This is a genomic window from Rhodomicrobium sp. Az07, from assembly GCF_018619475.1.
Lineage (GTDB): Bacteria > Pseudomonadota > Alphaproteobacteria > Rhizobiales > Rhodomicrobiaceae > Rhodomicrobium.
In genome coordinates, this window is record NZ_JAHFZG010000012.1 from 1 (window position 1) to 56,107 (window position 56,107).

The window sequence follows — 56,107 nt, forward strand, 5'->3', positions numbered from 1 at the left end:
CAGACCACTCGAAATCCGTCAGATCGAAGCGCGCCATGAGAAACTCCCTCGTTTGGGAGTTTGAATCACAGCGCGCCCGATTCGGGAATCCCTTTATGGGTTTATCACCTAGCGCAACCGGTTGCGCGCAGCGGAACGGCGCGAATATCCGCGCCGTTCGGCAAACGCTAATTGCCGGTTCCCCCGATGGGCCCTGAACCGCATTAAGTCCAAGCAGCCGCTGCACTTTCCTTCGAGGCCAATGCGACTCGCGCGAGTCTGTTCCCTGTCCGACCGCATAGCAGGTGTGGCGCCGACGAAAGTGCTCCCCCGAGCGCGGATTGTGTCGGGTTCGCAACGGTTTCAAAATGGGGACTACGAAAATATCCTTATTTTGGAACAAATGTTTTTAGAGGCTGTTAACCGCGCTCAAAGGCCAGGTCATCGGGACCCGATAAATCATCACGCAATAGTTGGAGTTGGGGGAATTATGAGCGCAGCCGCGACGAGGAAGAACATGCTCCCGGGACTTGCATTCCCGGCGGTCAAGCCTGAGCCGAGCGTCGGCCGCGACGAGCCGCGCCATTTCAAGACCAGGATATCCATCGAAAAGAACCTGGAAAACATGTGGCTCAAATCCGAAGAAATCGGCTGGAATTACCAGGATTTCGTTTCTCAGGTGCTGGAAATCATGGTCGTCCTCAAGCACAGGGATCGGCTCGTCAAACGCGAAGCAAAGTCGGAAGTCGCCAGCCTGAGGTCCGTCGCGACCGCGCCGGAAAAGGCGCTGGTCTAGTTCCTCCGGCGCATATTTTTGCCCACCTTGCCGCATGCTCTCACGCAAAAATATGCGCCTGAAGGACTAGCTACTTGTTGTTTTTCAATCTGCAACGGTGTCAGCAGCAATATCGCGCGTGCGCCGCACGAGAATAGCGGTCGTGGCGGTCGCCCTATCGGGACGCACTGCTTTCATTGGTTAATATCGCCGTTAATGGCTACCTAACGCCGCTCGGGAGATGCAAATTTGATTTGCATCAAACCATGGGGCGGGTATTTGTGATGCAATAAGGTCACGCGCCCACGATTGACCCCTCTCTGCTCCCGCAAAACCGCGCAGTGTAGTGCCAACGGGCCGTGTTTTGTTCAGCCAACCCGTAAGAAGTACCGTCATGAAAAAGTCCCGCTCGAAGAATTGGTATTCGTCAGAAGATTGGTTTTACGATTACGAGCAAGGGAATGGTCAGACGCTCACGGTCCACGAACAGGAAAAAGAGCTTTTCACCGGCCTTTTCGATGCGAAGGGAAACAAGCTTTACCGTGAACGTCAAACGATAGGCTTTCCATTACGTAAAGCTGCACGTGCGTGACTTTCCCCGAGCCGCGCCCCGGATGGCACCTCCGAACGGCAACCACCATTTTCCCCCACATAGCGATAATGCAGGCGTCTCCGCAGCCGCCCGCTATGGAGGCACTGTCGTTTTGCGACATTCCGGCGCGCTTCCGGCTTGCAAAATCAACCCCCGCGCGCTTTAACAACCCTTCACGGATCGTAACGAGCGCGTGAAACCCGCGCACGCGATCAGCAAAAATGCCTAACATGGAGACGCCGATCCAATGGTTCTGCGCGTCGTGTTTATGGGAACGCCGGACTTCTCCGTTCCCACTCTCAGCGAAATCGTAGCAGCCGGGCATGACGTCGTCGGCGTATACACGCAGCCTCCAAGGCCGGCCGGGCGCGGAATGGAACCGAAAAAATCGCCGGTTCATGCTTTCGCCGAAGAAGCGGGGCTGCACGTCTTCACCCCGAAATCGCTCAGGAAAGCCGAGGCGCAAACCGAGTTCGCGGCGCTGGGCGCGGACGTTGCCGTGGTCGTCGCATACGGCCTCATTCTGCCGAAGCCGGTGCTCGCCGCGCCGCCGCTCGGCTGCCTCAACCTTCACGCATCGCTTCTGCCGCGTTGGCGCGGCGCCGCGCCCATTCAGCGCGCGATCATCGCGGGCGACGCTGAAACCGGCGTCATGGTGATGAAAATGGAGGAGGGGCTCGATACCGGCCCCATCGCACTCGCCGACCGGATTTCCATCGGCGCTGACGCCACGGCGGGCGAAATCCACGATCACCTTTCGCTTATGGGCGCGCCGCTGATGCTGGCGGCGCTCGACCGGCTTCCGCGCGGCGAAATCGCCTTTACGCCGCAACCGGAGGAGGGCGTGACCTACGCCGCCAAGATCTCGAAGGACGAGACGCGCATCGACTGGTCGCGTCCCGGCCCCGACGTTCACGACAAGATCCGCGGGCTGTCGCCTTACCCCGGCGCATGGTTCGAGGCGCTGCTTGGCGGCAAGTGCGAGCGCGTGAAGGTGTTGCGCTCCGTTCTGGTTCCCGGCAAGGGCGATCCGGGACAGCTTCTCGACGGGCATTTGACGGTTGCGTGCGGCTCGCAGGCTGTGCGGCTCACGCGGGTGCAGCGGGCAGGCAAGCGCGCGGTCGGCGGCGACGAGTTCCTGCGCGGCTTCCCGCTCGGCAGGGGCACGCAGTTCGAGTGACAAGCCGGGCCATCGGAGCGGCGACTGCGCAATCCGGTGTCATTCGGCTTCAGCGAAAGCGAGGCACACGCCCTTCCCCTCGCGGAAGCGACCCGGCTTTCATCCGTTAACTCGCTGACATGTGAAGAAAAACAAGGAGTCGTGACTGGGAGTTGAAGGTGTTATTGCGCAAAGTGCATGACGAACCATCGACTTCGGAGGCTCTCTTGACGCGCTTGGCATCGGTTGGCCAACTCTTCTTGATGGGCGCCCTCGCCTTCACCTGCGCGGCAGGCGGCAAGTCACTTGCGACCCCGGCAAACGAACCGACATCCGTCGTGGAATTATTTTCGAGTCAAGGGTGCTCGCTCTGCCCGCCCGCGCACAGGATCCTGCAACAGCTCTCGCTTCGGCCGGGTATCGTGGTGCTGAGTTTCCCGGTCAATTATTGGGATTATCTCGGCTGGAGGGATACGCTGGCGCGCCCTGAACATGGCGAACGCCAGCGCAATTACGCCGCGCTGCTCACGAAGGGCGAGGTGTTCACGCCGCTGGCAGTCGTAAACGGGATGCGCAATTGCGTCGGCAGCGACCTCCCCGAGATCGAAACCGCGATCAAGGCCACTTCCACCTCGCTCAGGAACCAGTCCGTTCTCCTCTCCGTCCGACATGAGGACGGCAATCTCTTTGTCGATGTCGGAGAAAGCGCCGCCCCTATGCGCCATCGCAGCGGCAAGCTCTGGGTGGCGACGGTGCTTCGTTCGCGGTCGCAGAAAATCGGCGCTGGCGATAATGCCGGGCAATTGGTCACTTACACCAACGTGGTGCGCCGCCTCACGGATGCCGGGGATTGGCAGGGCGCGCCCGCGTCCTATTCGCTGCCTCTGGATGCGCTGTCGAAAGACGGCGATATGCTCGTCGTATTCTTGCAGACAGGAAAGCTCGGTCCCATACTCGCGGCAACAATTGTGGAAATAGGCTTCAACGGAAACTGACGGCGCAATGGCTTACTGGCTTTTCAAGACGGAACCGGGAACGTTTTCCTGGGACGATCAACTCAGGGCCGGAAGCAAGGGCGAGGAATGGAGCGGCGTCCGCAACGCGCTCGCGCAGAAGAACATGCGGGCGATGAAAAAGGGCGACCTCGGCTTCTTCTATCACTCCGTGCAAGAAAAGCGCATCGTGGGCGTCGTCCGGGTCCTGAACGAAGCCCACCCGGATTCGACCGATCCGACCGGGCGGTGGCATTGCGTCGATGTGGAGGCGGTCGCGCCTTTTCCCGACCCTGTGACGCTTGCCGAAATCAAGGGCGAGCCGCGCCTTGCCGACATGGCGCTCGTGAAATATTCGCGGCTATCGGTTCAGCCCGTCACCGCCGATGAATGGAACCTTGTTTGCCGGATGGGCGGCTACAAGACGTGATGGGCGATGCGGGCGGCGGCCGCATGTCCGCGCGGATGATGACTTGCGCCTTCGGGCGCTGTAGGATTTCGCCGCAATCGGAACGCCGGACATGCACGGAAAATCCATCCTCCTCATCATCGGCGGCGGCATCGCGGCCTATAAATGCCTCGACTTCATCCGCCGGGCCAAAGAACGCGGCGCGAAGGTTCGCTGCGTGCTGACGCGCGCCGCGCAGGAGTTCGTGACACCGCTGTCGGTGGCCGTGCTGTCCGAGGAACCGCCGTTCACCGAGCTTTTCGACCTCAAGAACGAGACGGAGATCGGCCACATCCGCCTGTCGCGCGAGGCTGACCTCATCGTCGTAGCGCCCGCCACCGCGAACCTGCTCGCGAAGATGGCGCACGGCATCGCGGACGACCTCGCAAGCACCGTCATCCTCGCGGGCGACAAGCCCGTTCTGGCCGCTCCCGCCATGAACTGGCGCATGTGGACGCATCCGGCCACGCGCCGCAATCTCGCGCAACTCGCCGCCGATGGCGTTCGTTTCGTGGGTCCGAACGAGGGCAACATGGCGTGCGGCGAATGGGGCGTCGGCCGCATGGCGGAGGTGGACGAGATCATGAATGCGGCGAACGCCGTTCTTGGCGAGGACCCCGCCGCGCGACCCGCCCATCAGAACGGCAGCACGCTGCGCAGCAAATGCGCAGGCACCGTCACCGCCGAGGGTAATGGCGCTTCCAGCGGCGAGCTTGCCGGGCTGCACGTGCTCGTCACCGCCGGGCCGACCTACGAGCCGCTCGACCCGGTCCGCTTCATCGGCAACCGTTCGAGCGGAAAGCAGGGCTACGCCATCGCCGTCGCCGCCGCTCGTCTCGGCGCTCGCGTGACGCTCGTGGCGGGGCCGACCGCGCTTCCCGATCCCAAAGGCGTTGCAACGGTCCATGTCGAGACCGCGCGTCAGATGTTCGACGCGGTCGAGGCCGCGCTTCCAGCCGACATCGCAGTGTTCGCCGCCGCCGTCGCAGACTGGCGCGCCGCGTCGGTCGAACCGGAAAAAATCAAGAAGGGAGAAGACGGGCCGCCGCAGCTTCGCCTCGTCGAAAATCCCGACATCCTCAAAACAATCGCCTCGCGCGGCGAAGGGCGCCCGCCGCTCGTCATCGGGTTCGCCGCCGAAACCGGCAACGCGGTCGCGCACGGCTCGAAGAAGCTCGCGAGCAAGGGCGCGGACTGGATCGTCGCCAACGATGTCTCACCGGAGCGCGGAATCTTCGGCGGCGATCGCAACGAAGTGCATCTGATCCGCCGCGACGGCGTGGAAAGCTGGCCCGCCTTGTCCAAGGACGACGTGGCGCTGCGGCTCATGCGCGCGGCGGCCGAAAATCTCGGCGCGGTGCGCCGCGCCACCTCCCAACAAGAAGGAAGCTCATGAGCGAGGCCGTCGTCCGATATAATGTGCTGCCCCACGGCGAAGGGTTGAACCCGCCCGCCTATGCCAGCGAGCATGCCGCCGGCCTCGATCTGGCGGCAGCGTTGGAGCCGGGTCACGCTCAGTTTCTTGCGCCGGGCGAGCGCGCGCTGATCCCGACCGGCATCGCTCTCGAATTGCCGCACGGATATGAGGGGCAGGTTCGCCCGCGCTCGGGTCTGGCGCTTCGCCACGGGATAACGGTTCTGAACGCGCCCGGCACCATCGATTCTGATTATCGCGGCGAGGTACAAGTTTTGTTGATCAACCTCGGCAGCGAGCCTTACGCAATCGAAAGAGGCTTCCGCATCGCGCAGCTCGTCATCGCCCCGGTTTCAAGGGTTACGCTGGAAATTGTCGACGAACTCCCCGCGACAAAGCGAAACACCGGTGGCTTCGGCTCCACAGGTCAACTGTAAACATAGCGTTTTGGTCGGCGGTCATAGGTGCCATGCGCCTTTGTTTCGCGCTCTTCGCACTTGCAACATGAAGGCGCATGCTACAAGTGTAGGTCAAAGGAGCCGAAACATCTGGCTCACACAACCATCCAGAAGGAGGTTCCCATGCCTGAATCTCACCTCTGGGGAGGAACGATCAGAAAGATGTGGTTGTCGGAAGCCGATAAATTCCGCGACCATCTCTTGAGACTTGACCGTGACAGTCGCCGGATGCGTTTCGGCATGGCTGTGAGCGACGCCTTCATTATCGACTACGCCTCGCGGCTGGGCGAAATGAAGTGCCTCGTCTACGGTTTCTTCGTCGAAGGCGAAATGCGCGCCGCGGCAGAAATGCGGCAAATCGGCGATGCCTGGTCGGCGGATGCCGAGGGCGCGTTTTCGGTGGAGCACGACTATCAGAACCGGGGCGTCGGCACCGAGCTTCTGGGCCGCATCATCCGCGCGGCGCGGAACCGGGGCATTCAGCGCCTTTACATGAATTGCCTCGCCGAGAACCACAAGATGCAGCGCATCTGCCGGAAGTACGAGGCGGAGTTGCTGTTCGATCACGGCGAAGTGGTCGGGCGCGTGTTGCCTGCGCTGCCCACCTACATCTCGCTGTGGGAGGAGGCCGTGGACGACACGAGCGGCTTCGTCATGGCGATGATCGACCTGCCGGTTCACTCGGAGCCGGTGGCGTAGACGCTGCAACGACCTGATAAAAATGGCCGGGCATGTCCCGGCCATTAGATCAGCCTGCGTTTAATCGAACTCGATTTGACGCAGAAAGCTGGTCGAAAACAGAAACCTAAAGCGTCGTGCCGCGTCTGATTTGCGGCACGATGCTGTAATTATCCGGCGTTTGCATCCGCCTCCCCCTGCCCGTCGGCAGAACGCTCGTCGGCGCAACGATCAGCTTGTCGCCGAAGCGTGTTATAGTGGCGAGGATTTCTGCTTCCTCAGATAGAGGATGACACCGCAAGCAGCGTCAGCGCCCGAAGCATTCTATCCCGAGAAGCTTGCGAATGCGCGGAGGGATGGTTCGCTCACATGATGCTCGATCCCCTCCGCATCCGCCTGAGCGGTTTCAGCATCGACGCCAAGAGAGCCTCGCCTGTCTCTGTCAAGAAAATCGCGCGGTAGGGCTTGCTTGAAACAAGGCCGTCGCTGACGATCGTGGCTGCGCTCAAGGCGGTGGGCATCATACTCGTCGTGGCTAAATGCAGAGGCGGAAAAAGGCATGAAATACCGAATCCCCGCCGCCAACGAACCGGTCCTTGCCGGTTACCTGCATGCTCTCGATCATACTGATCGGCTCGCGAGATCGCTGGACTCTCGGTTCAGGCTGCCGCTGACGAAGCTGCGCTTCGGCTGGGATCCGATTATTGGACTGGTGCCCATCGCCGGCGACCTCGCCGGGCTCGCCCTGTCGTTCGGGATCATCGCGTCGGCGCGAAAGCTGGGCGCATCTCCAGCGCTTCTGCGGCGCATGGCCTTGAATGCGGGGATCGACGCGCTGGTTGGCGCAATCCCGGTCGCCGGACCGGTGTTCGATTTCTTCTTCAAGGCAAACTTGCGCAACGTTCACCTGCTGATGGATGAAATCCGCCGGAAACGCGCGCCCACCCGTGGCATGATCGACTCTTGAGTACGGGGAACGGCCATAGGCGAGCCTGTCGACCCACGCACATTTCTCAGCGGACATATGGCAGCTTGGTCAACCGTCCATTTTGTTTCATATACCTCCATTCGTACGGATGGAGGCGCTTCCCTTGTGATCGTTCGCACGTCCGAGGGTGTTCTCTAGCGAACTTCTCAGTTTCTTTGCAGCTCCGCTGTAGGCCATTTCCAACGTGGCCCCCGCGTGACTGACGGCTATCGGCTGATGCCCGGCCGGCCGGGCCTCCATAAGGCAACGCTTGTCGGCGCTGCCAGACTTACCGGCGTTCTCGTCGCTGAGGTGCACCTCCACACGGGTGATTTGATCGCCGAACCGACTCAACGTAGCGGTGACCTCGGCCTCGATCTTGACGGCAAGTTCGTCCCGGCCTTCGATGTTGTCGTCCGTGTTGACCTGAATATGCACTGGGATCCTCCTGCTTCAGATTAGCGGGCGCGTCGGGCATCACCGCGCGTAACGGAAGATAGCCGCGATCTGGAACCCGTCGGGGAGTTCCTTCTTCCGCGCGCCGATGACCTCGCCGCCCTGGCGAAGGGTGAGAGCGACAACCTTGTCGAGGATATCGTAAGTCGCGGCGTCGGCAGGCGCGCGCGGTGCAATGGAACCAATTCCGCCGGTCAGCGTCCCGTAGATCTCATGATCGACGGCAACGACAAGCGACTCGACTCGACCTTCCTGTGCTGCGTGGGCGATCTCGGTCACGTCGGTCGAGCTGCGCCGGTCGTCCCGCAACGCCTCGACGCGATCAAGACGATCGGCGATCGTGCTCTCGAACCGCCGCGAGACGATGGCGCGGACCTCCGCAGCGAATTCGTCCGCTCTGCGGTGTTCCTGATTGCCCGAGATGACAGCATCCTCGGTGTGCGGATAGGTGTCGACGTCACGATAATAGGTGAGCATGGTGTCTACACCTGCGAGAACGAGAGGTGCCTTCCGGTTCAGCAAAACAGGACGGAGAGCTTCCTCAATCGCGCGCGCGAATTGCCGCTGACGCACCTTCCGGTGCTCGTCCTGCCGTATTTCAACCGACTCGCCATCAGCCGTGCGCTGCGCCATCGCATCGTCGAAGCTCGTCGGCATGCTCGGCACCTCGATTTCCTTCATCTGCCCTTCGGTAACGCACAAGAACCGCACCTGGGCCTGGGCGATGTCGAGGACATACGCCGTGTGCGGAAAGGCGAGGAGCGGGATGAGAGGTTTGAGGTGGAAGCGGTCTGAAACCTCGACTTCGACCGAAACGGTTCGCGGGAGGCGGTAGGTTTCCATCGCGTCGGGCGTGGCGAACACGGCAAGGCCTTCGGCCATGTGGTTCCATAGTAGTGTGTCGTCGGCGAGGCTTTTCAGGCGCGCCTCGATTTCGGAGACGCGCCGCTTGTCGGCTCCAGCGTCCGCCAGTTGCGTCATCGCCCTTTGGGTCGCGTTCTTGAACAGGATCTTGTCCTGTTCCGTCTCCAGACTCACGGTATTCGTGGGGATATAGATCGAAACGCAATGGTCGGCGCGGATCTCATCCAGGCGACAGTAATCCACATCGGTGAACCGGTCGAGATAGAGCATTTTCATAGTCCTTACCGGTCGATCATGTTCAGCGTTTGACGCGAAACGTCAGCGCACCTTGCGGGAGCGTTCCAGCACCGGGCGTTGTCCTTCCTGTTCGAGGGCGCCCGAGGGTGCGATGTCTGAATTCGGATTTGGCTGCATGCCCTTGCCGGCTGCTTGCGTCGTTGGCGGCGCTTCGGTGTCGGAATCGGCTGCCTTCTTCTCCGCAAGCGCACGCTTGGCATTCGAAGTGAGATCGCTCTGCCCGTCCTGCGGTAAGCTCTCGTCCTCTCGTTCTGCCATTTATCGTTCTCGCTCGTTCAGGTGGATCCGGTTATGGACAGGGAAACCCGGTGAGGACATTAAACGTTCCTGATCCGAGTTTGCTGCGGCGCTCTCGACAAGATGTCTTCATAAAGCGCGAGGGAAAGAGTTATCGTGAAGCCAGAATCTTTGATCGAAAGCAAGCCGCTTCGGCGTGGATCAAGAGGCGCGCTATATGGATGGACCTGTCTTTTGTTTTTCGTGGAAGGATGGTCCCCATGACCATATCGAAAAAATGAGCGCAAATCGGAAGAAATCACCCAGGAACGGGCGCAACGAAGAAGATCGGTTTCGAATATATGCTACTGCTAAATAAGGAAAAATCCTCAGAAGAGGCCGATTGGCGCTTCTGCGTAGCACCCATGATGGATTGGACGGATCGGCATTGCCGCTTCTTCCATCGCGTCCTGTCGCGTCGCGCGCGGCTCTATACGGAGATGGTCACGTCCGGCGCGATCATGTACGGCGACCGCGAGCGGCTTCTCGGCTTCGACGCTTCGGAGCACCCCGTCGCGCTGCAACTCGGCGGCTCGGACCCGCTCGAACTCGCGCGCGCGGCCGAAATCGGCGCGGGGTTCGGCTATGACGAGATCAACCTCAATTGCGGCTGCCCCTCGGACCGCGTCCAATCGGGCCGGTTCGGCGCGTGCCTGATGGCGGAACCGGCGCTTGTCGGCGAATGCGTGGCGGCGATGCGAAGCGCGGTCGGCGGCCAGATCCCCGTCACCGTGAAGAACCGCATCGGCATCGACGAGCAGGACAGCGAGGCCGACCTCACGCGCTTCATCGAGACGGTGGCGGAAGCTGGCTGCGAAATCTTCATCGTCCATGCGCGCAAGGCATGGCTCAAGGGGCTGTCGCCCAGAGAGAACCGCGACGTGCCGCCGCTCGATTACGAGCGCGTCTATCGCCTCAAGGCCGCGTTCCCCGAACTGACGATCGTCATCAACGGCGGCATCGAAACAATCGAACAGAGCGCGACGCATCTTGAGGCGGTCGACGGCGTGATGCTCGGCCGCGCGGCCTACAAGAACCCGGCGCTGCTGTTGGAGGTGGACGCCGCGCTCTATGGCGAAACGGCCGCGCCGCTCCGGCCCCGTGAAGCCCTTGAGCGCATGCTTCCGTTCATCGAACGCGAGCTTGAGCGCGGCACGCGGCTTTCCGCCATCGCACGCCACATGATCGGGCTCGTGAACGGAAGGCCGGGCGCGCGGCTTTTCCGACGCCTGTTGACCGAGGAAAGCGTCAAGCCAGGCGCGGGGTTGGACATCATACACGCCGCTATCGAGGCTGCGCGGCGGGTGGAAGAGGCGCCGTCGCTCGCGGCCTGACAGGGTTGCGGAAGGCGGATTCCTGTTGGCTTCAATATGCACACGACAGCTTAAATTGCATATAATAATGCCCAAAAATAATAATAATTGCATGCACGCGGCAAAACTGTAGTCTCCGCTCGCCTTTCAACTCTCCATCTCATGTCCCGCCATGCTCGACCTCATACAACACCTGCCGTGGTATCAGATCGCGGAATTGGCCGTCGCGCTCCTTATCGGCGGCATCATCACCGGCTTCCTCGCGGGCCTTCTCGGCATCGGCGGCGGCGCGGTAAGCGTCCCTGTACTCTACGAACTGTTCCGGCTGGCCAACGTGGACGAAAGCATCATCATGCGCGTCTGCGTGGCGACCTCGCTCGCCATCATCATTCCGACGGCGATCAATTCCGTCCGGTCGCATAACAGGCACGGCGCGGTTGTGATGGACGTGATACGGCGGCTCGGGCCGTGGGTCGTGGCGGGCGCGGTGCTCGGCGTGTTCATCGCGTCGCGTGCGCCGTCGAGCTTCCTCAAGGCCGTGTTCGCGATATCCTGCATCTTCATCGCCTCCCGGCTCGCCTTCGGCAAAAGCGAGCCGAAGCCCGACGCGGCGCTTCCACCCGCGCCGTGGAATCTCGTCGCCGGTTTCGGTATCGGCCTGATTTCAACGCTGATCGGCATCGGCGGCGGAGCCTACGTCACGGCCTACATGAAGTTCCTCGGCTGGCCGATCCATCAGGCGGTCGGCACGGCGGCGGGCTTCGGGCCGATCATCGCAATTCCCGCCACCATCGGCTATATGGTGGAAGGCTGGAACGTCGCAGCGCTTCCACCGCTGTCGGCGGGCTATGTCAGCCTGCTCGGCTTCCTCGTGCTCGGCCCGGTGAGCGTGCTCGCGGCGCCGCTCGGCGCGAGGCTGGCGCATCGGCTTTCGCGGCGGACGTTGGAAGTCACTTTCATGTCCTTCCTGCTGTTCGTCGCGGCGCGGTTCATGGTGAGCCTTGTCTGGGGTGTCTGACGCGCTTCAACCCAGCGCCGGTTCCGTCCCCGCCCCGCATCGCTCGACCTGCCGCTTCAAGCGAAGGAGATAAGGAGCGTGGGAAGAAGCGCGGTCCTCTCCGCGTTGTGATGGAAACCCGGTGGCGCAATTCGGCAACCGCGCCCACATGCGGAACGGAAGCGAGGTTTCATGCCTGACAAACGCCCGGATCGACCCGCAAAGCCGCATCGTTGGAACGACAGATCGAGCGACGACAAGAAGCGTCCGACCGCGGCTGCCCGAACGCGCGACGCGCTGGGACCGCCCGTCCCTTCATCCGAGATCACGCCCCGCGCCTTGTATTTGCGCCGCCGCGAGTTTATCGGCGGGGCGATTGCGTCGCTGGCGCTGGGCTTGCCGTCACCCTCGAACGCCACGCCGCTGTCCTTCGAGAAAGGGCCGTTCGGCACGGCCGAGCCGCTTACGCCGAAGAAGGACGTGACCACCTACAACAATTTCTATGAGTTCGGCACGGACAAGAGCGATCCCGCCTCCTATTCCGGCGCGCTCAAGACGAGCCCATGGTCCGTCGCCATCGACGGGCTCGTCGCGAAGCCTGCGACGCTCGCGCTGGATGAGATCCTGAAGCTTGCGCCGCTTGAAGAGCGCATCTACCGGCTGCGCTGCGTCGAAGGCTGGTCGATGGTGATCCCATGGATCGGCTTCCCGTTGTCGGCGCTGCTCGCGCGCGTCGAGCCGCTCGGCTCCGCGAAGTTCGTGGCCTTCGAAACGCTGGTGCGGCCGTCCGAAATGCCGGGGCAGAGGGGTTTCTTCCAGCCGCTCGACTGGCCGTATCGCGAGGGCCTGCGCCTCGACGAGGCGATGCATCCGCTGACGATCCTTGCCGTCGGCCTTTACGGCGAAACGCTGCCGAACCAGAACGGCGCGCCGCTGCGTCTCGTCGTGCCATGGAAATACGGGTTCAAGAGCATCAAGTCCATCGTCCGCGTCAGCCTCGTGGAGAGCCAGCCGCCGACCTCATGGAACATGCAGAACGCGCGCGAATACGGCTTCTATTCCAACGTGAACCCGGCGGTGGATCATCCGCGCTGGAGCCAGGCGACCGAGCGGCGTATCGGCGAAGGCGGGCTGTTCGCGCCGCGTCGCCCGACGCTTCCGTTCAACGGCTATGGCGAGCAGGTCGCCTCGCTTTACGCGGGCATGGACCTGAAAGCGGATTTCTGAGGCTCACGCGCAATCGCTGATGGACGCGCAACGCCCTGGGTGTCAAGCCTTGCGCGGTTTGAACGGCGGCCCTGACGGTTCGGGCGCGTCGGGCGCGGGTGTGAAGCCCTGCCCGGGCTGCGGGGGCTTGCCCGGAGCAGGACTGAAGGCTCGCTCCGGTTGAGGCGCTGCCGCGTCGCCCTTCGCCCGCTGTTTGCTCGCTTCGCCGCGACGGAAGCGGCGGCCAATGGCCCGTGACGGCTTGGCGGACGGCTCCGGCGCGTCATCGCCCGCCATCTGAGGCGCTTGCGCTTCCCTTTCGGCGAGAACCAGCGCTTTTTCCTTTTCCTCCTCGCGCCCCTTTTCCGCGCGGCGCTCGGCGCGCCGCTCTTCCTTTTCAATGGCCCTGTTGTCGCGCTTGTTTGAGCGCGCGATGGCATTCAGAAGGTTGACGACATCCTTGTCGGACATGAGATCCGCATAGAAGAAGCCTTGTCCGTAGTCGCAGCCGAGCGCGCGGACATAGGCGAGATCCTCCTCGCTGTCGATGCCCACGGCGACCACGTCCTTGCCGAGTTCGTGCGCGATGGACAGCACCGCCTTCAGCACCATGGCGCTTGAGCGGTCCTTGTCGGAGAGGGTGACGAGCGAACGGTCGATCTTGATCGCGTCGATGGAGAGACGGTTCCAGTACGAGAGCGACGAGAAGCTCACGCCGAATTCATCGAGCGCGATGGAGACGTTGAGGCTTTTCAGCCAGTCGAGAATCTCGATGGCCTGCTCGGGGTTCGCGTTGATAAGCGTCTCGGCGATTTCGAGCCGGAGCGCCCCCCTGGGCAGAGTTTCGCGCCCGATGATCAGCCGCAGGTTCTGCACCAGATCGTGGTGGAAAAGCTGCTCGCTCGACATGTTGATCGAAATATAGATCGGGTCGTCGCGCTGGAGGATGCGGTGCCAGCGCGCGCCCTGTCGGATGCAGCGCTCGAACACATAGGCCCACAATTCGCCCGAAAGCCCGGCCGCCTCGGCGGCGGCCTCGAATTCCGGCAGGGCAAGCTTGCCGAGCGTCGGGTGATCCCAGACGACGAACGCTTCCATGCCGGCAAGCCGCTCGTCGGCGATGCGCATGATGGGCTGATACAGCATACGGATCTGGCGGCGCTCGATGGCGTGTTTCAGATCGGCCTGCACGATGGCGCGCTCGTCGGTGGCACCGCGCATTTCGGGCTTGAACAGCTCAATGCGATCCGGGCCCGCTCGCTTGGCGCGATACATCGCGCTTTCGGCCTCGCGGAGCAGGTCTTCCGCGTGCTCCTGCGTGCCGTCATACATGGCGATGCCGATACTTCCGGTGAGCACCAGGTCGCGACCGCCGACCTTCATCGGTGTGCGAAGAGAGCGGCGCACGCGTTCGGCCAGCATCGCGATATGGCGCGGCTCGGTGTCGTCGGAAATGAGGATGGCGAATTGCAGCGGGCTCACGCGCGCCAGCGTGTCCTGCTGCGAGATGTATCGCTGGAGCCGCCGCGAGACGGTCAGCAGCACGCTGTCGTTCGCGGCGAAATCCGCCGAACGGCTCTGGTTCTTGAGCGCGTCGAGATCGACAAAAAACACCGTCGGCTTCAGGTTTTCGAGCTGCGCGCGGGTGACGGCGAATTGCAGCCGGTCGAGGAAAAGCTCGCGGTTCGGCAGGCCGGTGAGGCCGTCCCGGATCGCGTTATGAAGCAGCCGCTCCTGCGCCCGCTTCTGCGCGTTCACGTTACGCAAGAGGCCGACACCGCGAAGCTGACGCGTGGTGCGTTGCGGCGTGACGGCGGCGCGCAGTTCGTACCAGAGATAGCCGCCATCGGCGCGCTTCATGCGGAATTCGAGATTGATATCGCCGCCCTGCCGCTCGCGGAGCGTCCACAGAGTAAGGCGCATGCGCTCGCGGTCGGAGGCGTGGAGATGCTGGAGCCAGGCGTCCTGCGCGCAGCGAAGCGTGCCGGGTGGAACGCCGAGCGCATTTTCCACCTCCGGTCCGGCGTTGATTTCGTTGCGTCGGCCGTCCCATTCCCACACGCTTGCGCCGGAGGCTTCCAGCGCCAGGACCCGCAGCTTGAACTGGCCGGGATCTTCGCCGGACGCGCCGGGATCGGCGGTCTGGAAAGCATATTGCGTGACGGTGAGGCCGATCAGCATGAGGAAAACGACGAGGCCCGCCGAGATCGCCGACACGGCCACGTCGCCGGACATCTTGCCGGTCACGACGACGGCGGCGGCGAACAGCCACAGCAAGAACAGCATCCATGTCGGCAGCAGCGAGAGCGCTCGCTCCTGCCCTCTCAGCGCCAGAAACACGATGACGGCGGTGCCGACGACCGCGATAGGGATCAGAGACAGACGCGCGAGGCTGGTCGTCAACTGTGCGTCCACGAGCCCGAAAAAGATGAGTCCGAGCTGCGCCACGATCCAGCCGAAAAAGGCCATCGAGATCCAGGAGTGCCACAGCCTGAGATTGAGGAAGGCATAGAGAAAGATGACAAGGGTCGCCGCGAACGACGCCTCCGCCATCGCTCGATAGGTGCCGTTATCCTCGGAGGATAGCTGAAACAACTTGTGCCAGAATCCGAAATCCACGCAGAGATAGGCGAGCGCGGACCAGGCGAGCAACGCCGCCGCCGGGAAGATCGACTTGTGATTGACGGCGAAAAGCGCGGTCAGGAACAGCCCGAGTACGCCCGTTATGCCGAGAAGGATGCCGTTCAGCAGATTGACGTCGCGAATACGCTTGCCGAAATTCTGCGCCGAGGAAAGATAGAGGCGAGGCACCGATGCCGAAGCGAGTTCCACGATGAATGTTACCGTGGTGCCGGGCTCGATTGAAATGCGGTAGATGTCGAGAAAGTCGTACTCTTCGATCCGCTCGGGGCGGAAGCCGAGCGACGGCGTGACATTGGTGATGCGGGGCGCGTCGAGGTCCGGCTTGAACACGCCGGAATTGACGATGTCGTAGCGTTGCGCACTGAGGAAGCGCGTCACCGGCTTGTCGGTGGGGTTGGACAGGGCGAAGACGATCCAGCTTGGATTGGTGCCGGGCGTCTTGGCGGAAACCGTCATGCGGCCCGCTATGCCGTCGGCGTTTGCTGCGGTCTCGACGGCGATCTTGTCGCCTCGCCGCTCGTAGAACTCGCCAAGCAGGGTGATGTCGATCTTTTCCTCAGCGGAACCGACGACGATCGGCTCCACCGCCGAGGCGGGAGACGAAATCAGGAAAGCGGCGGCGATCCAGGCCGTGCATAGAAGGAGCGCCACTTGCGCGACCACGCCGAGGCGGGAAGCAGGGGAGGCGGCCGTTTCGGCGGCACGATGCAGCATTCGACCTCGCATCAGCGGGCGCCGGTCCGACCGGCAGGACGCGCGGTTTCATTCGGCGAACCGGTATCCGTCTCATCAGAAGACGGGTTATGGCAACGGATCGTCGTTGATGAGCGCGAACAGCCAATGGTCCTGCCACACGCCATTGATCTTGAGATATCGACGGGCCAGGCCCTCATATTGAAACCCCGTACGGACCAGCAAAGCCGCCGAAGCCTTGTTTTCGGGCAGGCAGGCCGCTTCGAGCCGATGAAGACGCAAGACGTCGAACACGAACCATATGACCGCGCGCACCCCTTTGGTCATGTATCCCTGGCGGGCGTGCGGAGCCCCTGTCCAGTATCCGAGAGAACAGCTCTGGCTGACCCCGCGCCGAATGTTACTCAACGTCAAGCCGCCTATAAGCGCGTTATCAGAGCTTCTGAACAGAAAAAAGGCATAACCGACATCTTGTCGGGCATCGCGGTAATAATAGCGAATGCGGCGGCGGTAGGTTTCGCGAGAAAGCTCGTCCTTCGCCCAGCGGGGTTCCCACGGTTCGAGGAAGGAGCGGCTTTGCCCTCGAAGGGTGGCCCACTCCTTGTAGTCGGACATTTGCGGCTCTCGCAGATAGACGCCATCACCCTCGACGTAAGGCCTCGTCTCCACGAAGAAAATGCGCGACCCGCCGAGCATCGGGCGGCCTCAGGCGGCCAGGGCGCCGGTAAGGAAGGCTTCGGCCGCATCGGCCGCCGTTGCCGCCGAGCCGCGCCCGCCGACCACCGCCGAGACGATTTCCGGTCGCGCACGAAAGCCGAGGCCGACCGCCTGCACGTGCTCGCGCGTCACGCCGTCCACCTTCTCGATCAGTTCCTCGTTGGAGATCGGCCGCCCGAACACCATGAGATCCCAGGCGATCTGCCCCGCGCGGGACTCGCAGCTTTCGAGGCTCATGAATAGCCCCGCCTTGATCTGCGCCTTGGCGCGGGCAAGTTCCCTGTCGGTCGGCCCGTTTTCGGCGAGGTCCGCGAAAATGCCGAGCGAGAGCGCGCTCAGTTCCTTCAGTTGCTGCGCGCTCGTCGCCGCGTGGAGGCCGATGATGCCGCTGTCCGAATAGCCCCAGTCGAAGGCGTGGATATCGTAGCAGAGGCCGCGCTTTTCGCGCACCTCCTGAAACAGCCGCGAGGCCATGCCGCCGCCCGCGATCCCGGCGAAGATACGCCCGGCGAATGAATCCTCATGCCCGTTCGGGAAGCCCTCGAAGGCGAAGATGACGTGGCACTGCTCGAACCGCTTGTCGACGGTGGCGTGGCCGCCTTCGAACTTCGCGCGCTTGATCGGGCGCGGCGCTTCCTCGGGCAGGCCCGTGAACAGGCTTTCGGCGAGCTTGTGGATCGCGGCGTGATCGACCGCCCCCGCCGCTGAAAGGATCATGCGGGAGGCCGAGTAGTTTTCGCTCCGGAAGCGGCGCAAATCGGCGGCCGAATGGCGCGAGATGGTGCGTTCGTTGCCGAGGATGGACCGGCCGAGCGACTGATTCGGATAGGCTTCGTCGAGCGCCAGATCGAAAACGATGTCGTCGGGGCTGTCCTGTGTCGCCGCGATTTCCTGAAGGATGACTTCGCGCTCGCGGTCCATCTCCTCGTCCGAAAACGACGGGTTGAGAAGCAGGTCGCCGATGAGGTTAAGTCCAAGTTCCACGTCGCTCTTTAGCACGCGCGCGTAATAGTTGGTCGCTTCCGACGACGTGACCGCATTCAATGCGCCGCCCGCGCCTTCGATTTCCTCGGCGATTTCAATCGGCGAGCGTGTCGGCGTGCCCTTGAAGGCCATATGTTCGAGGAAATGGGCGACGCCGTGCTCGTTATCCGTCTCGGAGCGAGCGCCAGCGGTGACGAAAACGCCGACCGTCGCCGTTTCGAGCCCCGGCATGCGGTCGGTCACGATTCGCATTCCGTTCGCTAGCTGGCTGGTCTCGACTGTCATGGGCAGAACCTCGGGCAAATCTCAAATGGTTTATCGAGCGATATCGCGGACGGCGCCGCGCGCTCGTCAGCAGCATCTTCTTCGGCATGATAACAAACCGGAAATCGGATTGGGGACCACGCCTTTTGTCGACGCATGATCCTATCGCAAAACCGGACGCGATTTTTGCGGAATCATGCTTGCAGCTTGTTAGCGGCGTGCCGCGCGATAACGTCCGCCACCGCAGCGGCGGAATTCGGCAAGATCTGTACACGTTCGCGGCCGTGAAGACGCTCCACGAGACGCTCGGGAATCTCCGCAGCACGACCGATGGCGCGCGTCACCGCTTCCGGGAACTTCGCGGGATGCGCCGTCGACAGGACAACCATCGAACCGCCGTTGCGCTCCTGCTCGCGCTTGCCGGCGACGACGCCCACGGCGGTATGGGGATCGATGATCATCCCGGTTTCGTCGAACAGAGCGCGCGTCGCGTCGGCGGCCTCTTCACGCGTGACGCGCCATGCGAAGAAGCGCTCGCGGATGCGGGCGAGCGTGGCGGGCGGCAGGTCGAAATGTCCTTTCGCCTTCAGGTCTGCCATCGCGCGGTTTACGAGGTCGGCATCGCGGCCGCTTTCCTCGAACAGAAGCCGCTCGAAATTGCTGGAAATCTGGATGTCCATGCTCGGGCTGTCGGTCGGCACGACGCCCTTGGGCTCGTAGCGGCCCGTCTCCAGCGTTCGCGCAAGGATGTCGTTCTCGTTTGTCGCGATCACGAGGCGGCCCATGGAAAGCCCCATCAGCGACGCCGCGAAGCCCGCGAAGATGTCGCCGAAATTGCCGGTGGGCACCGAGAAGCTCGGGCGGCACGCCGTGCCGAGCTTCGCCGCCGCCGTGTAGTAGTAAACCGTCTGGGCCACGATGCGTGCCCAGTTGATGGAATTGATCGCCGAAAGCGCGTGGCGCGTGCGGAACTCAGCGTCGCCGAACAGCGCCTTCACGATGGCCTGCGTATCGTCGAACGTGCCTTCGATGGCGATGACGTGGACGTTGTCCTCGGCGGCCGTCGTCATCTGCTTGCGCTGCACGTCCGAGATGCGGCCATGCGGGTAAAGGATGAAAAGTTCTATGTCGTCGCGCCCGCGAAACGCCTCGACCGCCGCCGCGCCGGTATCGCCCGAGGTCGCGCCGACAATCGTCGTGCGCTGCCCCCGCCGCTTCAGCGCGCGTTCCATCAGCCGCGACAGAACCTGCATCGCGAAGTCCTTGAAGGCGAGCGTGGGCCCGTGGAACAACTCAAGCAGGTGGAGATCCGGCCCGACTGTCCTGAGCGGCGCGGTATCGGGATCGGCGAAGCGCGCATACGCGTCCGACACAAGCGCGAAAAGTTCTGCCTCGCCGGGATTGTCGCCCATGTATGGCGTCATCACATGCGCCGCCGCAGCCGCATAAGCGCCGGTGGGCGAAGCAGGCAGGGACGAAAGGTGCGGCCACGTCTCCGGCATGTAAAGCCCGCCATCGGGCGCGAGACCGGCGAGAAGCGCTTCCTCGAAGTCCGCTTTCGGTGCGGCACCTCGTGTCGAGACGTACATCATATCGTTTCTTGTTCCGCGATGCGGCAAACCGCTTTACGCAAGGGATGTCGGATTTTTACGCACAATAGGACGGACTTTGGCCTGTGTCATCTCCGACGCAGCAAATTCGCACCGAAACCGGAGGTTGACTCAAGAATTCTTGCACGGCCGGAAGGGGCCAGCTTGAACGAAACACCGCCGCTCCGGGACCGCACGAGCCGTCAGGCCGCGAAACAGCAGCCGCCATCTCCGTCGCGCAGTCTCAATTCGGCCCATATTCTTGTCGAGTGCAAGGTATATCCTCGCACTCAGCTCTTTCTCGACACGGACCGCCATCATGCAAAGAACGGCCAACATCCTCGCCGCGTGCCTTTTCGCCGCCTGCGCTTGCGCTGCGGGCCTTGGCGCGGCTCAAGCCCAGGAAATCGGCTCCGGTCAGGTGAAGGCGATTTACGGCGCGTGGAAGCTGAAATGCGCGCAACTCGCCGGTGCAAAAAAAGAGAAATGCGCGCTCGTGCAGGATCTGAAGCTCGAAGACCGGCCGAACATGTTCATGACCGTGCTTCTGATGCGGGCGTTCGAGGACCAGAACAAGAAGATCCTGCGTATTGTCGCGCCGCTCGACGTTGTGCTTCCCGCCGGTCTCGGCCTTCGCGTGGATGGCAAGGACGTCGGCAACGTGAAGTTTCTCAAATGCCGCAAGTTCGGCTGCCTCGCAGAGGTGATCGTGGACGATCAGCTGATCGGAAAATTCACGAGCGGTCGGACGGCGAGTTTCATCGTGTTTCCGACGCCGGACTCGGGCGTGGGTTTTCCCGCGCCGCTGGCTGGTCTTTCGGACGGACTCAAGGGCCTGAACTGAGATAAGAAAAACCCCGGCGCGGGTGAACGGCCGGGGTTTTTCGCGCGTTCTCTCTCAATAGCCGTAAGGCCGCTCGGACGGATAACGGCCGCGAGGATCGTAATCGCGCCCGCCGCGATCGTTAGCCGCGAATCGTTCCAGGCTGTAGACGTCGCCACGGCCGGAGATGTTCAGCAGCGAGTGCGCAACGATCTCGCCGCGCCCGTTGAAGCGCAGAAGCACATGCCCCCGAGCATACGGTTGTTTGACGTGGACGAGCACCGCCGAATTGTCCTGCTCGCGCTCGCGCGGATAGCTGGAAAGGAAAGTACGGCCGCGATATTCGCCGAAAACGACGGGTTCGCCATTACGGAGCCCGAAAACGGTGACGCAGACGCCGCCGCGTTTATGCTCGGGCCGGATTTCGATGCGCACAACCATATTGCGCTGAAGCGCGACATTATTCCAGGTGCCCAGATAATCGGTCGGCTCGCCGTAGTAGGGATTTCGGCCTTGCGCCTGAGCGCCTGCCGCGCCCAGCATCAGGACCACGCATGCCACTAAAACTCTCATACTAACGCCCTCTCAAGTGGAACTACTGCGCGCAAGTATCGAGACTTCGCGTAAATTTTTAGTATCATTTTCACAGGGTCTTAAGTGCTCCCTGCACGCGGCGGCGCGCCTTATCGCCAGCCTCGCGGCGGTTTGAACGATGGCGGCTCGAAAAGCCCGCCCAGAGGCCCATTTCCTTGGAGGCCGGGTCCGCACTCAGGGAACATATTGCATGTCACAGCCGAACGAATCGCCGAGGCGCGCTGCCCAGCGGGCGATCAATGCCTTCCCGCACTGGCCGGTCTATCTGGTCGGCGCGCTGCCGGGCCTGTGGACTTTCTGGCTCGCGGTGAGCGACCAACTCGGCGCCGACCCGGTAAAGACGCTCGAACATATGCTTGGCCTCTGGGCGCTGCGCTTCCTGATCGCGAGCCTCACGGTGACACCGCTTCGCCGGATCGGGGGGCCGAACCTCGTCCGGTTCCGGCGCGCGCTGGGCCTGCTCGCCTTCTTCTATGCCTGCGCGCACCTTCTGACATGGATCGCGCTCGACCGGGGGCCGGACCTTGCCGCGATCCTCGGCGATATCGTGAAGCGTCCTTACATCACGCTCGGCATGGCGACTTTCGCGATCCTCGTGCCCCTTGCATGGACCTCCAACGCGCGAGCAATCAAACGCATGGGCGCCGGAGCGTGGCAGCGGCTGCATCGATGGGTGTACCTCGCCGCGATCCTCGCCATCGCACATTATCTGCTGTCGCTGAAATCCTGGACGCTGGAGCCGCTCGCCTATGCGGCAGCGGTGACGGCGCTTCTTCTTTTTCGCGTCTTCTCGTCGCCGCGCGGGAATCGGCGGCCAACGCCGGCCGAATCGGGTTGATGCTCGAACGAAAGAGGCCCAGCTTCGGGCGTCATCCGCTCGCTTCCGCTGCATCGATTCTTAATGCCCGCTCCCGATCATGGAGGGGCATGATTGGAGATTTTTCGTGAAGGCAGACAAATTCATTGTGAGCGGTCGACCGTCGCTCGCCTCTCTCGGCGACGGCCATCACGTCGATCAGAAGGATTACAACCACAAGCTCGTCCCCCTGCAAAAGACGATGCAATCCATTCAGCAGGCGTATCTCGGCACGCGCGAACATGCCGTCATCGTGCTTGAGGGGTGGGATACGGCAGGCAAAGGCGGCGTGATCCGGCGTCTCGGCTGGACGCTCGATCCGCGCAGTTTCAAGGTGCACCCGATTGCCGCGCCATCGCCGGACGAGAAAAAGGAACACTATCTTCAGCGCTTCTGGCAGCGGTTGCCCGAGCATGGCCAGATCGTGGTGTTCGACCGCTCTTGGTATGGCCGCGTACTCGTCGAGCGCGTCGAAGGACTGGCGAAAAAGTCGGAGTGGAAACGCGCCTATCGCGAGATCAACGAGTTCGAACGCTTGCTCGTCGATGACGGGGCGCGCCTCGCGAAAGTGTTCATGCACATCTCCGCCGAGGAACAGCTCAAGCGGTTCAAGCACCGGCTCACCGATCCGCTGAAGCGCTGGAAGCTGACCTACGAAGATTTCCGCAACCGCGATCATCGGGCCGACTACGAAAACGCCATCGAGGATATGCTCGAAAAGACGTCGACGGATTATGCGCCGTGGTTTCTCGTTCCGGCGAACAACAAGAATTACGCCCGCCTCGCCGTGTTCAAGATCCTGATCGAAAGGCTGGGAAAGGGTGTCGACCTCACTCCAAAGCCGCTCGACGAGAAGACGGCCGAGGCCGCGCTGGCGCTGTTCGGCGAACTGGAATAGCGGAGAAGCAACGAGACAAAAAAAGCGGCGATGGACGCCGCTTATTCCTGCCGAGCGGCATGCGCCTCATTCGGCGCGCCGCATGCGAATATTGCCGGGGCGCGAAAGCTGCGCGCCCCGATATTCTAAAGGCTCCGCGTCTCGATGTGAGTGCGGAAGCATTCGATCGTGTCGCCTGCCTTGAGGTCTTGATTGCCCTCGAACGCCATGCCGCATTCCTGGCCGACGACCACTTCCTTGACTTCGTCCTTGAAGCGCTTGAGCGTGGACAGCTTGCCCTCGTGGATGACGACGTTGTCGCGCACCAGACGCACGCTCGCGCCGCGCTCGACCTTGCCTTCCGTGACACGGCAGCCCGCGACCTTGCCGATCTTCGAAATGTTGAACACTTCGAGAATCTCGGCATTGCCGAGGAACTCTTCGCGCGTGATCGGCGCGAGCAGGCCCGACATCGCCTTTTTCACATCGTCCACGAGGTCGTAGATGATGTTGTAATAGCGGATTTCGATGCCGTCGCGTTCGGCCTGCTGCTTCGCCTGCGCGTCCGCGCGGACGTTGAAGGCGATGATGACAGCGCCCGAGGCTTCGGCCAGCGCAACATCCGAGGATGTTATGCCGCCCACGGCCCAATGGATGATGCGCGCCTCGACTTCGTCCGTGCCGAGCTTTCCCAGCGCGGCGTTGATTGCCTCGACCGAGCCTTGCACGTCGCCCTTGATGATGAGCAGGAATTCCTTCTTTCCGCCCTTGGCGGCCTGCTTCATCATCTGTTCGAGCGAATTGCGGGCACCGGCACCGACCGAGCGCACGTCGCGCAGCTTGCGCTGGCGGTGTTCGGTCAGTTCGCGAGCACGCCCTTCGGTTTCCACGACGGCGAGCTGATCGCCGGCTTCCGGCGCGCTGTCGAAACCGAGCACCTCGACCGGCGTCGACGGCCCTGCCGCGACGACGTTCGAGCCCTTGTCGTCGATGAGCGCGCGCACGCGGCCCCAAGCGCGGCCAGCCACGACGATCTGACCGACCTTGAGCGTACCGCGCTGCACGAGCACGGTTCCGACCGGCCCGCGACCGCGTTCGAGCTTGGCCTCGATGACGATGCCTTCCGCCGGGCGATCCGGGTTGGCCGTAAGTTCGAGAACTTCGGCCTGAAGCGCGATCGCCTGAAGAAGCCTGTCGAGGTTGAGCTTCTGCTTGGCCGACACTTCCACTTCGAGCGTGTCGCCGCCCATGCTTTCCACCACGATATCGTGAGAAAGGAGGTCGGTGCGCACGCGCAGGGGATCTGCGTCCGGCTTGTCCATCTTGTTGATGGCGACGATGATCGGCACGCCCGCTGCCTTGGCGTGATTGATGGCTTCGATCGTCTGCGGCATGACGCCGTCATCGGCCGCGACGACGAGCACCACAATGTCCGTAACCTTCGCGCCGCGGGCACGCATCGCGGTGAAGGCCGCGTGGCCCGGCGTGTCGATGAAGGTCACGGGGGCGCCGTTAGGTGTCGTGACCTGGTAGGCGCCGATATGCTGCGTGATGCCGCCGGCCTCGCCGGAAACCACGTTCGCGTGGCGGATGGCATCGAGCAGCGACGTCTTGCCGTGGTCGACGTGGCCCATGATCGTGACGACCGGGGCGCGAAACTGAAGCGTATCGGGATCGTCGGTCTCGCCGATGAAGCCTTCCTCGACGTCCTCTTCCGTGACGCGCTTCACGCTGTGGCCGAATTCCTCGGCGACGAGTTCGGCCGTATCGGCGTCGATCACGTCGTTGATCTTCAGCATCTGTCCCTGTTTCATCAGGAACTTGATGATGTCGACCGCGCGTTCCGCCATGCGGTTCGCAAGTTCCTGAATGGTGATCGCTTCGGGCAGAATGACGGTGCGCTGAATCTTGAGACGCTCCTGCCGCGCGCCTGAAGCCTGAAGCTTCTGACGTTCGCGCTGGCGTTTGAGGGAGGCGAGGCTGCGTTCGCGCTGCTGGTCGTCGAGCGCGTTCGAAAGCGTGAGACGTTGGCGGCCGGTGCGCTCCGTGACCGTTTTCTTGACGGGTGCGGGAGTGGCCACCTTTCCGGGCAGACCCCGCTTTGCGCGGCGGTCGTCTTCCTCGGTATCGGCACCACGGGCGCGAGCACCGACGGCGGCATCGCGCGTTCTATCGGGGCGAGCGGCCACTTCCGGGATCGGAGACGCGGGCGCAGCAGCAGCGGCGCCGCGCGGACCGCCAAAACCGGGTCTGGCACCGGGAGCGCCCTGTGGCCGTGCGCCATCCGGGCGAGCGCCGGCTGGCCGCGTTCCATCGCGGGCGGGGCCACGGGCGTCGGTCGGACGCGCATCCGGTGCGCGCGGTGGACGGCGGTCGTCTTGCGGACGGGCGATAACGCGCACGGTGTCCGGACCGACACGGCGCGGCGGCTCCGGCGGGCGTGCGGGGCGCGCCGCAGGAGCCACGGATACGGATGTGGCTTCCTGTCTTGCGCGTTCCTGCGGAGGTTCCGGCTTCGGTTCAGCCGCCTCTTTCGCCTGGAGATGGGCCGTCTCCTCGGCGAGCTTCCTCGCGGCGGCTTCGTCCTCGGCGGCGCGCTTCTTGTCTTCGATGGCGCGTAGAGCTTCTTCTTCGCGGCGGCGCGTATCTTCGATCTCGCGTTCGCGCTTGAGGATTTCCTCGCGCTTGCGTGCCTCGACCAGCGCACGGGCGCGTGCGTCGACCTCACCGGCCGAAAGCTGGCGCAGAACCTTTTGCGGCCGCTTGTCGCCACCCTGCTCGGAGCCGGGTTTCTGGAAGGCTCGATGCTCGGGCTTCTGTGGCGCGGGCTTCTGGACTTGCTGTTGCGGCTCTTCCGCCATGCCAGGCCCCGTTCCAGGGCGCTTGCGCTTCGTCTCGACCAGAACGGATTTCGACCGGCCGTGGCTGAAGTTCTGGCGAATGTGGCCCTGTTCGACCGTCCGCTTCACGTTCAGCGACATCGTCTTGCGGCCAGCCGCCGGTTTCGTGTCCGTTTCTTTCGTTTCGCTCATTCTCTATCCTGACGCAGCGAATGCGGCTTCGCCTCGCTTGCGCAATACCCGCTGAACCGAACGAGAGCTTGCAAGAACGCGGTTGTCGCCCCGCCTTCCTTAAGTCCCGCATGTATTACATTCGTGCTTCCCGTCGCCAAGCTAATTTCGGCTGATGTGAAGCAATTTTCCGGCTCGATGTGATTCGCGCCCGAATATAAGGCCTTGAACTTCCTGTCGAGCTTGTCCTTCCCGTCCGCGGCCGCGCTGTCGGCATGGAGAAGAACCACGATTTCACGCCGCTTCAGTGCGTCGTCGACCTTCTGAAACCCCGTGACCACAAGCCCGGCCTTATTACAAATCGACAAGCGTTCTAGCACAGACCGCTTAAAAAGCTGTTCAACCTCAGAGGAAAGGCTTTCGCTTACGGTAACCGGCCGACGAAAGACTCTCTGAAAAGCGCGCCGCTTGACGGCATCGCCTACGGCCTTTCGACCGGCTGTGACCCACACGCCCCGCCCCGGGAGGTTCCCCTTGATGTCGGGGACGACCTCGTCCTCGGGGGAGACGACGAAACGGAGAAGGAAAGGCTTTTCCTTTCTCGCTCGCTCCGTGACGCAGGTTCTGATCGGGATATTGTGCGTGTCGCCTTGCTCGCACTCTGATAAATGTGCCTTTTCCTCGTCAAAGTCCAGTATCGGTTCCGGATCAGAGCGCTTTTTCTTGGTTTTGGGCATTCTCGCCCCCTTCCTCAAGCGCTTCACCGTCCGCGTCCTCGTGGCTTTCCACCTCGGCGCCCTCGTCCTCAGGCGCTTCCGGGCCATCGTCAAGGCCATCGGCTTCGGCAAGTTCTTCCTCGGGCTCTTCCGGCGCCTCGATCCAGCCCGCCTTCACGCGGGCGGCGATGATAAGATGCTCGATGTCGGACTTCGAAAGGTCGAAGCCCTGAAGGATGCCGGGGTTCTGCTTCGTCTGGCCGTGGGCGCGCTCTGTCCAGCCGGCCAGTTCGTCGGTGGCGCAGTCGGCGAGATCTTCGACCGTCCTGATGTTGTTTTCGCCAAAGGCGACGAGCATCGCCGTGGTGACGCCCGGAACCTCGGCCAGTTCGTCCTCGACGCCGAGCGCCTTGCGTTTCTCGTTGAGTTCGGCTTCCTGCCGCTCCAGAAATTCGCGGGCGCGCTCCTGGATTTCCTGCGCGGTGGTTTCGTCGAAGCCTTCGATGCTGGCGACCTCATGCGCGTCGACAAAGGCGAGTTCCTCGACCGAGGCGAAGCCTTCCGACACGAGAAGCTGCGCGATCATCTCGTCCACGTCGAGCGCGTTGACGAAGGCGGCGGTCCGCTCGGCGAATTCCTTCTGGCGGCGCTCCGATTCCTCGGCTTCCGTCAGGATGTCGATGTCCCAGCCCGTAAGCTGCGAGGCCAGGCGCACGTTCTGACCCTTGCGGCCGATGGCGAGGCTCAATTGCTCGTCCGGCACCACGACTTCGATGCGCTCCGACTCCTCGTCGAGCACGACCTTGGCCACTTCAGCGGGCGCGAGCGCGTTCACGATGAACGTTGCCGGGTCGCCCGACCACTGGATGATGTCGATCTTTTCGCCCTGAAGCTCGTTCACGACGGCCTGCACGCGGCTGCCGCGCATACCGACGCACGCGCCGACCGGATCGACGCTCGTTTCCTTCGAGACCACCGCGATCTTCGCGCGGCTGCCGGGATCACGCGCCACCGATTTGATCTCGACGATGCCGTCGTAGATTTCGGGCACTTCCTGCGCGAACAGCTTCGCCATGAATTCGGGGCGCGTGCGGGAGAGGAAAATCTGCGGTCCGCGATTTTCCCGGCGCACGTCATAGACATAGGCGCGCACGCGGTCGCCGAGCTTGTAGTTTTCGCGCGGCAGCGTCTCGTCGCGGCGGATGATCGCCTCGGCGCGGCCAAGGTCGATCATGACGTTGCCATACTCCGCACGTTTCACGACGCCGCTGACGATCTCGCTCATGCGATCCTTGTATTCCTCGAACTGACGCTCGCGCTCGGCCTCGCGCACCTTCTGCACGATGACCTGCTTGGCGTTCTGCGCCGCGACGCGGCCGAAGTCGAGGGGCGGCAGTGGCTCTGCGATGAAATCACCCACCTCGGCTTCGGGGTTGCGCTTCATCGCATCCTTGAGGCTGATCTCGGTCGCGTCGAGCGTGACGCGCTCCACCACTTCGAGAAGGCGCGACAGGCGGATTTCGCCGGTGCGCGGATCGATCTCGGCGCGGATCTCGTTTTCGCTGCCGTAGCGCGACTTCGCGGCCTTCTGGATCGCGTCTTCCATGGCGGAAAGCACGAGCGTGCGGTCGATCGACTTTTCGCGCGCGACCGCATCCGCGATCTGCAACAGTTCCAGCCGGTTCGCGCTAATTCCGGATTGCGCCATCGTTCAACTCCGCGTCTTCGATTTGTTCGTCTTCAATTTCGCCGCCTTCGGCCCAGTTCTTGCCGGCGGCTTTTGCCTTTGCGAGCGAGGCGCGGATCAGTTCGTCCGTCAGCACAAGCTTCGCGTCGTGAATGAGGTCCACCGGCAGGCCGATGGTTTGCGGCTCGCTCTTCTCGTCAAGCTGAACCTGAAGCAGCATTTCGCCGTTTTCGTAGCCTTCGAGAATGCCGCGAAAACGCTTGCGGCCATCGATCAGCTCTTTCAGTTCCACCTTCGTCTCGAAACCCGCCCAGTCCTCGAAATCGGACGGGCGCACAAGGATACGGTCGATGCCGGGCGACGAGACTTCGAGGTAATAGCGGTCCTTGATGGGATCGTGGGCGTCCAGCAGCGGCGAAATCCGGCGCGAGATTTGCGCGCAATCGTCGACATTGATCGCGCCGTCCGCCTTGTCGGCCATGATCTGGATCGTGGCGCCGTCGCGCTTCGACATCGTGACGCGCACTAGGCGGAAGCCCATGTCTTCAAGCACCGGCTCGACGAGAGCGGCGAGGTCAGCCGCCGGGCCGAATTCAAGCGCGAAGCGGTTTGTCGGCGCGGAAGGTGCCGCTGGTTGGATCGGTGCCGTGTCTCTCTCTTCTTCCATGGAATCCGGTTCGCAGCGCTATCGAGGCGCCAGATAAAGAAAAAGAGCGGACCGGCCGGCCCACTCTTCTTCAGAGTCTGATTTATTGAGCTGACAAAAACATAGGCGAAACGCGGTCACGGTGCAAGGCTTTTGGCCGAGCGGCGGCTTTGCGTTCGGCGTTGCGCAAGCCATCCAACGCCGTGCGCGGCGAACACCGCCCGCGTTAAACCGTCAGCACGATCTTGCCCATATGGGCGTTCGTTTCCATGTGGCGGTGCGCTTGCGCCGCTTCCGCCATCGGGAACGTCTTGTCGATCACCACGCGCACCGCGCCGCTCTCGATCAGCGGCCACACCTTCTCTTCCAGCGTGCGCGCGAGTTGCGCCTTGAACGCCGCCGAACGCGGGCGCAGCGTCGAGCCGGTGAGCGTGAGGCGCTTCAGCATGATGGGCATGAGGTTCACCTCGACCTTCGCGCCCTTCAGGAATGCGATCTGCACGATCCGACCGTCCTCCGCCGCGCAGCGGATGTCGTCCTGAATGTACGAGCCGCCGACCATGTCGAGGATGACGTTCACGCCCTTGCCGCAGGTGAGTGTCTTTATCTCTTCGGCGAAATTCTTCGTCCGGTAGTTGATCGCGGCCTCCGCGCCGAGGCTCTCGCAATAGGCGCATTTCTCGTCGCTTCCGGCGGTGGCGAAGACGCGCGCCCCGAAATGGGCCGCAAGCTGGATCGCCGTCGAGCCGATGCCACTCGATCCGCCATGGACGAGGAAGCACTCGCCCGCCTTCAGCCCGCCGCGCTCGAACACATTGTGCCAGACGGTCATGAAGGTTTCCGGCAAGCACGCCGCTTCCGCCATGCCTAGCCCCTTCGGCACGCGAAGACACGATCCTTCCTGCGCGACCGCGTATTGCGCGTAGCCGCCGCCGGATGTCAGCGCGGCCACGGTGTCGCCCGCTTTCCAGCGCGTCACGTCCGCGCCGACCGCCACAATCCTGCCCGAAACTTCGAGGCCGGGGATGTTCGACGCGCCGGGCGGTGGCGGGTAAAGCCCCTGCCGCTGGAGCACGTCGGGCCGGTTCACGCCCGCGGCGGCCACCTCGATCAGCACCTCGTCAGCCTTCGGTTCGGGCGCGGCAACGTCGTCGAGCGACAGCACTTCAGGGCCGCCGGGTTCGCGAATGATGATGGTTTTCATGAATTTTCCTCCGGCGCTTCGATGCCAACTGCGGATCTTTACTCCAACTTAAGACGGACGCGTTAGACTTCTTGTAATGTAAAGCTGGGTCGACCCTGAAACACCTCCACAAACTTTTTGAGAGCCGCCATGATGCGGCTCTTTTTTTTGGGCTAGGTCAGTCAAGCTTGGCCGTGCGTTCACCTTTTGAAAGGCTGTTGCGGCTATGCTGGCGTAAGGTGAGGGTTCCGGTCCGGGCAGGGTCGGAAGTGGTGCGTAGGGACTCCATGAAAAGCTCCGGCGTTGTAAATGACCTACCAAAAGCGGCGCTGCTGTCGTTCGGGGATCGGTTCACGACATCCCCGCAGTTCGCCCGGCTCTATCGCGAGGGGATGGACCTCGTGGAGCGCACGGCCGAATATCTCGACGGTCCGGGCAGGACGGAATCGAAGCTTCTGACGCCACCCGCGAGCTTCGCCTATTCCTCCGAAAGCATTCGGCTTACCACGCGGCTCACGCAACTTGCATCGTGGCTTCTCGTGCGCCGCGCCATCGCTGCGGGCGAAATCACCGCCGCCGAGGCGCACAATCACCGTCACCGCGTGACGCTGTCGCCGCAAAGCGCCACCCTGCCCGAAGGCTTCGACGCTCTGCCCGAAACGTTCCGCTTCCTCATCGCGGAAAGCCATCGCCTGCACGACCGCATCATGCGCCTCGAACGCATTTTCGCGGACGGCGCCGTGGCCGCGAACGAGATGGCCTCGCCGGTCGGCGGTCATATCGAAAAGATCCGGCTGGCTTTCCCGGCGGCCTGACGCGCCGCGCAACGGGCTTTAGCTACCGACGACATGGTGGCGGTCCTGAAATGGAGGGACGCCATGACGATTTCCAAAGCATTTCAGATATTCCTGTCACAAGCGCCCGATCACGCGAAAGCGTGGATGGGAGCCGTGCACGGGCTGGACGGCGCAAGCGCGCTCGACAAGAAGACCGAGGAGTTGGCCTATCTCGCGGTGCTCGCCGCAGCCCGGCTCACCTCCGGCATCCCGTTTCATGTGCAGTCCGCCAAGGCGGCGGGCGCGAGCCGCGCGGAAATCATCAGCGCGGTTCTGATCGGGCTTCCTGCCGTCGGCAACAGTGTGATCGAGGCGCTGCCCGTCGCGCTCGCGGCTTATGACGGCGAGGGGTGACGGGGGAGGTTATACCCCCTTTTGCGCTTCAATCCGTGCAAACTTGACCGCGGTCGCAATGACTCGATCGATAACCAAGTCCCCGAGGATATAAATATCCGGATAATTTTGTCTAATATATTCCCGCGCGTGACCATGAAATATTTTGGTTTTTTCTTCGTCGCTTAACCCAGCCTCCCACGGCGATGTCTTCTTGAACTTGGTTTCAAGATTTAGATACACCAGACAAAGCTTGAAGCTGCAATCCTCTAATTGCTTCCCGATATCTTCACGTGGGCCGTAATTTTTTGGGCGTCGCCGAAGCCATCCGAACATAATTTACCCTCTCGATAACCAAACTAATGCGCCTCGTCCCAGTTCTGCGCGGCGCGGGCATCCACCTTCAGCGGCACGGAAAACGCCACGGCGGGCTCGGCGGCGCGCTCCATGACCCGCGTGACGGCCTTGATCGTCGCCTCAACCTCGGCGTCGTCCGCCTCGAACACGAGTTCGTCGTGCACCTGAAGCAGCATGCGCGCACGGACGCCCGCCTGCTCCAGCGCGGCGGGCACGCGCACCATCGCGCGGCGGATAATGTCGGCGGCGGTGCCCTGAATCGGCGCGTTGATCGCCGCACGCTCAAAGAATTGCCGCATGTTCCACTTCGGCGTCTTGATCTCGGGGAAGTGGATCTTGCGGCCGAACAGCGTTTCCACATGGCCGTCTTCATGCACCTTCGAGCGCATCGCGTCCATATAGGCGCGAATACCGGGGAAGCGCTCGAAATACCTGGCGATATAGTCTCCGGCCTCCTGACGCGGGATGCCGAGTTGCTGCGACAGGCCGAAAGCGGAAATGCCGTAGATGATGCCGAAATTGATGGCCTTGGCGCGGCGGCGCACCTCGCCCGGCATGTCTTTCACCGGCACGCCGAACATCTCGCTCGCCGTCATCGCGTGGATGTCGAGCCCCTCGGCAAACGCGTGTTTCAGCGCCGGAATGTCGGCCATGTGAGCCAGCACGCGAAGCTCGATCTGGCTGTAATCGGCGGAAATGAGCTTCTTCCCCGGCGCTGCGATGAAGGCCGAGCGGATCATGCGGCCTTCGCGCGTGCGGATGGGGATGTTTTGCAGGTTCGGCTCGGTGGATGAAAGCCGCCCCGTCGAGGTGGAGGCGAGCGAATAGCAGGTGTGGATGCGGCCCGTGTCGGCGTCGATGTGCTGGGGCAGCGAGTCGGTGTAGGTGCTCTTGAGCTTCGCGAGTTGTCGCCATTCGAGGAGCTTGCCGGGCAGGCGGCGCTGGTCTTCTGTGAGGTCTTCGCTCGAAACGAGGTCTTCGAGCACCTTCGCGCCCGTGCTCCATTTGCCGGTAGAGGTCTTCTTTGCGCCGGGCAGCCCGAACTTGCCGAAAAGCAAATCCGCGATCTGCTGCGGCGAGCCGATGTTGAAGCGCTGGCCCGCGAGTTCGTAGATCTCATCCTCAAGGCGCGCGAGGCTCTGCGCGAAGTCGGCGGAGAGGCGCGAGAGCACCGCGCGATCCACCTTGATGCCGTTGAATTCCATCTGACCGAGCACAGCGGGCATCGCGCGTTCGAGCGTCTCGTAGACGGCGGCCATGCCTTCGGCGGCAAGCCGCGCGCGGAACAGGTGCCACAGGCGCAGCGTCACGTCGGCGTCCTCGGCGGCATATTCCGTCGCCTTGTCGACCGCGATGCAGTCGAAGGTGGATTGCGCCTTGCCCTTGCCCGCGACATCGGTGAAGGCGATGGGCGTGTGGCCGAGATGGCGTTTGGACAGTTCGTCCATGCCGAAGCCCGCAAGCCCGCCGCGTCCCTGATCGCAGGCATAGGCCATCAGCATCGTGTCGTCATACGGCGCGACGCGGATGTCGCCGTGACGGCGCATGATGAGCGCATCGTATTTGATGTTCTGGCCGATCTTCAGCACGCTGTCGTCTTCGAGCAGCGCCTTGAGGCGGGGCAGGGCGCTCTCCATCGGAAGCTGCGCGATCTCGCCCGCTCCGGTGAAGTCGAGGCCGTCGCCCGCGCGATGGGCGAGCGGAATATAGCACGCGCGGCCCGGCTCCAGCGCGAGCGCGACGCCGCAGAGCTTCGCGGACATCGCGTCGAGTGCGGTCGTCTCCGTGTCGAAGGCGACGAAGCCCTGTTCTGTCGCCGCCGCGATCCAGTCTTCGAGCGTTTGCAGGTCCGTCACCTGCACATAGAGCGAGCGGTCGAACGGGATCGACTTGAGCCACGCTTCCACGCGGCGCGCCTCATCGGCGGGCGTGTCGCCGCCAGGGGCTTTCTCCGGCGCATCGCCCTCGACATCGCCAATAGGCGAAGGCCGCGTCATCTCACCCGTTGACGGTTCGACGCCGAACGCCTCGGAAATGCGCTTCGTCAGCGAGTTGAATTCCATCGTGCGCAGGAATTCGAGCAGCGCGTGCGGGTCCGGCTCTTCGACGGCGGTGAGGTCGAGCGGCTTTTCGACCGGCATGTCGCAGGAAAGCTCCACGAGGCGGCGCGAAAGTCGCGCCTGATCGGCAAACTCGATCAGCCGCTCGCGCCGCATTTTCTGCTTGATGAGCGGCGCATTGGCGAGCAGGTTTTCGAGGTCGCCATAGTCGCGGATGAGTTCCGCCGCCGTCTTGATGCCGATGCCCGGCACGCCCGGCACGTTGTCGACCGAATCGCCCGCGAGCGCCTGCACATCCACCACCTTCGACGGCGGCACGCCGAACTTCTCGATCACCTCCGCCTCGCCGATCACCTTGTTCTTCATGGTGTCGAGCATGGTCACGCCGGGGCGGACGAGTTGCATCAGATCCTTGTCAGACGAGACGATCACCACATCCGCGCCCGCATCCGCCGCCTGACAGGTGTAGGCCGCGATGATGTCGTCCGCCTCGTAGCCTTCCTGCTCGATGCAGGCGACGTTGAAGGCGCGCACGGCGTCGCGGATCAGCGCGAATTGCGGCACGAGTTCGGCGGGCGGCTCGGGGCGCTGCGCCTTGTAGGCGGCGGAAATTTCGGTGCGGAAGCTCGCGCGGCTATGGTCGAAGATGACGGCGAGATGCGTCGGCGCGTTCTCGCCCTTCGTCTCGCGAAGCAGCTTCCACAACATGTTGCAGAAGCCGTGAACGGCGCCGACCGGCAGCCCGTCCGAGGGCCGCGTCAGCGGCGGCAGCGCGTGGAACGCGCGGAAGATGTAGCCCGAGCCATCGATGAGATAGACGCGGCTGCCGGGTGGCACTGCGGCTTCGACGGGAGCGGAAACTGGCTTTTCGGCGAGCGATGGGGCGGCTGTCATGCATGGAATATAGGCGGGTTCGAGGCGCCGGGCCAACCCCAATCGGCGGGCATCGACAGGCGCGTGAAGGAGGCGGAGACAGGGAAATGTTCGCCTCGCGAAGCGAAAGATGACTTATTGCGACGGCGCGGCGCTTCGGTTATGCTCCGCCCGCACGCACCCGTAGCTCAGCTGGATAGAGTACTAGATTCCGAATCTAGGGGTCACAGGTTCGAGTCCTGTCGGGTGCGCCATTTGCACAAGTCGCCAAGCATATAGGCACGCTATTTTACAAGCCCACCATAAAGCTCTCCGCGCCGATCCCTGAAAAACCCCCAGTCGGCACGGTATTGTTCGATCTCCGCGAGGTCGAAGCTCGCCACCAGTACGCCCTCATCCGTATCGCCGAAATCCGCGACGAGTTCCCCAGTATGGTCGGCGATGAAGCTGTGGCCGTAGAAGCGCTGCATCGCGCCGTCATTATCTTCAAGCCCGATGCGGTTCGCGGCGATCACGGGAATCGCGTTCGAAACGGCGTGGCCCTGCATCGCGCGCTGCCAGCGGCGGTGCGTGTCGAGCGCGTTGTCGTAGGGCTCGGACCCGATGGCGGTAGGGTAGAGCAGCACGTCCGCGCCCTGGAGCGCCATGGCGCGCGCGGCCTCGGGGAACCACTGGTCCCAGCAGATGCCGACGCCGATGGTCGCGAAGCGCGTCTTCCACGCCGCGAAGCCGGTGTTGCCGGGCCGGAAGTAATATTTCTCCTGATAGCCGGGGCCGTCCGGGATGTGGCTCTTGCGATAGACGCCGAGCACCTCGCCGTCCGCATCCGCGATGGCGACGCTGTTGTAATAGGCGGGGCCCTCCTTCTCGAAGAATGAGATCGGGATCACCAGCCCAAGTTCACCGGCGAGTTTCGCGAGCGCGGCCACGCAAGGGTGCTCGCGCGCGGGGTGCGCCGTGGCAAACCATTTCGGATCCTGCCGCGAGCAGAAATAGATGCCCTGGAACAACTCCGACGGCAGCACGATCTGCGCGTCGAGCGCGGCGGCCTCGCGCACGTAGAGTTCCGTCTTCGCGATGTTTTCCGCGATATCGGGGCCGTAGGCGGTCTGAATTGCCGCAACCGTAAGCTTTGCCATTACGCCGGTTCCTGTTGGGTGATGCAATGGAATGAGCCGCCGCCCGCGTCGCCGAAGCCGAGAAGCCCGCGCGAGGACACGCCGACCACGCGGCGGCCGGGAAACACCTCGCGGAGCGCGCCAAGTGCCGCGTCTTCGGTGGCTGTGCCGTAAACCGGAACCACGACGACGCCGTTCGCGATGATGAAATTCATGTGCGACGCGGGCGAAAATTCGCCGATCGCGTTGCGATAGCGGCCGACGCCCGGCACGCGCACCACCTCGACCTTACGGCCGCTTGCGTCCGTTGCCGCTTCGAGTGTCGCCGCGATAGCGTCGAGCGTTGCGGCGTTTGGGTCGTCGTCGCCTGCTGGCGCTTGGCAGACGACGACGCCCGGCGCGACGAACCGCGCTATGTTGTCGATATGGCCATCGGTGTGGTCGTTCGCCAGCCCCTCATCGATCCAGACGATTCTTTTCGCGCCGAGTGCCGCGCCGAGCGCCGCCTCCGCCTCGGCGCGCGTCCAGCCGTTGCGGTTGGGGTTGAGCATCGTCTGGCGCGTGGTCAGAACGGTGCCTGCACCGTCATGGTCGACTGCGCCGCCTTCCAGCACGAAATCGAAGCGCCGCACGGGCACGCCGGCAAGCCGCGCGATATCGTCGCCGACGGTTGCGTCGTCCGGCAGGTCGAACTTGCCGCCCCAGCTGTTGGTCCCAAAGCGAAGCGCGACCTTCTCGCCGGAGCCGGTGCCATCACCGATCCGCGCGAAGATTGGTCCCGTATCGCGCAGCCAGATGTCGCCATAGCGCGCGGGGACGATCTCGGCCGCGCCGCCAAGCGTCGCTCGCGCCGTCGTCTCCGCCTCTGCGCCATTGACGAGCAAGCGCACGGCGTTTCCATCCGCCAGCGCGCTCACGAGCGCCGCAACATCGCGGCGCGGCGTTTCGAGATCGCCGTTCCACTCGTCCGGATCGGCGGGCCACGCCGTCCATATCGCCCTTTGCGGCGCCCACTCCGCCGGTACCGAAATTGCTTCGCCGCTCATCGCTCTCTGGTCCTTCGCTGATGCCAACATCTAAAGCGTCTGTGAAGGAGTTCAAGCCGACTTGCGATCGTAGTCGCCGTCATGCGGCGCGCCGCTCAAGCCCGCGGGGGACGCCGCCGTTCATGGAACCACACCCGATAGTCTTGCATCTTCGTCCGCTGGGCGGCGGGGGCGCGGCGCTTGCATGTCGAGGCCTCGTCGGTTCCTTGCGGCGCGCCCCAGCGCAACTCGACGCAATCATTCACATTATACGCCATTTCGAGCGCAATGGACCGCTCGACCACATCGCCGAGTGCAAGCGGCCAGGCCGAGCCATCGCTTCGCGTATAGGAGAACCGCCGGCTCGCCAATTCCGAGGCGAGAGCGTTCTCAAGGTCCACTTTCACATCAGCCGCGCTCTTGTCCTTCGGCATGGCATAGCGTTCAGGGCGCCGCTCCACGCGATCCGGGAAACCGCGAGCCACATCGATCGCGATCAGGAGACGCAGATCGCGGGACGGCGTCGCAAAATCCTCCCACGCACCGGTCGTCTCGAAGATCGACGGGCCGTCCGGCATGTCGGCATCGCCGCGATTGCCTGTCTGGAACTTTCGACCGTTTTCAACCGACGTCACGCGCGCCTTGACCTGCTCTTCGAGCGCGGCGATCACCTCCAGCAAAGCGCGCGACGGGTCCAGCGGCTCCGGGGACATCACGTCTTCCATCCGGTCGTAAAAGTCCTCCACGTCGAGCCGCGACTGATCGAGGGAAAAATCCCCGTATTCCGGGCTTTCAGAAATTTCAGCGTTCGAAAGACGCCTCAGGGCGCCACGCTCTCGAACGATAGGCCGGAAGTGCTTGAAGCCCGGACTTCCAAGCGCCGGATCTTGCGCGAACAGAAAATTGCCTCGCCAGAAGCGCTTTCGCGCGACCGTGCCATCCGGTTGTCCATCGACGGCGAGGAAGCTGCCCGCTCCCTCGGCGGACTGCGTCACGCGCTTCACGAGCATGAGCACATGACCATAGGGATCGGCATAAACGGTTCCCGGCCTCAGCGCCTGCGAGGTGAGTGCCACCGGGTAATAATCGGTGTTGTTGTCCGCTGCCAAGGTCCGCGCCGATCCGGAATGCACGCCATTGGCGACAGCCGGGAGATAGCGCGCGAATGAAGCGGCGAGACCAAGCCTTCGCGGTGGTGTTCGCGGCTGAGGCACCGATTGACGGAACAGAGCCGGCAGCGGGTTCGATGCAATCTCCGGTCTTGGCGGGCGCGCGGGCTCAAGCGTCTGGCTGTTCGACCATTCGAAGCACCGAGGCCCTTCGCCGCCGCCGCCGCGGGTGCACTTCGAGAAGCCGAAGGGGAGCCCCATCTTGAAGGCGAAATAGGCGCGCAGAAAATATGGCAGGTCGGCGCAATCGGGACGCATCACGATGTTCTTCTCGTCCTCGCGCAGGCCCAGGTGATTGAACAGGAGGTTGCGGGAGCGGTCGCGCATGACATCGTGCAGGACGGCCCACGATGGGGAAGCGTCGAGCGGCGCGTCGAAAAGCGTCTCGATCCACGCCGAATAGAGATTTTCGGTCGCCCGGTTCCACGCGGCGCGAAGAGGCCACACACCGACATTCCCGGCTTGCATCGCTGCCGGCCGGCGGTCCCGCACAACGATGTCACGCGTGATCGCCTCGCAAGCGCCTGCGGAACCAAGCTTCGCCTTCCATGATCCGGCTGCGGGAGATGCGACTTCCACGATCCAGAAATAGGGCGATCCACCGCGCCTCTGGGCGGTTTTCACGGCAATCGTTCCGTTGGGGGCGACGAGGGACAGTTCGCCGTCGAGCGGCTTCCCGGAAGCAAAGACGACGCGCAACGGCGCGCCCTTCCACGGCGCGAGCGGCGAGTTCAACACCGCGATATCGGAGGCGTCGGCGCAAGCCCCCGAAGCCTTGGCGCGGGGCTCGGCAAGCGCCGGAAGACAGACCAACATCGCGATCGCGAGGAAGAAAATGACCTTCGCGGCAAGAAACCGGCGCGCTAAGAGCACTGGAGCCCCCTTTTTCATGACCGAAGGCAGGCTAGTCGGCTTGGCTTGAGCGAATCTTGTTCGGCCGAACCCCGATGAGGGCGCCCGGCGCGGCGCTCCCCCAAGCGACGCACGAGCGATTTTTCCAATGCTTGAGAAACCTCTATCAAAGCCGTAACCCGGTTGTCATAAAGCCTCGTCTCAAGCGAACACGGATCGTTTCAGCGGGAAACGTGTTTGCGATTGGCTGAATGTTGAACGGCGCGACGAGGGGGCGGCAAGCCATGGCGACTGAAGCATTGACCAAGGCCGAGCCGCAGCCGCTCCGCAATGCAGCGCTTATCGGCGCGCTCGGCATCGTGTTCGGCGACATCGGCACGAGCCCGCTCTACGCCTACAAGGAGGCGCTCGCTTCCGCCGGAAATGTGGACGCGCTCAGACCCATCGCTCTCGGCTGCGTGTCGCTCGTGTTCTGGGCGCTGATCATTGTCGTGTCGATCAAGTATGTGCTCGTGATCATGCGCGCGACAAACGACGGCGAGGGCGGCGTGATGGCGCTGACCGCGCTGGCCGTGGATGCGTTGAAGTCCGAGCGCTCGCGCGAAATCGCGATCCTTGTCGGACTCGTCGGCGTCGCGCTGTTCTACGGCGACTGCATCATCACACCGGCGATTTCGGTTCTCTCGGCCGTGGAGGGGCTGGAAGTCGCGACGCCCGTGTTCAAGCCGTTCATCGTGCCCATCGCGGCGGGCATCCTCGCTGCGCTTTTCCTGCTGCAATATCGCGGTACGGCGTCCATCGGCCGAATCTTCGGCCCGGTCATGATCGTCTGGTTCACCGTTCTCGCGCTGGCGGGCATTCCCCATATCGTCGCCCGACCCGACATCCTCGTCGCCGTGAACCCCATGTACGGTCTCGACCTGATCGCGACGCATGGCTGGATCGGATTCCACGTGCTCGGCTCGGTGTTCCTCGCGCTGACGGGGGCCGAGGCCCTTTACGCAGACGAGGGCCATTTCGAGGGCAAGGTGATCCGGATCGACTGGTTTTCGATCGTGCTCCCGGCGCTGATGCTCAACTATTTCGGTCAAGGCGCGCTCGTGCTCGAAAACCCCGAGGCGCGGGCCAGCCCCTTCTTCTATCTGTTCCCCGACTACCTCCTTTATCCGGCCGTCGCGCTCGCGACAGCGGCGACCATCATCGCGAGCCAGGCCGTCATCACCGGCGCGTTCACCATCACGCAACAGGCCGTCTCGCTCGGTTTCATGCCGCGCATGGAAATTCGCTTCACCTCGAAAACGGAGGCGAGCCAGATCTACATTCCGCAGGCGAACTGGCTCATGGCGGCGGCGGTGCTCGGCCTCGTCCTGTATTTCGAATCGTCGAGCGCGCTCGCGGGCGCATACGGTCTCGCCGTCGCGACGACGATGGTGGTCTCGACGCTGCTTGTCGCCGTCGTGGCGCGCCATGTCTGGGGGTGGAGCCTCATCAGGACGGCGCTGATCATTTCACTTTTCCTCGTCGTCGACCTCGCCTTCTTCGGCGCGAACCTCATCAAGTTTTTCGAGGGCGGCTTCCTGCCGGTGCTCGTGGGCGCGGGGATCTTCACGGCAATGGTCACGTGGCGGCGCGGCCGGGTGGTGCTCAACGAGCGCATCGCGCGGGAAAACCCGACTTTCGAAAATTTCTGGGACGAGGTCAAAGGAGCGGATATGTGCAGGGTGCCGGGCATCGCCGTTTATCTGACAAGTCGCCCGGATCGAATTCCTCCATCTCTGCATCTCAATGTGCGGCACAACAAATGCCTGCACGAAACGGTCGTGCTCCTGACGGTGATCACCGAACGCATTCCGCGCGTGCCGAAAGAGAGGCGCGTTTTCGCCGAGGAACTCCAGCACGGTTTTATCCGCGTCATCCTTCGCTTCGGCTTCGCTGAAACGCCGAACGTGCCCCGCGCGCTCCGGCGGGCGGCGGCGGAGCGGCGCGCGGAACTGTTCTTCGATCCGGCCGCCGAGGTCTCCTATTTCGTGGGCCGCGCCATCCCTGTCCCGTCGACTTCACCCGACCTTTCGGCGCTTCAGGAGCAGGTCTTCATCATTCTCACGAAGAACGCAACGACCGCCACCAACTTCTTCTGTATCCCGCCCGAAGACGTGGTGGAACTCGGTACGTTCATCGAAATCTGAACGAGGTCAGGCAAAGAGGTTGGCGAGTCGCGTCGCAAAACCGCGGTTCTCGGCTGTCGCCTTGGCCGAAGCGGCATTGGCGCCCTTCGCGCGAATGATTTCGTGGACAACGCGAACCTTGTCGATGACGGCAGGCGAAATCACGAAGGGATAGAGATCGTCGATGCCCATGCTGCGATTGATGCTGTTTACCGCGAAGGTGACGGGAAGCCACGCGTCGATGATCGTCTCGAAATCCTGCCGCGTGTACGGATCGAAGCTGACGCTCGCGGCAAGACTGTCGTCCTGACCGGCTCGCGGGCGCACGTGAATGCCGCACGCGTAGGCCGTCTCCAGCGTGTCGACCATGTGCAGATAATGCGCGAAGGTCTCGGCCCAATCCTCGTGCGGATGCGCGCTCGCATAGGCCGTAATGTGACTTTCCTGCCAGGCAAGAGGCGCGCCGTTCGCGTAGTGTTCCTTCAGCGCCTCACCATAATCCGCCGTCTCGTCGCCGAAGGTGGCGAGGAACAGGTCGTAGCCCGGCCGCTGCGTCACGATCCGGTCGAAATAATAATGCGCGATTTCGTGGCGAAAATGCCCGAGCAGAGTGCGGTACGGCTCGTGCATGCTCTGGCGGATCTTCTCGCGGATGGCGTCTTCGGCCTCGGCGACGTTCAGCGTGATGACGCCATTGTCATGGCCGGTGATGATCGTGCCCTGCCCATCCGCGCCCGGCGGCGGTGCGAGAAAGTCGAAAGCGATGCCGGAATCCAGCGCTTCGGTCTTGCTCTCGACCGGCAGGCCCAGCCTCAAGAGACTGTAGACGAGGCGATGCTTCGCCGCCTCGATGCGCCGCCACCGGCGCAGGTTCTCAGGCACCGTCAGGTCTGGAATGGTTCGGTTCAGAAGGCAGGCGCGGCAAAGATCTCCCGGATTGTCGACGAGCCAGTTGCATGCGCCATGCTCGTAGTTGGCGCAGTACGAGACGGCGTGGGCGGCGTCGACCAAAGGCGTGAAAGTCCCGTCGCCGTTCGGCCTCAGAGCCGTCATCTGCGCGACATCGGGAAGAAAACCAAGGGCATAGCCGCAACGTTCACACACGGTATTTTCGAAATAGACCAGTTGCCCGCAATGCTGACATTCGAAAAGCTTCATCGTCCACTCCGGTTGCGTAACGCTTGAGATTAACACAAATGCCTCTCTTTCGATCCGCTCATTAATTATCAAGCGGCCCAAGCTTTGCTCGAAAGAAAAGCCGATAGACGGCTTTTGCCAAAGTGCGGTAGTGTCCCAGCTCTATCAGAAACAGACGGGTTTCACACATGCGGGCTTACCCGCCGACTGAACCGGCTTCCGATTGCATCAACAGGAAAATGGAGAATTCACTCACCGGCGTGCGCGTGTTTTTCGTGGAAGACGAGGTTCTCGTGGCCATGCTCATGGAGGATTTTCTCGAAGAGCTGGGTTGCGTCGTGGCCGCCTCCGCGCACAGGATCGGCACCGCACTGCAAAAACTCGATCAGGTTTCCTTCGATGTGGCAGTGCTCGACATCAACGTCGCGGGCGAGACCATAACGCCGGTTGCCGAAGAACTCGAACGGCGCAACATCCCCTTCGTCTTTGCGAGTGGCTATTGCGGCGCACCGGATGAACGGTACGCGAGTCGTCCGCTCCTTATCAAGCCTTTCGGGCAAAGCGATCTCGCCACCGTTCTGCTCAAGGCTCTCGGGAAGTGCTCGGCGTAACCGAGCCTCCGCCGGACGCTCACGCGAGTGCGGCAGACGTCCACGCATTCTTGAACCGGCGCCCGGTTCCGGTGTTTAGGATCGGTCGACTGGAAGCGCGGGGGGGACGAGAATGCGCGTGCATGCGGTCATCAACGGTCGCGCGGGGCAAACGCTTGGCGTCTCGGGCGACAGCCTGGCCGACAAGACGCGAGCGGCGTTCGAGGCGGCGGGGCACTCGATTACCGTAAACCTCGTCGAGCCGGACACGATGGATGCGGCGCTCCAACGCGCGGTTGCGGCCAGTCCCGACGTGCTTCTCGCGGGGGGCGGCGACGGCACCGTCACCAGCGCGGCGCGACGCGTGCTCGGTACCGGAACCGCTCTCGCCATCCTTCCGCTCGGTACGGTGAACCGTCTCGCGCGCGATCTCGGCATTCCGCTTGAGCCCGACGCGGCGCTCGCAGCGCTGGCCTCCGGCGAGTTCCATAAGATCGACGTCGCCGAGGTTAACGGCGAGCCGTTTCTCTGCAACTCGCTGCTGGGTTTGCCGCCAAAGATCAGCGCCGAGCGGCAGGCCTTGCGCGGCCGCCCTCTGGGCGAGAGGCTTCGCGGCTATTTCGCGCTTCTGAAAACGGTGATCGCGTCACGCGGTCGTCTCGACATCGCCATCGATGGAGCGGAGGAACACCGCAAGCGCGTGCGGGTATTTTCGCTGGCGGTTTCGAACAACCTCTATGACGAGCGCCCAAGTCTCGTGTTTTCCCGCAAGGCGCTCTCCGATGGAAAACTCGGAGTTTACATCGCGAAGCCGCATAGCGGGCTTGGTCTGATGTGGGTGCTCGCCCGCGCCGCGCTCGGGCTCTGGCGGGGCGACGACCGCCTCGAACAACTCAGCGCCTCGGAGGTCACGATCATGACGCGGCGCAGAAAAACGCTACGCCTGTCGAACGATGGCGAGGTCGTGCGGATGCGGACGCCGCTCACATACCGGGTCCGGCCCGCAGCGCTCACCGTGCTCGCGCCTGTTTCAAAAGACTCGCGATGAAAATTGCCCTTTGCGCGGACCTTCACTTCGGCAGCGTGCCGGTCGGCCTCGAAGACGCGCTGCGCGAAGCGATGGAAGCGGAACGCCCCGACGTGATCGTGGTCGCGGGCGATCTGACGCTGCGCGCGCGACGACGCGAATTCGAGGCTGCGAAGACCTGGCTCGCCGCGCTTCGCACGCCCGCGCTCGTGCTGCCTGGAAACCACGACCTGCCCTATTTCAATCTGCTTCAGCGCTTCGCCGACCCGTTCCACCGCTTTCATCAGGCGACCGGCACACCGCATCTGATGCCGGTGTTCGAAGGCGGCGGCGCGGTACTCGGGTTCAACACGGCGCGGTCCTGGCAGCCGCATCTGCGCTGGCAGGAAGGCGCGGCGCGGCGGCGTGACATCGCAGCGGCAGAGGCGGAATTCGCCGCGATGCCGCCGGGTGCGTTCAAGGCCGTGGCCGCGCATCACCCGTTCCTGCGCGTGCCGGGCGAACCGCGCGCGCGGCCGGTGCGGCGCGCGGATGAGGCGCTGCGGGCGTTCGCGCGGTCCGGCGTGGCGCTTCTCATGTCGGGGCATACGCACCGAAGCTTCGCCATTGAGGCGCAAGCGGGCGGCGGCGGTCGATTAGTCGCGCTGGGCGCGCCGACCGCGCTTTCGTCGCGCATGCGGGGGGAAGCAAACGGCTTCTGGATCGTCGAGGCGGACGCGGCGGCGATAGCCTGCACGCTCTGGCTCCGCGAGATTGCGCCGGGCCGTGCCGACCGCTTTTCCCCATCGCCGACGAAATCCTTTGCACGCGGCTGATCTTCCGGAACGGGCGGCGTGCAGTCGTGTTTGACCTCAAGAGAAAGCAATTACCAGGGAGAAAACCATGCTAGGCTGGGCCTTGACCTTCCTTGTGATCGCGATTGTTGCCGGTGTCTTCGGCTTTGGCGGTATCGCCAGCGCGTCAGCCGGTATTGCGCAGATCATATTCTACATCTTTCTCGTGCTTCTTGTCGTTTCGCTGATCGGCTACCTGCTGAAAGGACGAAGCAACATATGAGTGTTGCGCGATGAAAGAGAAAAGGAGCCGCTAGGGCTCCTTTTTTTATTTGACGGCATAGCGCCAACATCGCCGATTTCGGCGCGCCTACGGATTATCTTCGGGAGTGCCGGTTCCGGGCGCGTCTTCGGCCATCTCCCCGCTGTATTTTTCGAGGTCGCGCTGGATCTTCGCCTGGTCCGGCTTCTCGCTGTCGCGCTTGTCCCACGCCTTCTGGCCCACCTTCGCATCCGCGTTCTCGGGCGAAATCGCGTTGTCGTTCTCCGCCTTATAGGAGCCGATGCCAGTCTTTGTCGTCTTGCTCATTGGTTTCCTTCCGGCTGTGCAACCCAGCGATGGACCTCGGCGACCCACGTCTTCGGGAGCACCCGGCTTGCCGCGACCGCAGCCTTGTTCTTGATGCCATATACTACCGCCGGATCGCCGCGCATCATCGCGGCGAACCCGGTTATCGCGACATCGAGCGGATTGTCCTTTTCCGCTCGACCCATCGGGGTGTCTTCGAGCCCGGCCTTGTCGAAGAAGGGCGTTTCCGTCGCGCCCGGCATCAGGCAGGTGACGCTGACGCCGGTGTCCTTCATTTCGTTCCGCAGAGCGTAAGCAAAATTGTCGACGAAAGCCTTGCTCGCGTTGTAAACGGCCTGATACGGCCCGGGGATGAACCCGGCGATGGAGCCGGTTACAAGAATGCGCCCGCTGCCCCGCTTCTTCATGTCACGCGCAAATCGGTGCAGAAGATAGACGGTGCCCGTTACATTGGTGTCGATCACCATGCGGATTGCATCCCAGTCTTCATTCAGGAAGGTGTCGCCCACCCCGCGTCCGGCGTTCGCGCACAGGATGTCGACGCCCCGGCCCGTTTCGCGTACCGCGTCGTACAGGACATCGACGCCGTCTTCATTCGACAAGTCCGTCTGAACCGCGCGAACATCGACGCCAAGCGACGCGAGGCGAGCGCCCGCCGTCTTGATGCCGCTGCTCGACGCTGCCACGATGAGATCGAACCCCTGCGTGGCGCAAACGCGCGCCAGCTCATAGCCGATCCCGGACGAGGCGCCGGTTATGACAGCCAGAGGTCGCCGCCCGCCAGTCTTGCCGAAGGCGCGGCCGTTCCCGGATGCGCCGTTCCCGGATCGGTCGCGGACGCGTCCCGGCTTGTCGCGCGAGGCGCCCTTTTCCTGCGACTCGGCGCCGGTTGCCTCCCACGTCGTCCCTTGCCAAGCGCGCTCGTCTCCCTGTAACGCAGGACCGACCTCGCCAAGCCTATGCCCGAGTTCGCCCGTTTCCGGCACGCCGTTTTCATCGAACTCAGCGAAGTTTCCGTCCTTCGCCGCCGTTTCAGCATGTCGGGGCGAGGGGCCGCCGAGTTTTCCGACCGCTTGCGCGGACTGGTTGTTGTGGCGGGCACGGCCCCCCTGTGCGCCTCTGTTCCTGTTCTTCGGCATTTTGCGCTCCATAATTCGGAGGTTCAACGAAACCCGACGGACCGTGTTCCGCGCTGCCCTGGCAGCCTGCGGTCGCCCGCACGCCATACCCGCGCGTCGCGCCTGTCGCTCAACGCGTGCCCTTCTCGATGTCGTCGCGGAGACGGTCGCCGTCCGGCGCGATGTCGCTGTCCGGGCCTTCGGACGGCGGGCGCGGCTGGCCTTCCGGTTGCGGTTCGGGCCACACGCCGCCCCTGCCCGGCTTGCCGAAGCCGCCGTCCGGCGGCGCACCGGGGACGGCGTCCGGGCCGGGGCCGGTCGGGATGCCCGGATGATGATCTGGCGGGATGCCGCCGGGGAGCCCAGCCCCTGCGGGTCCGCCCGGTGCTGTCGGGTCTGTCATGGTTGCCACTCCTTTGACAGGAAAAGGAATGGCGCGGCGGTGGGTTCCGCGCATCAAGTTCCGTGTGAGATGCTTTCGCGGTTGTTTCACCTAGCCGCCATCGACGAGCCGCGCGATCTTGTTCCCGGTGTCCGAACCGGGCGCAGGCGTATAGACAACCATGCGGAGGTCGGGGTCGCTCTCCACGATGAAGGCGGTGTATTCGAGCGACATCTGGCCGACTTGCGGGTGACGAACCATCTTGACGCCCTCGCCGTGGTTGCGCACGTCGTGACGCGGCCACCATTGATGAAACTCCGGGCTGACACGGTCGAGTTCGTCGACCAGTTCCAGAAAGCGCGGATCGTTGCCCGCGCGCGCGAAGTCGGCGCGAAAAATGGCGAGCGCCTTTTTGGCGTCGGCCTCCCAGTCGACCATCAGCGTTCGCCATGCGGGGTGCGTGAAGACGAGGCGGATCGAGTTCCGTTCATGCGGTTCCATCGCGCCGTAATCCGCGAAGGTCAGCGCAACGGCGCGGTTCCAGCCGACGATGTCCCAGCGCTTTGTGCGGATGTAGGCGGGGGAATAGGCAAGCCCGTCGAGCATGCGCTGGAGCGCGTCGGTGATTTCGCGCGGCCGCCACTCGGCCATCGCGGGCGGGCGGCCCTGCGCCAGAAGGAACAGGTGCTCGCGCTCGGCGCGGTCGAGCCGCAGCGCCCGCGCGATGCCTTCGAGCGTCTGCGTGGAAACCTGAATTTCGCGGCCCTGTTCGAGCCATGTGTACCATGTCACGCTGACGCCCGCGAGCTGCGCGACCTCCTCACGGCGCAGGCCGGGCGTGCGACGGCGGCCAGCTGGAAAGCCGCAGTCTGACGGGTTCAGGCGCGCGCGCCTGGATTGGAGAAAGTCGCCGAGCGGTCGGCGGTCATGAGCTGCATGCGCGAGCGACATGGCGTGCCGTCATCCTGTTAGCGCCGATACCAGTATAAGCTGTGGCCTAGTAACATTATGCGGCATGGTTAAGGTGGCGTCGAGGCAATAACGAAAGGAGCCTTTCATGGAAAAGCGCAAACTCGGAACGCAAGGGCTCGAAGTGTCCGCCCTTGGCCTCGGCTGTATGGGCATGAGCTACGCCTATGGTGCGGCCGACGACGCCGAAAGCATCGCAGTCATTCATCGCGCGCTCGATCTCGGCATCACGTTCTTCGACACGGCCGAGATGTACGGGCCTTTCACAAATGAGGTGCTTGTCGGCCGCGCGCTGAAAGACCGCCGCGACGAGGCGATCATCGCGACGAAATTCGGCTTCGTGATCGAGGAGGGTGTCCGCCAGTTCCGCGCCAACGGCCGTCCCGAGCAGGCGAAAAAGGTGTGCGACGAATCCCTGAAGCGGCTCGGCATCGATCACATCGACCTGTATTACCAGCATCGCGTCGATCCGAACGTGCCGATCGAGGAGACGGTGGGAGCGATGGGCGATCTCGTCCGCGCGGGCAAGGTGCGTTACATCGGCCTGTCGGAGGCGTCGCCCGCAACGCTGCGACGCGCGCATGCGGAGTTCCCCGTCTCGGCGCTGCAAAGCGAATATTCGATCTGGGAGCGCGATGTCGAACACGAGGTGCTGCCGACCTGCAGGGAGCTTGGCATCGGCTTCGTGCCCTACAGCCCGCTCGGCAGGGGTTTCCTGACGGGCACGGCGCAACGGGCCGAGGAATACCCCGAGGGCGATTTCCGTCGCACGCTGCCGCGCTTCGAAGGCGAGAATTTCGACCGCAACATGAAGATCGTGGATGCGGTGAAGGCAATAGCGAAGGAGAAGGGGGCGGCGCCGGGGCAGGTCGCGCTGGCGTGGCTGCTGGCGCAAGGGTCGGACATCGTGCCGATTCCCGGAACGAAGCGGCGGAAATATCTCGAAGAGAACGCCGAAGCGACGCAGCTTCAACTCACCGCCGATGACCTTGCGGCGCTTGACGAAGCGGCTCCGCGCGGGGCGGCGTCAGGTGAACGCTATGGCAGCGCCGCGCTGCTCGATCTGCTCGACAAATAGGCCGAGGCCGGGGAGCGCGCCCGCGCTCCTTCATTTTACTGCGCGATGGGGAAGGGCGGCTGATGATAGCCCTTGGGGCTGTAGGTGAACACCTCGACGCCCGTCGCCGTCACGCCGACCGTGTGCTCGAACTGCGCCGACAGCGAGCGGTCGCGCGTGACCGCCGTCCATCCGTCCGACAGCATCTTCACATGCGGCTTGCCGAGATTGATCATCGGCTCGACCGTGAAGATCATGCCTTCCTCAAGCATCACGCCTTCGCCAGCCACGCCGTAATGCAGGATGTTCGGCTTGTCGTGGAAGACGCGGCCGACGCCGTGGCCGCAGAAATCGCGCACCACGCTGCACCGCTCCGCTTCCGCGAAGGACTGGATCGCGTGGCCGATGTCGCCGACATGCGCGCCCGGCTTGATGACCGCGATGCCGCGCATCATCGCTTCGTGCGTCACCTCGATCAGGCGCTCCGCCTTCCGCGCCACCTTGCCGACCGTATACATCCGGCTCGAATCGCCGTGCCAGCCGTCCACGATCAGCGTCACGTCGACATTGAGGATATCGCCTTCGATGAGAACGCGCGGGCCGGGGATGCCGTGGCACACCACATGGTTCAGCGAGGTACAGGTGGATTTCGTATAGCCGCGATAGTTGAGGGTTGCGGGCACGGCGCCATGGTCCATCGCGAAGTCGAACACGAACCGGTCGATGGTTTCGGTCGTGACGCCCGGCTTCACCATGTCGGCGATCTGGTCGAGCGCGACCGCGCAAAGCTGGCCCGCCTTGTGCATCGCGACGAAGGCTTCCGGCCCGTAAAGCCTGATCTTGCTGTCCTGTGCGAGCCTCACCGGCGCGCCGTAATCCGATCCGTTCATGCCAAGATCCCGCTCGCCCACGCGCTTGAAGGTCAATCGAAATTGCGCGCCCTGTCGCCGGCAAGCCGACGGCGGCGCTCCAGAAGTGCAACCCGCAATATGGCAGGTGCCGGGCGGGTTCACAACATCTGATGGGCTGGTCATCATCGTCGCGCATGGCGAGGCGCGCGCTTTGCGAAGGGCAAGAACGGGGTTCGTCCACAAAGCGCGAATTCGATAAAATTGCAACTTTAAGTTTAGGAAATTCGCGCGTATCGGTGAGACAGGCGTTCGGCGTTGATTCTACCGGCAACTCAAGCGAGAGAAAGAGAATGGCTCTCAAGCATACGATTCTGGCAGGCGCCGCCGCAATCGGCGCAGCGGCAATCGCTGCGATCCCGGTCTACGCAGACGGCATCCCCGCCAGCTACAAGGATACAGCGCCTCCTCCGCCACTTTGGACTGGCCTTTACGTCGGCGCGCATCTCGGCGGCGGATGGACCGACATCGATTTCGGCCGCAACCGTTACTACGACTATACCTTCAGCCAGACATCCCCCTATTGGTACGATTACACCGGCGGGTTGAGCGGATCGGGTGTCTTCGGCGGCTTCACCCTCGGCTATAATTTTCAGTTCGGCCAATGCTGCAACTATATCTACGGCATCGAGCTTGACATCGGCGGCTGGCGCGACGACGCAAGCAAGACGATCTATATCGATGATGACCGTCGCGGCCTCGATCCCGACGCGTCAACGCGAATCCGCTTCACCAACAGGGGCGGGTTTTACGGCGACATCACCGGCCGCCTCGGCTACGCGGCGGGCAACACGCTGATTTACGCCAAGGGCGGTTTCGCGTGGCTGAACAATTCGTTCCGCGTTGGCGTGAACCGCGAGAACGGCGGCACGGGGTACAATTACGATTGGAGTTCGACGACCGACAACGGCAACACACTCGCCGGGTGGACCGTTGGCGGCGGCCTTGAGTACAAATGGAACTACACCTGGTCCGTGAAGGCCGAATACCTTTACTTCAATTTCGGTGAGCCGAACGTAGGCGGTGGCTGCTGCTACGACTACCAGGACGGCATTTCGGCGGACGCTCAGAGGGAGAGACGCTATGGCGCCGACTTCAAGGATCTTGGCGATCTGACGGCAAGCTCGTTCAAGCTCGGCGTGAACTATGCAATCTTTACGCCCCCGGCTCACTTGAAGTAGACGCCCCTGTTGCAAGCTTCGAATGTTGCCGTGAGTTGAACCCAGGGCGACATTCGCTGGAAAAGCTCTCACCGCGTGTAGAGCGGCTGGCACTTACATCGAAGTCACATGCACGGAAACGACGTCCAACTCACACCGCGTGTCGCTTGTCGCGGCGATGTTGCGACGGTGGTCGATCGGCTGTGGCTGAAGCGGATCGGCCGAGAGTTCGGTTGTGAATTGCTTACGATTCTGCCGCGAGCCATTCCCGCGCCTTGGACGACGATCCTGGAATGAAAACCTGAAGACGGCCCCCCGTGAAGCGGCGAACCTTCAACGGTGGTGCGGGCGGAGCCGCACCGGCATTAAAGACTCCAACGTTCTCGCTGCGCCTCGTCGCAAAGAGCGAGAATAAGGCGGCAAATGCTCGCCGCCTCTGCTTTGTCGGGATGGCCGCGATTTCGGATGGTCAGGCGACGACAGCACGCTCGGGCACGGGCATTCCGAGCCAGTCCCTGTAGAACGTGTCGATATCCGGCTCGAAGTCGTGGATGACGGGATACCATGGCGTCGGCGCCTCGACATCGTGAAGCGTTCCGCATTCCGGGCAGAAATACTCGCGCAGCACCTGCCATGACGGGGTCGGCGCCATCAGGCGGGGATAGATCTGCTCAAGCTTCTGCGGCGTGTCGCGCACATTGATGAGCGCGTGCAGCTTCCAGTTCTCCTTCCAGTCGCAGAAATCATGGCCGCATTCGCAGCGGGTCTTCCACTCTTTCGTGTCCTGGCGCTGAACGATGTAGAGCTTCGGGCCGAGCGGCAGGATGATGCGATCCTTCCACGGCAGGCGTTCCTGAAGGATGTCGATATAGGTGGCGAAGCGCTCCGCATCCTTCGGCATGGAAAGCATCTGGTGCAGCGTGTCTTGGTCGATGCGGCCGTCGATGAGATCGGCAATCTTGGTGCGTGTGTAGGACATTGCGTTTCCTCGATTTTTATAGGTTTGGGGCGCCGGCGGAGGGCACCGGCGCGCGCGTTCGGCTGCTATTCCTCGACGAACTGGACGAGCTTCACATCCGGCAGTTCGGACAAGTCCATCGAGTATTTCGAGCCGTAATGAGGGATATCGAGTTCATCTTCGGTGAGCTGCCAGCTTTCCGGCAGATCCCAGAACGACCGGAAATCTTTCTCGAACTTCGGCCCAAGCGTGAACGATGCGGCGAACATCTGCTTCACGTGATCGCCAACGCCGGTCTTCGCGACGATTTTCTCGCGCTCGCCCTTCATCCAGTCCTTCACCGGCACGGCGTTGGCGATGCGGTCCTTACGCATTGCCTTCCGCTTGGCGTCGGTCGCCGCCGCATCGACCGCATAGAGGCCCGACGCATCCGTCGACACGACGACGCCGTAGACGCGCTCGGCGAAGCGTTCGAGCAGGTAGCCGCCGTTCAGATCGTCAGCGACGCTCTGCGGGTCTCGGTCGAGCGGATCGCCGAAGCCGGGGCCGCCGCGCATGTAGTTGAGGTAGAGGTCGTAATCCGAGAACATCTCCTCGGTGGTGATCGCCTGCTTGTCGCGCTTGATCACCGCGCCCTTGATGAGATCGTCCCATACCGGGTTCTCCGGGTCGGTATCGCCGCCGAACGGGATCGGCTTGCCTTCCTCGATGAGCGCCTTGAGGCCTGTCTTGTGCGCTGCGAAGCGATAGCCCGACGCGGCCGGATAGCCGCCCATGAGGCCCCAGTCGGATGAGATGTGACCGTTGCCCATGAAAAACATGGTCCAGTCTTTCGCATTCCAGACGAGGCGCAGGCTCTCGAAGCCGCAGCCGCCGCGATACTTGCCCGCGCCGCCCGAGTTCGACTTGATCTGACGGCCGAGATAGAGAAGCGGTTCGGCCAGCTCCCAGATCTCCATGTCGCCCATATCGCCTTCCGGGTTCCAGATGGCGGCGGCGTGGCTGAGGCCATCGCCGACCGCCGTCGCACCCGTTCCGTTCGCCGCGCACTCGAACGAGTTCACGGCGTGGATTTCGTCATATTGGTTGAAGCCGCCGCCCTGGAGCCAGTTCGATGTGTTGGCGTTGCCCGCGTTCACCTCTTCGAGATAGCCGCGCCCGAAGTAGGAGCGAGACAGGCCTCGCCACAGCGCCGTCCACGACGACACGAGGAAGTGCCATGAGTAGGCGAAGGCGACGCGCCGATCGTCGGGGTTCATCCACGTACCTTTCGGCAGGCGAAACTCGGTGCCGTAGGCCGCGCCGTCGTTGATCATCTCCGACGGGATCAGCGTTTGCGTCATCATCACCCAGATGCCGGAGGTGAAGCTCACCTGATGGGCGTTGTAGGTGTGCCAGCCCCAGCGGCTCGACCCCTCGAAATCGAGCCGCCATGTCCCGTCGCCGCGGATCGTGATTTCCGACGGCGTGTGCATGATGGAGTCGACCTTCGCGAAGTCGGACGGCACGCGGACGTCTTCATGCGCATAGGGCACGTCCACGAAGCCCACTTGCCGATACTTGCCGGGGATGGTCATCGCCTTAATGCGGTTCTGAAGCCCGCGCCGCCCGTGCTCCACAGCCTCGTAGGCGAACTTCCAGAACGAGTCGATGCCCTCTTCCGCGATGACCTCCTCCACGAGCTTGCGGATCATGTGGCAACCCGCGATGCGCGTGCGCTCGTCGAGCATCCAGTAACGCGTCGTGCGCACCATGCGCTGGCTCTCATGCAGCCAGTCGCGGAACAGCGTGTCGTTCTCGCCCACCTTCCGGCAGGTGACGGAATAGCCGTCGCCGAAGCGCTGCACCTGGCCCGTACACATGGAGCCGGGGCCGACCGCGCCCGTGTCGATGACGTGCGTCACGCCGCCGACCCAGCCGACAAGTTCGCCCTCCCAGAAGATCGGCACGATCGTGTGGATGTCGCAGGGGTGGACGTTCCCGATCAGGCAGTCGTTGTTGCAGAAGATGTCCTTGTCGCGAACGCCGGGGTTACTCTCCCAGTCGTTCTCGATCATGTATTTGATCGCCGCGCCCATGGTGCCGACATGGATGATGATGCCGGTCGACGTGAGGATCGAGTCGCCCGCCGCGTTGTAGAGCGTGAAGCAAAGTTCGCCTTCCTGCTCCACGATGGGCGAGGCCGCGATCTTCTTCGCTGTCTCGCGGGCATCCACCACACCGGCGCGAAGCCTTGAGAACAACTTGTTGTAGAGAATCGGCTCGCTGTCGCGCAGTTCCATCTGCTTGAGGCCGGCATAGTGCTTTGTCAGCCGCGTGGCCTCCATCAGCCGGTCGCGGTGCTGTTTCAGCGTCTCGCCGCCGCGAACGATGCCGCGCGTGGTCGTCTTGAAGTCCGATGATTTCACATTGAGGTTCATGACGTTTCGTCCCTGTTCGATCATTTTTGGTCGGGGTGGAGCCGGGCGGAAGCCGCCCGGTCCGCTCTCAGACTTCCTTCAGGTGGAACAGCCGGTGGCCGTCGAGGAAGGTTTCGAAGCCGTCGGGAACGACGAAAGTCGTCGCATCGGATTCGATGATCGCCGGGCCCGTGACGCGGTTGCCCGGAAGGAGCGCCTCCATCTTGTAGAGCTGCGCATCGACCCACCGCTTCTTGCGGTAGAATTTGCGCGTGCCGATCTTGGCTTCCTCGGGCGGCGTGTCGCCGTGGAGCGTATCGACGGGGATCTTCGGCTTCTGGATCGGCACCGTGCCGCGCATGATTGCGCCGGTAACCGAATAGCCAAGCTCCGGCGAGCGGGCGCTTTCCGAGTAAACGCGGCCGTAGGTGGCGTTATAGGCGTCCACCATCGCGTTCCAGTCTTCGGCGGTCGACGCCGACTTGATCGGACTTTCGATTTCGAGGTCGTTCAACTGACCGCGATACTGCATGCGGTAGCCCGGTTGCAGCGTGACCTTGTCCGCCTCGTAGCCATTGAGACGGAATTCTTCGAGCACGTTGCGGGTCAGTTCGTCCCACGCCTCCTGAAGAACCGCCGCGGCCTTCGCGCGATCCACGTCCGGCGCATCCGGCGCGAGGTTGATGTCGAGCGACTTGTCATAGCGGTATTCGAAATCCGCCGCCGCGCAGCCAAAGGCCGAGAAGCCCGCCGCCCACGCCGGCACGATCACGTCCTCGAAGCCAAGCCCTTCCGTGTAGCCGTATGTGTGTACCGGTCCCGCGCCGCCATACGAGAAGCACACGAAGCTTGCGGGGGAATAGCCCTTGCCCGAGATCATCGCGCGCAGATAATCGCGAAGGTCGCTGTCGAGCAGTTCGATGACGCCCGCCGCTGCGTCCTCGACCGAAAGGCCGAGCGGATCTGCGACCTGCTTCTTGATCGCGTCAACCGAGCGCTGACGGTCGAGCTTGATCGCGCCGCCCAGGAAGTTGTCGGGGTTCAGGTAGCCGAGCACCATGTGACAGTCGGAGATCGTCACCGTCTCGATGCCGCTATCGGCCCAGCACACGCCGACGCGATAGCCCGCCGAGTCCGGGCCGAGCTTGATCGCCTTCGTGTACGGATCGAGCCGGATGAACGAACCCGCACCCGCGCCGACCGAGTCCATCGCCACGAGCGGCAGCGACAGCACAAGCCGCGCCATGTCCGGATCGTTCTTGATCGTGAGTTCGCCCTGTGTGATGAGCGCCACGTCGAACGAGGTTCCGCCGATATCCGAACAAGCGATGTTGTTGTAACCCAGCACTTCGCCGAGATATTTCGCGCCAATCACGCCGCCGATGGGGCCGGAAACGATGGTGCGGGCAAGCTCCTTCGCCTTCCACGAAATCGTGCCGCCATGCGTAGCCATCACGCGGAAGTCGAACTTCGTGCCCTGCTCCTTGAAGGCGTCGGAGATTTTCTTCAGCGTCTGCCGTGACGGCTCGGCCGCGTAACCTTCGAGGATGGTGGTGTTGGTGCGGTGGCTCTCCTTGCGAACGGGGTAGTAATCGGCGGACGCAAAGACGGGGATCGTCTTGCCGCTTCTCGCCACTTCCTCGATGACGATGTCGCGGACGCGGCGTTCGTGCGACGAGTTCTTGTAGGAGTGAAGCAGGCTGATGACGATGCCTTCCACGTCCTGCGCGATAAGCTCCTGCGCGGCGCGCCGGGCGGTGTCTTCGCGCAGCGGGATGACCACGGTGCCGAACATGTCGACGCGCTCGACCACGCCGCGCGTGAGATGGCGGGGCACGAGCGGCGGGTCGTAGCGATGCGTGTTGAGGTGAATGCGGTCTTCATAGGCGTAGCCGAGATGAGACTGGACGGCGCGGCCCATGCGGTGGAAGTCTTCCATGCCCGCGTTGACGATCAGCCCGCATTTGAGGCCCTTCCGCTGCACCACGCGGTTCAGCATCGCGGTGCCGGAATAGACGCCGGTGTTGAGCTGGCTCAGCGCCTCGCCAAGCTCCATGTTCCAGAGCGACAGCCCGTCCCGGCTGGAGTTTATGAGGCC

51 protein-coding genes and 1 tRNA gene (1 of these 52 cut by a window edge) are annotated in these 56,107 nt (G+C 63.1%); 25 read left to right on the forward strand and 27 right to left on the reverse strand.

Going from position 1 to position 56,107, the window contains the following annotated elements; all coding sequences use genetic code 11:
• Positions 1-496 precede the first annotated feature (496 nt).
• From KKP04_RS10025 to KKP04_RS10070, 9 genes are all read left to right on the forward strand, one after another.
• Positions 497-775 carry a hypothetical protein gene (locus tag KKP04_RS10025; protein ID WP_215030288.1) on the forward strand — a complete coding sequence of 93 codons (279 nt, stop codon included), beginning with the start codon at positions 497-499 and terminating at the stop codon, positions 773-775.
• A gap of 373 nt (positions 776-1,148) precedes the next feature.
• Positions 1,149-1,346 carry a hypothetical protein gene (locus tag KKP04_RS10030; protein WP_215030293.1) on the forward strand — a complete coding sequence of 66 codons (198 nt, stop codon included), beginning with the start codon at positions 1,149-1,151 and terminating at the stop codon, positions 1,344-1,346.
• A gap of 247 nt (positions 1,347-1,593) precedes the next feature.
• Complete coding sequence (fmt, locus tag KKP04_RS10035; RefSeq protein ID WP_215030296.1) at positions 1,594-2,526, forward strand: methionyl-tRNA formyltransferase; 933 nt, start codon at positions 1,594-1,596, stop codon at positions 2,524-2,526.
• Between the two features lie 206 nt (positions 2,527-2,732).
• Entirely contained in the window at positions 2,733-3,500 is a 768-nt protein-coding gene (locus tag KKP04_RS10040; RefSeq protein ID WP_215030299.1) for a thioredoxin family protein, read from the forward strand.
• A gap of 7 nt (positions 3,501-3,507) precedes the next feature.
• Positions 3,508-3,927 (forward strand): EVE domain-containing protein, encoded by a 420-nt coding sequence (locus KKP04_RS10045; protein ID WP_215030302.1) that lies wholly within the window; start codon positions 3,508-3,510, stop codon positions 3,925-3,927.
• A 91-nt stretch (positions 3,928-4,018) separates the two neighbouring features.
• Positions 4,019-5,341 carry a phosphopantothenate--cysteine ligase family flavoprotein gene (locus KKP04_RS10050; RefSeq protein ID WP_215030305.1) on the forward strand — a complete coding sequence of 441 codons (1,323 nt, stop codon included), beginning with the start codon at positions 4,019-4,021 and terminating at the stop codon, positions 5,339-5,341.
• Complete coding sequence (gene dut / locus KKP04_RS10055; RefSeq protein ID WP_215030308.1) at positions 5,338-5,796, forward strand: dUTP diphosphatase; 459 nt, start codon at positions 5,338-5,340, stop codon at positions 5,794-5,796. Before KKP04_RS10050 ends, dut begins: the two co-directional genes overlap by 4 nt.
• A gap of 144 nt (positions 5,797-5,940) precedes the next feature.
• Positions 5,941-6,516 (forward strand): GNAT family N-acetyltransferase, encoded by a 576-nt coding sequence (locus KKP04_RS10060; RefSeq protein ID WP_127076958.1) that lies wholly within the window; start codon positions 5,941-5,943, stop codon positions 6,514-6,516.
• 538 nt (positions 6,517-7,054) lie between these two features.
• The gene (locus tag KKP04_RS10070) at positions 7,055-7,462 is read left to right on the forward strand and encodes a DUF4112 domain-containing protein (RefSeq protein ID WP_215030311.1); all 408 of its coding nucleotides are present in this window, start codon (positions 7,055-7,057) and stop codon (positions 7,460-7,462) included.
• Between the two features lie 87 nt (positions 7,463-7,549).
• On the opposite strand, the gene KKP04_RS10075 is transcribed toward KKP04_RS10070, so the two are convergent.
• The 3 genes from KKP04_RS10075 to KKP04_RS10085 are packed head-to-tail and all read right to left on the reverse strand — an operon-like array spanning position 7,550 to position 9,337.
• Positions 7,550-7,900: an HPF/RaiA family ribosome-associated protein gene (locus KKP04_RS10075; protein WP_215030314.1), complete on the reverse strand. Its 351-nt coding sequence runs from the start codon at positions 7,898-7,900 to the stop codon at positions 7,550-7,552.
• A 39-nt stretch (positions 7,901-7,939) separates the two neighbouring features.
• Positions 7,940-9,052, reverse strand: a complete 1,113-nt coding sequence (locus tag KKP04_RS10080) for a hypothetical protein (RefSeq protein WP_215030317.1) — start codon at positions 9,050-9,052, stop codon at positions 7,940-7,942.
• Between the two features lie 48 nt (positions 9,053-9,100).
• Complete coding sequence (locus KKP04_RS10085; protein ID WP_215030319.1) at positions 9,101-9,337, reverse strand: hypothetical protein; 237 nt, start codon at positions 9,335-9,337, stop codon at positions 9,101-9,103.
• 320 nt (positions 9,338-9,657) lie between these two features.
• Here KKP04_RS10085 and dusA point away from each other — a divergent pair, with 320 nt between their 5' ends.
• The 3 genes from dusA (at position 9,658) to msrP (ending at position 12,892) form a co-directional block, all read left to right on the forward strand.
• On the forward strand, positions 9,658-10,689 hold the full coding sequence (gene dusA, locus KKP04_RS10090; protein ID WP_215030322.1) for a tRNA dihydrouridine(20/20a) synthase DusA: 1,032 nt from the start codon (positions 9,658-9,660) through the stop codon (positions 10,687-10,689).
• A 151-nt stretch (positions 10,690-10,840) separates the two neighbouring features.
• Positions 10,841-11,686 carry a sulfite exporter TauE/SafE family protein gene (locus KKP04_RS10095; protein WP_215030325.1) on the forward strand — a complete coding sequence of 282 codons (846 nt, stop codon included), beginning with the start codon at positions 10,841-10,843 and terminating at the stop codon, positions 11,684-11,686.
• Positions 11,687-11,857: 171 nt separating this feature from the next.
• A complete protein-coding gene (gene msrP / locus KKP04_RS10100) occupies positions 11,858-12,892 on the forward strand; it encodes a protein-methionine-sulfoxide reductase catalytic subunit MsrP (protein WP_251134027.1) in 1,035 nt (344 codons plus the stop codon).
• A 42-nt stretch (positions 12,893-12,934) separates the two neighbouring features.
• Here the strand turns inward: msrP and KKP04_RS10105 are convergent, their stop codons facing one another.
• The 4 genes from KKP04_RS10105 to thrC all read right to left on the reverse strand — a co-directional run bounded on the left by KKP04_RS10105 (position 12,935) and on the right by thrC (position 19,764).
• A complete protein-coding gene (locus KKP04_RS10105; RefSeq protein WP_215030328.1) occupies positions 12,935-16,228 on the reverse strand; it encodes an EAL domain-containing protein in 3,294 nt (1,097 codons plus the stop codon).
• A gap of 87 nt (positions 16,229-16,315) precedes the next feature.
• Positions 16,316-16,903 (reverse strand): GNAT family N-acetyltransferase, encoded by a 588-nt coding sequence (locus KKP04_RS10110; RefSeq protein ID WP_215030331.1) that lies wholly within the window; start codon positions 16,901-16,903, stop codon positions 16,316-16,318.
• Between the two features lie 9 nt (positions 16,904-16,912).
• Positions 16,913-18,193 carry a pitrilysin family protein gene (locus tag KKP04_RS10115; protein ID WP_215030334.1) on the reverse strand — a complete coding sequence of 427 codons (1,281 nt, stop codon included), beginning with the start codon at positions 18,191-18,193 and terminating at the stop codon, positions 16,913-16,915.
• Between the two features lie 173 nt (positions 18,194-18,366).
• A complete protein-coding gene (gene thrC, locus KKP04_RS10120) occupies positions 18,367-19,764 on the reverse strand; it encodes a threonine synthase (protein WP_215030337.1) in 1,398 nt (465 codons plus the stop codon).
• Between the two features lie 316 nt (positions 19,765-20,080).
• On the opposite strand from thrC, the gene KKP04_RS10125 reads away from it, so the two are divergent.
• Positions 20,081-20,605 carry an invasion associated locus B family protein gene (locus KKP04_RS10125; protein WP_215030340.1) on the forward strand — a complete coding sequence of 175 codons (525 nt, stop codon included), beginning with the start codon at positions 20,081-20,083 and terminating at the stop codon, positions 20,603-20,605.
• Positions 20,606-20,659: 54 nt separating this feature from the next.
• Here KKP04_RS10125 and KKP04_RS10130 read toward each other — a convergent pair whose 3' ends face one another.
• Positions 20,660-21,157, reverse strand: coding sequence for a hypothetical protein (locus tag KKP04_RS10130; protein ID WP_215030343.1), 498 nt, complete (start codon positions 21,155-21,157; stop codon positions 20,660-20,662).
• A gap of 211 nt (positions 21,158-21,368) precedes the next feature.
• Between KKP04_RS10130 and msrQ the strand changes: the two genes are divergently transcribed.
• Positions 21,369-22,016 (forward strand): protein-methionine-sulfoxide reductase heme-binding subunit MsrQ, encoded by a 648-nt coding sequence (gene msrQ / locus KKP04_RS10135; protein WP_215030346.1) that lies wholly within the window; start codon positions 21,369-21,371, stop codon positions 22,014-22,016.
• 106 nt (positions 22,017-22,122) lie between these two features.
• Positions 22,123-22,932, forward strand: coding sequence for a polyphosphate kinase (locus KKP04_RS10140; RefSeq protein WP_215030349.1), 810 nt, complete (start codon positions 22,123-22,125; stop codon positions 22,930-22,932).
• 125 nt (positions 22,933-23,057) lie between these two features.
• Here the strand turns inward: KKP04_RS10140 and infB are convergent, their stop codons facing one another.
• From infB to KKP04_RS10165, 5 genes are all read right to left on the reverse strand, one after another.
• Positions 23,058-25,943 carry a translation initiation factor IF-2 gene (infB, locus tag KKP04_RS10145; RefSeq protein WP_215030351.1) on the reverse strand — a complete coding sequence of 962 codons (2,886 nt, stop codon included), beginning with the start codon at positions 25,941-25,943 and terminating at the stop codon, positions 23,058-23,060.
• Entirely contained in the window at positions 25,940-26,659 is a 720-nt protein-coding gene (locus KKP04_RS10150) for an RNA-binding protein (RefSeq protein WP_215030354.1), read from the reverse strand. Before KKP04_RS10150 ends, infB begins: the two co-directional genes overlap by 4 nt.
• A complete protein-coding gene (gene nusA / locus KKP04_RS10155; protein WP_215030357.1) occupies positions 26,631-28,346 on the reverse strand; it encodes a transcription termination factor NusA in 1,716 nt (571 codons plus the stop codon). Before nusA ends, KKP04_RS10150 begins: the two co-directional genes overlap by 29 nt.
• A complete protein-coding gene (rimP, locus tag KKP04_RS10160; RefSeq protein WP_215030360.1) occupies positions 28,327-28,992 on the reverse strand; it encodes a ribosome maturation factor RimP in 666 nt (221 codons plus the stop codon). The genes nusA and rimP overlap by 20 nt, the downstream gene beginning before the upstream one ends.
• 205 nt (positions 28,993-29,197) lie before the next feature.
• A complete protein-coding gene (locus tag KKP04_RS10165; RefSeq protein ID WP_215030362.1) occupies positions 29,198-30,175 on the reverse strand; it encodes an NAD(P)H-quinone oxidoreductase in 978 nt (325 codons plus the stop codon).
• Positions 30,176-30,441: 266 nt separating this feature from the next.
• Here KKP04_RS10165 and KKP04_RS10170 point away from each other — a divergent pair, with 266 nt between their 5' ends.
• Together KKP04_RS10170 and KKP04_RS10175 are read left to right on the forward strand one after the other, a co-directional pair.
• Positions 30,442-30,969, forward strand: coding sequence for a DUF1465 family protein (locus KKP04_RS10170; protein WP_215030365.1), 528 nt, complete (start codon positions 30,442-30,444; stop codon positions 30,967-30,969).
• Between the two features lie 63 nt (positions 30,970-31,032).
• Positions 31,033-31,344, forward strand: a complete 312-nt coding sequence (locus tag KKP04_RS10175; protein WP_215030368.1) for a carboxymuconolactone decarboxylase family protein — start codon at positions 31,033-31,035, stop codon at positions 31,342-31,344.
• 9 nt (positions 31,345-31,353) lie between these two features.
• Here the strand turns inward: KKP04_RS10175 and KKP04_RS10180 are convergent, their stop codons facing one another.
• Entirely contained in the window at positions 31,354-31,659 is a 306-nt protein-coding gene (locus KKP04_RS10180) for a hypothetical protein (RefSeq protein ID WP_215030371.1), read from the reverse strand.
• Between the two features lie 23 nt (positions 31,660-31,682).
• On the reverse strand, positions 31,683-34,634 hold the full coding sequence (gene polA / locus KKP04_RS10185) for a DNA polymerase I (RefSeq protein WP_251134029.1): 2,952 nt from the start codon (positions 34,632-34,634) through the stop codon (positions 31,683-31,685).
• A 156-nt stretch (positions 34,635-34,790) separates the two neighbouring features.
• On the opposite strand from polA, the gene KKP04_RS10190 reads away from it, so the two are divergent.
• A tRNA-Arg gene (locus KKP04_RS10190) sits at positions 34,791-34,867 on the forward strand.
• Between the two features lie 30 nt (positions 34,868-34,897).
• On the opposite strand, the gene aguB is transcribed toward KKP04_RS10190, so the two are convergent.
• From aguB to KKP04_RS10205, 3 genes are all read right to left on the reverse strand, one after another.
• Positions 34,898-35,752 (reverse strand): N-carbamoylputrescine amidase, encoded by an 855-nt coding sequence (gene aguB, locus KKP04_RS10195; protein WP_215030374.1) that lies wholly within the window; start codon positions 35,750-35,752, stop codon positions 34,898-34,900.
• Complete coding sequence (locus KKP04_RS10200; RefSeq protein WP_215030377.1) at positions 35,752-36,777, reverse strand: agmatine deiminase family protein; 1,026 nt, start codon at positions 36,775-36,777, stop codon at positions 35,752-35,754. Before KKP04_RS10200 ends, aguB begins: the two co-directional genes overlap by 1 nt.
• Positions 36,778-36,872: 95 nt before the next feature.
• Positions 36,873-38,816: a hypothetical protein gene (locus tag KKP04_RS10205; protein WP_371818762.1), complete on the reverse strand. Its 1,944-nt coding sequence runs from the start codon at positions 38,814-38,816 to the stop codon at positions 36,873-36,875.
• A gap of 245 nt (positions 38,817-39,061) precedes the next feature.
• Between KKP04_RS10205 and KKP04_RS10210 the strand changes: the two genes are divergently transcribed.
• A complete protein-coding gene (locus KKP04_RS10210) occupies positions 39,062-40,963 on the forward strand; it encodes a potassium transporter Kup (RefSeq protein ID WP_215030380.1) in 1,902 nt (633 codons plus the stop codon).
• A 6-nt stretch (positions 40,964-40,969) separates the two neighbouring features.
• On the opposite strand, the gene KKP04_RS10215 is transcribed toward KKP04_RS10210, so the two are convergent.
• Positions 40,970-42,100, reverse strand: coding sequence for a putative zinc-binding metallopeptidase (locus KKP04_RS10215; protein ID WP_215030383.1), 1,131 nt, complete (start codon positions 42,098-42,100; stop codon positions 40,970-40,972).
• A gap of 218 nt (positions 42,101-42,318) precedes the next feature.
• Between KKP04_RS10215 and KKP04_RS10220 the strand changes: the two genes are divergently transcribed.
• From KKP04_RS10220 to KKP04_RS10235, 4 genes are all read left to right on the forward strand, one after another.
• A complete protein-coding gene (locus KKP04_RS10220) occupies positions 42,319-42,690 on the forward strand; it encodes a response regulator (RefSeq protein WP_215030387.1) in 372 nt (123 codons plus the stop codon).
• 112 nt (positions 42,691-42,802) lie between these two features.
• On the forward strand, positions 42,803-43,717 hold the full coding sequence (locus KKP04_RS10225) for a diacylglycerol kinase family protein (protein ID WP_215030390.1): 915 nt from the start codon (positions 42,803-42,805) through the stop codon (positions 43,715-43,717).
• Positions 43,714-44,511 carry a metallophosphoesterase gene (locus tag KKP04_RS10230; protein WP_215030393.1) on the forward strand — a complete coding sequence of 266 codons (798 nt, stop codon included), beginning with the start codon at positions 43,714-43,716 and terminating at the stop codon, positions 44,509-44,511. The genes KKP04_RS10225 and KKP04_RS10230 overlap by 4 nt, the downstream gene beginning before the upstream one ends.
• Before the next feature lie 67 nt (positions 44,512-44,578).
• Positions 44,579-44,752: a DUF1328 domain-containing protein gene (locus tag KKP04_RS10235; protein ID WP_215030396.1), complete on the forward strand. Its 174-nt coding sequence runs from the start codon at positions 44,579-44,581 to the stop codon at positions 44,750-44,752.
• Between the two features lie 87 nt (positions 44,753-44,839).
• On the opposite strand, the gene KKP04_RS10240 is transcribed toward KKP04_RS10235, so the two are convergent.
• The 4 genes from KKP04_RS10240 to KKP04_RS10255 all read right to left on the reverse strand — a co-directional run bounded on the left by KKP04_RS10240 (position 44,840) and on the right by KKP04_RS10255 (position 47,509).
• On the reverse strand, positions 44,840-45,058 hold the full coding sequence (locus KKP04_RS10240; protein ID WP_215030398.1) for a hypothetical protein: 219 nt from the start codon (positions 45,056-45,058) through the stop codon (positions 44,840-44,842).
• Positions 45,055-46,197 carry an SDR family NAD(P)-dependent oxidoreductase gene (locus KKP04_RS10245; RefSeq protein ID WP_215030401.1) on the reverse strand — a complete coding sequence of 381 codons (1,143 nt, stop codon included), beginning with the start codon at positions 46,195-46,197 and terminating at the stop codon, positions 45,055-45,057. The genes KKP04_RS10240 and KKP04_RS10245 overlap by 4 nt, the downstream gene beginning before the upstream one ends.
• A 109-nt stretch (positions 46,198-46,306) precedes the next feature.
• Positions 46,307-46,579, reverse strand: a complete 273-nt coding sequence (locus tag KKP04_RS10250; protein WP_215030404.1) for a hypothetical protein — start codon at positions 46,577-46,579, stop codon at positions 46,307-46,309.
• A 90-nt stretch (positions 46,580-46,669) separates the two neighbouring features.
• On the reverse strand, positions 46,670-47,509 hold the full coding sequence (locus tag KKP04_RS10255) for a helix-turn-helix transcriptional regulator (RefSeq protein ID WP_215030407.1): 840 nt from the start codon (positions 47,507-47,509) through the stop codon (positions 46,670-46,672).
• A 106-nt stretch (positions 47,510-47,615) separates the two neighbouring features.
• Here KKP04_RS10255 and KKP04_RS10260 point away from each other — a divergent pair, with 106 nt between their 5' ends.
• On the forward strand, positions 47,616-48,605 hold the full coding sequence (locus KKP04_RS10260) for an aldo/keto reductase (protein ID WP_215030410.1): 990 nt from the start codon (positions 47,616-47,618) through the stop codon (positions 48,603-48,605).
• A gap of 35 nt (positions 48,606-48,640) precedes the next feature.
• Here KKP04_RS10260 and map read toward each other — a convergent pair whose 3' ends face one another.
• Entirely contained in the window at positions 48,641-49,474 is an 834-nt protein-coding gene (map, locus tag KKP04_RS10265; RefSeq protein ID WP_215030413.1) for a type I methionyl aminopeptidase, read from the reverse strand.
• 311 nt (positions 49,475-49,785) lie between these two features.
• Between map and KKP04_RS10270 the strand changes: the two genes are divergently transcribed.
• A complete protein-coding gene (locus KKP04_RS10270) occupies positions 49,786-50,673 on the forward strand; it encodes an outer membrane protein (RefSeq protein ID WP_215030416.1) in 888 nt (295 codons plus the stop codon).
• A gap of 448 nt (positions 50,674-51,121) precedes the next feature.
• Here KKP04_RS10270 and KKP04_RS10275 read toward each other — a convergent pair whose 3' ends face one another.
• The 3 genes from KKP04_RS10275 to KKP04_RS10285 form a co-directional block, all read right to left on the reverse strand.
• Complete coding sequence (locus tag KKP04_RS10275; RefSeq protein WP_215030418.1) at positions 51,122-51,631, reverse strand: acetone carboxylase subunit gamma; 510 nt, start codon at positions 51,629-51,631, stop codon at positions 51,122-51,124.
• 65 nt (positions 51,632-51,696) lie between these two features.
• Complete coding sequence (locus KKP04_RS10280) at positions 51,697-54,030, reverse strand: hydantoinase B/oxoprolinase family protein (protein ID WP_215030420.1); 2,334 nt, start codon at positions 54,028-54,030, stop codon at positions 51,697-51,699.
• Between the two features lie 67 nt (positions 54,031-54,097).
• Positions 54,098-56,107, reverse strand: partial view of a hydantoinase/oxoprolinase family protein gene (locus tag KKP04_RS10285; protein WP_215030431.1) — the 3' portion only. 144 nt of this gene lie beyond the right edge of the window; the window shows 2,010 of its 2,154 coding nt (coding positions 145-2,154); the start codon falls outside the window, past its right edge; the stop codon is at positions 54,098-54,100.

Bases quoted from the DNA above. Each gene is read 5' to 3' on its own strand.
- KKP04_RS10025 (WP_215030288.1), top strand. From the start codon at position 497: ATGCTCCCGGGACTTGCATTCCCGGCGGTCAAGCCTGAGCCGAGCGTC.
- KKP04_RS10030 (WP_215030293.1), top strand. From the start codon at position 1,149: ATGAAAAAGTCCCGCTCGAAGAATTGGTATTCGTCAGAAGATTGGTTT.
- fmt (WP_215030296.1), top strand. From the start codon at position 1,594: ATGGTTCTGCGCGTCGTGTTTATGGGAACGCCGGACTTCTCCGTTCCC.
- KKP04_RS10045 (WP_215030302.1), top strand. From the start codon at position 3,508: ATGGCTTACTGGCTTTTCAAGACGGAACCGGGAACGTTTTCCTGGGAC.
- KKP04_RS10050 (WP_215030305.1), top strand. From the start codon at position 4,019: ATGCACGGAAAATCCATCCTCCTCATCATCGGCGGCGGCATCGCGGCC.
- dut (WP_215030308.1), top strand. From the start codon at position 5,338: ATGAGCGAGGCCGTCGTCCGATATAATGTGCTGCCCCACGGCGAAGGG.
- KKP04_RS10060 (WP_127076958.1), top strand. From the start codon at position 5,941: ATGCCTGAATCTCACCTCTGGGGAGGAACGATCAGAAAGATGTGGTTG.
- KKP04_RS10070 (WP_215030311.1), top strand. From the start codon at position 7,055: ATGAAATACCGAATCCCCGCCGCCAACGAACCGGTCCTTGCCGGTTAC.
- KKP04_RS10080 (WP_215030317.1), bottom strand. From the start codon at position 9,052: ATGCTCTATCTCGACCGGTTCACCGATGTGGATTACTGTCGCCTGGAT.
- KKP04_RS10085 (WP_215030319.1), bottom strand. From the start codon at position 9,337: ATGGCAGAACGAGAGGACGAGAGCTTACCGCAGGACGGGCAGAGCGAT.
- dusA (WP_215030322.1), top strand. From the start codon at position 9,658: ATGCTACTGCTAAATAAGGAAAAATCCTCAGAAGAGGCCGATTGGCGC.
- KKP04_RS10095 (WP_215030325.1), top strand. From the start codon at position 10,841: ATGCTCGACCTCATACAACACCTGCCGTGGTATCAGATCGCGGAATTG.
- msrP (WP_251134027.1), top strand. From the start codon at position 11,858: ATGCCTGACAAACGCCCGGATCGACCCGCAAAGCCGCATCGTTGGAAC.
- KKP04_RS10105 (WP_215030328.1), bottom strand. From the start codon at position 16,228: ATGCTGCATCGTGCCGCCGAAACGGCCGCCTCCCCTGCTTCCCGCCTC.
- KKP04_RS10110 (WP_215030331.1), bottom strand. From the start codon at position 16,903: ATGCTCGGCGGGTCGCGCATTTTCTTCGTGGAGACGAGGCCTTACGTC.
- KKP04_RS10115 (WP_215030334.1), bottom strand. From the start codon at position 18,193: ATGACAGTCGAGACCAGCCAGCTAGCGAACGGAATGCGAATCGTGACC.
- thrC (WP_215030337.1), bottom strand. From the start codon at position 19,764: ATGATGTACGTCTCGACACGAGGTGCCGCACCGAAAGCGGACTTCGAG.
- KKP04_RS10125 (WP_215030340.1), top strand. From the start codon at position 20,081: ATGCAAAGAACGGCCAACATCCTCGCCGCGTGCCTTTTCGCCGCCTGC.
- KKP04_RS10130 (WP_215030343.1), bottom strand. From the start codon at position 21,157: ATGAGAGTTTTAGTGGCATGCGTGGTCCTGATGCTGGGCGCGGCAGGC.
- msrQ (WP_215030346.1), top strand. From the start codon at position 21,369: ATGTCACAGCCGAACGAATCGCCGAGGCGCGCTGCCCAGCGGGCGATC.
- infB (WP_215030351.1), bottom strand. From the start codon at position 25,943: ATGAGCGAAACGAAAGAAACGGACACGAAACCGGCGGCTGGCCGCAAG.
- KKP04_RS10150 (WP_215030354.1), bottom strand. From the start codon at position 26,659: ATGCCCAAAACCAAGAAAAAGCGCTCTGATCCGGAACCGATACTGGAC.
- nusA (WP_215030357.1), bottom strand. From the start codon at position 28,346: ATGGCGCAATCCGGAATTAGCGCGAACCGGCTGGAACTGTTGCAGATC.
- rimP (WP_215030360.1), bottom strand. From the start codon at position 28,992: ATGGAAGAAGAGAGAGACACGGCACCGATCCAACCAGCGGCACCTTCC.
- KKP04_RS10165 (WP_215030362.1), bottom strand. From the start codon at position 30,175: ATGAAAACCATCATCATTCGCGAACCCGGCGGCCCTGAAGTGCTGTCG.
- KKP04_RS10170 (WP_215030365.1), top strand. From the start codon at position 30,442: ATGAAAAGCTCCGGCGTTGTAAATGACCTACCAAAAGCGGCGCTGCTG.
- KKP04_RS10175 (WP_215030368.1), top strand. From the start codon at position 31,033: ATGACGATTTCCAAAGCATTTCAGATATTCCTGTCACAAGCGCCCGAT.
- KKP04_RS10180 (WP_215030371.1), bottom strand. From the start codon at position 31,659: ATGTTCGGATGGCTTCGGCGACGCCCAAAAAATTACGGCCCACGTGAA.
- polA (WP_251134029.1), bottom strand. From the start codon at position 34,634: ATGACAGCCGCCCCATCGCTCGCCGAAAAGCCAGTTTCCGCTCCCGTC.
- aguB (WP_215030374.1), bottom strand. From the start codon at position 35,752: ATGGCAAAGCTTACGGTTGCGGCAATTCAGACCGCCTACGGCCCCGAT.
- KKP04_RS10200 (WP_215030377.1), bottom strand. From the start codon at position 36,777: ATGAGCGGCGAAGCAATTTCGGTACCGGCGGAGTGGGCGCCGCAAAGG.
- KKP04_RS10205 (WP_371818762.1), bottom strand. From the start codon at position 38,816: ATGAAAAAGGGGGCTCCAGTGCTCTTAGCGCGCCGGTTTCTTGCCGCG.
- KKP04_RS10210 (WP_215030380.1), top strand. From the start codon at position 39,062: ATGGCGACTGAAGCATTGACCAAGGCCGAGCCGCAGCCGCTCCGCAAT.
- KKP04_RS10215 (WP_215030383.1), bottom strand. From the start codon at position 42,100: ATGAAGCTTTTCGAATGTCAGCATTGCGGGCAACTGGTCTATTTCGAA.
- KKP04_RS10220 (WP_215030387.1), top strand. From the start codon at position 42,319: ATGGAGAATTCACTCACCGGCGTGCGCGTGTTTTTCGTGGAAGACGAG.
- KKP04_RS10225 (WP_215030390.1), top strand. From the start codon at position 42,803: ATGCGCGTGCATGCGGTCATCAACGGTCGCGCGGGGCAAACGCTTGGC.
- KKP04_RS10230 (WP_215030393.1), top strand. From the start codon at position 43,714: ATGAAAATTGCCCTTTGCGCGGACCTTCACTTCGGCAGCGTGCCGGTC.
- KKP04_RS10235 (WP_215030396.1), top strand. From the start codon at position 44,579: ATGCTAGGCTGGGCCTTGACCTTCCTTGTGATCGCGATTGTTGCCGGT.
- KKP04_RS10240 (WP_215030398.1), bottom strand. From the start codon at position 45,058: ATGAGCAAGACGACAAAGACTGGCATCGGCTCCTATAAGGCGGAGAAC.
- KKP04_RS10245 (WP_215030401.1), bottom strand. From the start codon at position 46,197: ATGCCGAAGAACAGGAACAGAGGCGCACAGGGGGGCCGTGCCCGCCAC.
- KKP04_RS10250 (WP_215030404.1), bottom strand. From the start codon at position 46,579: ATGACAGACCCGACAGCACCGGGCGGACCCGCAGGGGCTGGGCTCCCC.
- KKP04_RS10255 (WP_215030407.1), bottom strand. From the start codon at position 47,509: ATGTCGCTCGCGCATGCAGCTCATGACCGCCGACCGCTCGGCGACTTT.
- KKP04_RS10260 (WP_215030410.1), top strand. From the start codon at position 47,616: ATGGAAAAGCGCAAACTCGGAACGCAAGGGCTCGAAGTGTCCGCCCTT.
- map (WP_215030413.1), bottom strand. From the start codon at position 49,474: ATGAACGGATCGGATTACGGCGCGCCGGTGAGGCTCGCACAGGACAGC.
- KKP04_RS10270 (WP_215030416.1), top strand. From the start codon at position 49,786: ATGGCTCTCAAGCATACGATTCTGGCAGGCGCCGCCGCAATCGGCGCA.
- KKP04_RS10275 (WP_215030418.1), bottom strand. From the start codon at position 51,631: ATGTCCTACACACGCACCAAGATTGCCGATCTCATCGACGGCCGCATC.
- KKP04_RS10280 (WP_215030420.1), bottom strand. From the start codon at position 54,030: ATGAACCTCAATGTGAAATCATCGGACTTCAAGACGACCACGCGCGGC.